53 protein-coding genes, 1 pseudogene and 1 CRISPR repeat array (1 of these 55 only partly in view) are annotated in these 57,149 nt (G+C 45.4%); of the genes and pseudogenes, 23 read left to right on the forward strand and 31 right to left on the reverse strand.

Translation table 11 applies throughout. From position 1 onward, the window contains the following. From ACLGGO_RS04365 to ACLGGO_RS04375, 3 genes are all read right to left on the reverse strand, one after another. On the reverse strand, nt 1–715 hold the 5' portion of the coding sequence (locus ACLGGO_RS04365; RefSeq protein ID WP_446418404.1) for a glycosyltransferase family 2 protein. 281 nt of this gene lie to the left of the window's left edge; 715 of the gene's 996 nt are visible here — the first part of the coding sequence; its start codon is at nt 713–715; its stop codon lies off the left edge, out of view. Nucleotides 716–1,019: 304 nt separating this feature from the next. Further along, nucleotides 1,020–2,501 carry a carotenoid oxygenase family protein gene (locus ACLGGO_RS04370; protein WP_446418405.1) on the reverse strand — a complete coding sequence of 494 codons (1,482 nt, stop codon included), beginning with the start codon at nt 2,499–2,501 and terminating at the stop codon, nt 1,020–1,022. A 100-nt stretch (nt 2,502–2,601) separates the two neighbouring features. Further along, nucleotides 2,602–4,065 carry a folate/biopterin family MFS transporter gene (locus ACLGGO_RS04375; RefSeq protein ID WP_446418406.1) on the reverse strand — a complete coding sequence of 488 codons (1,464 nt, stop codon included), beginning with the start codon at nt 4,063–4,065 and terminating at the stop codon, nt 2,602–2,604. Between the two features lie 680 nt (nt 4,066–4,745). On the opposite strand from ACLGGO_RS04375, the gene ACLGGO_RS04380 reads away from it, so the two are divergent. The 4 genes from ACLGGO_RS04380 to ACLGGO_RS04395 all read left to right on the forward strand — a co-directional run bounded on the left by ACLGGO_RS04380 (nt 4,746) and on the right by ACLGGO_RS04395 (nt 9,227). After that, nucleotides 4,746–5,027, forward strand: a complete 282-nt coding sequence (locus ACLGGO_RS04380) for a UPF0175 family protein (protein WP_446361837.1) — start codon at nt 4,746–4,748, stop codon at nt 5,025–5,027. Nucleotides 5,028–5,183: 156 nt separating this feature from the next. After that, a complete protein-coding gene (locus ACLGGO_RS04385) occupies nt 5,184–5,648 on the forward strand; it encodes a hypothetical protein (protein ID WP_446418407.1) in 465 nt (154 codons plus the stop codon). 141 nt (nt 5,649–5,789) lie between these two features. After that, complete coding sequence (locus tag ACLGGO_RS04390; RefSeq protein WP_446418408.1) at nt 5,790–7,097, forward strand: tetratricopeptide repeat protein; 1,308 nt, start codon at nt 5,790–5,792, stop codon at nt 7,095–7,097. Nucleotides 7,098–7,298: 201 nt separating this feature from the next. Then, complete coding sequence (locus ACLGGO_RS04395) at nt 7,299–9,227, forward strand: CHASE2 domain-containing protein (protein WP_446418409.1); 1,929 nt, start codon at nt 7,299–7,301, stop codon at nt 9,225–9,227. A gap of 362 nt (nt 9,228–9,589) precedes the next feature. Here ACLGGO_RS04395 and ACLGGO_RS04400 read toward each other — a convergent pair whose 3' ends face one another. The 3 genes from ACLGGO_RS04400 to ACLGGO_RS04410 form a co-directional block, all read right to left on the reverse strand. After that, nucleotides 9,590–10,231, reverse strand: a complete 642-nt coding sequence (locus tag ACLGGO_RS04400; RefSeq protein WP_446418410.1) for a flavin prenyltransferase UbiX — start codon at nt 10,229–10,231, stop codon at nt 9,590–9,592. Between the two features lie 637 nt (nt 10,232–10,868). Then, on the reverse strand, nt 10,869–13,655 hold the full coding sequence (locus ACLGGO_RS04405) for an AAA family ATPase (protein WP_446418411.1): 2,787 nt from the start codon (nt 13,653–13,655) through the stop codon (nt 10,869–10,871). Next, the gene (locus ACLGGO_RS04410) at nt 13,655–14,716 is read right to left on the reverse strand and encodes an AAA family ATPase (RefSeq protein ID WP_446418412.1); all 1,062 of its coding nucleotides are present in this window, start codon (nt 14,714–14,716) and stop codon (nt 13,655–13,657) included. Before ACLGGO_RS04410 ends, ACLGGO_RS04405 begins: the two co-directional genes overlap by 1 nt. Nucleotides 14,717–15,063: 347 nt before the next feature. On the opposite strand from ACLGGO_RS04410, the gene ACLGGO_RS04415 reads away from it, so the two are divergent. Both ACLGGO_RS04415 and pheS read left to right on the forward strand, forming a co-directional pair. Then, complete coding sequence (locus ACLGGO_RS04415; protein WP_446418413.1) at nt 15,064–15,294, forward strand: hypothetical protein; 231 nt, start codon at nt 15,064–15,066, stop codon at nt 15,292–15,294. 69 nt (nt 15,295–15,363) lie between these two features. After that, nucleotides 15,364–16,368, forward strand: coding sequence for a phenylalanine--tRNA ligase subunit alpha (gene pheS / locus ACLGGO_RS04420; RefSeq protein WP_446418414.1), 1,005 nt, complete (start codon nt 15,364–15,366; stop codon nt 16,366–16,368). 260 nt (nt 16,369–16,628) lie between these two features. Here pheS and ACLGGO_RS04425 read toward each other — a convergent pair whose 3' ends face one another. Together ACLGGO_RS04425 and ACLGGO_RS04430 are read right to left on the reverse strand one after the other, a co-directional pair. Then, nucleotides 16,629–17,366, reverse strand: a complete 738-nt coding sequence (locus ACLGGO_RS04425) for a 2-phosphosulfolactate phosphatase family protein (RefSeq protein WP_446418415.1) — start codon at nt 17,364–17,366, stop codon at nt 16,629–16,631. 115 nt (nt 17,367–17,481) lie between these two features. Continuing rightward, on the reverse strand, nt 17,482–17,634 hold the full coding sequence (locus ACLGGO_RS04430; protein ID WP_446365903.1) for a hypothetical protein: 153 nt from the start codon (nt 17,632–17,634) through the stop codon (nt 17,482–17,484). A gap of 63 nt (nt 17,635–17,697) precedes the next feature. Between ACLGGO_RS04430 and ACLGGO_RS04435 the strand changes: the two genes are divergently transcribed. Together ACLGGO_RS04435 and ACLGGO_RS04440 are read left to right on the forward strand one after the other, a co-directional pair. Further along, nucleotides 17,698–18,786 (forward strand): RNA-guided endonuclease InsQ/TnpB family protein, encoded by a 1,089-nt coding sequence (locus ACLGGO_RS04435; protein WP_446418438.1) that lies wholly within the window; start codon nt 17,698–17,700, stop codon nt 18,784–18,786. Between the two features lie 159 nt (nt 18,787–18,945). Further along, on the forward strand, nt 18,946–19,611 hold the full coding sequence (locus ACLGGO_RS04440; RefSeq protein ID WP_446354827.1) for an L-threonylcarbamoyladenylate synthase: 666 nt from the start codon (nt 18,946–18,948) through the stop codon (nt 19,609–19,611). 142 nt (nt 19,612–19,753) lie between these two features. Here the strand turns inward: ACLGGO_RS04440 and ACLGGO_RS04445 are convergent, their stop codons facing one another. Next, on the reverse strand, nt 19,754–19,876 hold the full coding sequence (locus tag ACLGGO_RS04445) for a hypothetical protein (RefSeq protein WP_446336934.1): 123 nt from the start codon (nt 19,874–19,876) through the stop codon (nt 19,754–19,756). 155 nt (nt 19,877–20,031) lie between these two features. Here ACLGGO_RS04445 and ACLGGO_RS04450 point away from each other — a divergent pair, with 155 nt between their 5' ends. After that, nucleotides 20,032–21,291: a HetZ-related protein gene (locus ACLGGO_RS04450; RefSeq protein WP_446336933.1), complete on the forward strand. Its 1,260-nt coding sequence runs from the start codon at nt 20,032–20,034 to the stop codon at nt 21,289–21,291. 423 nt (nt 21,292–21,714) lie between these two features. Beyond that, complete coding sequence (locus tag ACLGGO_RS04455) at nt 21,715–22,422, forward strand: PHP domain-containing protein (protein ID WP_446336932.1); 708 nt, start codon at nt 21,715–21,717, stop codon at nt 22,420–22,422. Between the two features lie 89 nt (nt 22,423–22,511). Here ACLGGO_RS04455 and ACLGGO_RS04460 read toward each other — a convergent pair whose 3' ends face one another. From ACLGGO_RS04460 to serA, 3 genes are all read right to left on the reverse strand, one after another. Continuing rightward, nucleotides 22,512–22,964, reverse strand: a complete 453-nt coding sequence (locus tag ACLGGO_RS04460) for a PPC domain-containing protein (RefSeq protein ID WP_446336931.1) — start codon at nt 22,962–22,964, stop codon at nt 22,512–22,514. Nucleotides 22,965–23,099: 135 nt separating this feature from the next. After that, nucleotides 23,100–23,990, reverse strand: coding sequence for a 50S ribosomal protein L11 methyltransferase (gene prmA / locus ACLGGO_RS04465; protein ID WP_446336930.1), 891 nt, complete (start codon nt 23,988–23,990; stop codon nt 23,100–23,102). 131 nt (nt 23,991–24,121) lie between these two features. Next, nucleotides 24,122–25,705 carry a phosphoglycerate dehydrogenase gene (gene serA / locus ACLGGO_RS04470; RefSeq protein WP_446418416.1) on the reverse strand — a complete coding sequence of 528 codons (1,584 nt, stop codon included), beginning with the start codon at nt 25,703–25,705 and terminating at the stop codon, nt 24,122–24,124. A gap of 975 nt (nt 25,706–26,680) precedes the next feature. On the opposite strand from serA, the gene ACLGGO_RS04475 reads away from it, so the two are divergent. Next, nucleotides 26,681–27,181 (forward strand): hypothetical protein, encoded by a 501-nt coding sequence (locus ACLGGO_RS04475; protein WP_446418417.1) that lies wholly within the window; start codon nt 26,681–26,683, stop codon nt 27,179–27,181. Between the two features lie 137 nt (nt 27,182–27,318). Here ACLGGO_RS04475 and ACLGGO_RS04480 read toward each other — a convergent pair whose 3' ends face one another. Both ACLGGO_RS04480 and ACLGGO_RS04485 read right to left on the reverse strand, forming a co-directional pair. Continuing rightward, nucleotides 27,319–27,714 carry a hypothetical protein gene (locus ACLGGO_RS04480; protein ID WP_446418418.1) on the reverse strand — a complete coding sequence of 132 codons (396 nt, stop codon included), beginning with the start codon at nt 27,712–27,714 and terminating at the stop codon, nt 27,319–27,321. Nucleotides 27,715–27,806: 92 nt separating this feature from the next. Next, a complete protein-coding gene (locus ACLGGO_RS04485; RefSeq protein ID WP_446418419.1) occupies nt 27,807–28,781 on the reverse strand; it encodes an alpha/beta fold hydrolase in 975 nt (324 codons plus the stop codon). Nucleotides 28,782–28,920: 139 nt separating this feature from the next. Between ACLGGO_RS04485 and ACLGGO_RS04490 the strand changes: the two genes are divergently transcribed. From ACLGGO_RS04490 to ACLGGO_RS04500, 3 genes are all read left to right on the forward strand, one after another. After that, nucleotides 28,921–29,700 (forward strand): photosystem II S4 domain protein, encoded by a 780-nt coding sequence (locus ACLGGO_RS04490; protein ID WP_446418420.1) that lies wholly within the window; start codon nt 28,921–28,923, stop codon nt 29,698–29,700. Nucleotides 29,701–29,747: 47 nt separating this feature from the next. After that, nucleotides 29,748–30,596: an ABC transporter permease gene (locus ACLGGO_RS04495; protein WP_446418421.1), complete on the forward strand. Its 849-nt coding sequence runs from the start codon at nt 29,748–29,750 to the stop codon at nt 30,594–30,596. Nucleotides 30,597–30,788: 192 nt separating this feature from the next. Further along, nucleotides 30,789–30,992, forward strand: coding sequence for a hypothetical protein (locus tag ACLGGO_RS04500; RefSeq protein ID WP_446336923.1), 204 nt, complete (start codon nt 30,789–30,791; stop codon nt 30,990–30,992). Between the two features lie 245 nt (nt 30,993–31,237). Here ACLGGO_RS04500 and ACLGGO_RS04505 read toward each other — a convergent pair whose 3' ends face one another. Next, entirely contained in the window at nt 31,238–31,672 is a 435-nt protein-coding gene (locus ACLGGO_RS04505; RefSeq protein WP_446336922.1) for an SRPBCC family protein, read from the reverse strand. A 363-nt stretch (nt 31,673–32,035) separates the two neighbouring features. Between ACLGGO_RS04505 and ispG the strand changes: the two genes are divergently transcribed. Further along, a complete protein-coding gene (ispG, locus tag ACLGGO_RS04510) occupies nt 32,036–33,253 on the forward strand; it encodes a (E)-4-hydroxy-3-methylbut-2-enyl-diphosphate synthase (protein WP_446334961.1) in 1,218 nt (405 codons plus the stop codon). A 540-nt stretch (nt 33,254–33,793) separates the two neighbouring features. Then, nucleotides 33,794–34,411, forward strand: coding sequence for a hypothetical protein (locus ACLGGO_RS04515; RefSeq protein ID WP_446418422.1), 618 nt, complete (start codon nt 33,794–33,796; stop codon nt 34,409–34,411). 83 nt (nt 34,412–34,494) lie between these two features. Here ACLGGO_RS04515 and hypE read toward each other — a convergent pair whose 3' ends face one another. The 5 genes from hypE to ACLGGO_RS04540 form a co-directional block, all read right to left on the reverse strand. Continuing rightward, on the reverse strand, nt 34,495–35,583 hold the full coding sequence (gene hypE, locus ACLGGO_RS04520) for a hydrogenase expression/formation protein HypE (RefSeq protein ID WP_446334958.1): 1,089 nt from the start codon (nt 35,581–35,583) through the stop codon (nt 34,495–34,497). A 95-nt stretch (nt 35,584–35,678) separates the two neighbouring features. Continuing rightward, the gene (hypD, locus tag ACLGGO_RS04525; protein ID WP_446418423.1) at nt 35,679–36,821 is read right to left on the reverse strand and encodes a hydrogenase formation protein HypD; all 1,143 of its coding nucleotides are present in this window, start codon (nt 36,819–36,821) and stop codon (nt 35,679–35,681) included. 135 nt (nt 36,822–36,956) lie between these two features. Then, complete coding sequence (locus ACLGGO_RS04530; RefSeq protein ID WP_446365873.1) at nt 36,957–37,202, reverse strand: HypC/HybG/HupF family hydrogenase formation chaperone; 246 nt, start codon at nt 37,200–37,202, stop codon at nt 36,957–36,959. Between the two features lie 68 nt (nt 37,203–37,270). Beyond that, a complete protein-coding gene (hypF, locus tag ACLGGO_RS04535; protein ID WP_446418424.1) occupies nt 37,271–39,838 on the reverse strand; it encodes a carbamoyltransferase HypF in 2,568 nt (855 codons plus the stop codon). A 161-nt stretch (nt 39,839–39,999) separates the two neighbouring features. After that, nucleotides 40,000–40,578 (reverse strand): Uma2 family endonuclease, encoded by a 579-nt coding sequence (locus ACLGGO_RS04540; protein ID WP_446418425.1) that lies wholly within the window; start codon nt 40,576–40,578, stop codon nt 40,000–40,002. Nucleotides 40,579–40,813: 235 nt separating this feature from the next. Between ACLGGO_RS04540 and dtd the strand changes: the two genes are divergently transcribed. Next, a complete protein-coding gene (gene dtd / locus ACLGGO_RS04545; protein ID WP_446418426.1) occupies nt 40,814–41,260 on the forward strand; it encodes a D-aminoacyl-tRNA deacylase in 447 nt (148 codons plus the stop codon). A gap of 328 nt (nt 41,261–41,588) precedes the next feature. Further along, a CRISPR array of direct repeats spans nt 41,589–41,985; the repeat unit is 38 nt; unit sequence GTCAAAACCTTACTGAATCCCTATCAGGGATTGAAACA. A 75-nt stretch (nt 41,986–42,060) separates the two neighbouring features. Here the strand turns inward: dtd and ACLGGO_RS04550 are convergent. The 4 genes and pseudogenes from ACLGGO_RS04550 to ACLGGO_RS04565 form a co-directional block, all read right to left on the reverse strand. Continuing rightward, entirely contained in the window at nt 42,061–42,285 is a 225-nt protein-coding gene (locus ACLGGO_RS04550; RefSeq protein ID WP_446334951.1) for an AbrB/MazE/SpoVT family DNA-binding domain-containing protein, read from the reverse strand. A gap of 510 nt (nt 42,286–42,795) precedes the next feature. Continuing rightward, nucleotides 42,796–44,217, reverse strand: a complete 1,422-nt coding sequence (locus tag ACLGGO_RS04555) for a hypothetical protein (protein ID WP_446418427.1) — start codon at nt 44,215–44,217, stop codon at nt 42,796–42,798. A gap of 28 nt (nt 44,218–44,245) precedes the next feature. Next, nucleotides 44,246–45,052, reverse strand: coding sequence for a glucose 1-dehydrogenase (locus ACLGGO_RS04560; RefSeq protein ID WP_446334962.1), 807 nt, complete (start codon nt 45,050–45,052; stop codon nt 44,246–44,248). A 301-nt stretch (nt 45,053–45,353) separates the two neighbouring features. After that, nucleotides 45,354–45,639: pseudogene (locus tag ACLGGO_RS04565) on the reverse strand (hypothetical protein); the annotation flags it as partial. A 29-nt stretch (nt 45,640–45,668) separates the two neighbouring features. Between ACLGGO_RS04565 and ACLGGO_RS04570 the strand changes: the two are divergent. From ACLGGO_RS04570 to ACLGGO_RS04585, 4 genes are all read left to right on the forward strand, one after another. Beyond that, entirely contained in the window at nt 45,669–46,070 is a 402-nt protein-coding gene (locus ACLGGO_RS04570) for a peptide chain release factor 1 (RefSeq protein ID WP_446418428.1), read from the forward strand. 166 nt (nt 46,071–46,236) lie between these two features. Then, nucleotides 46,237–47,196 carry a vWA domain-containing protein gene (locus ACLGGO_RS04575; protein ID WP_446418429.1) on the forward strand — a complete coding sequence of 320 codons (960 nt, stop codon included), beginning with the start codon at nt 46,237–46,239 and terminating at the stop codon, nt 47,194–47,196. Nucleotides 47,197–47,219: 23 nt separating this feature from the next. Then, entirely contained in the window at nt 47,220–48,287 is a 1,068-nt protein-coding gene (locus tag ACLGGO_RS04580) for a vWA domain-containing protein (protein ID WP_446334947.1), read from the forward strand. A gap of 79 nt (nt 48,288–48,366) precedes the next feature. Beyond that, on the forward strand, nt 48,367–49,008 hold the full coding sequence (locus tag ACLGGO_RS04585) for a vWA domain-containing protein (protein WP_446418430.1): 642 nt from the start codon (nt 48,367–48,369) through the stop codon (nt 49,006–49,008). 309 nt (nt 49,009–49,317) lie between these two features. Here the strand turns inward: ACLGGO_RS04585 and menD are convergent, their stop codons facing one another. Beyond that, on the reverse strand, nt 49,318–51,174 hold the full coding sequence (menD, locus tag ACLGGO_RS04590) for a 2-succinyl-5-enolpyruvyl-6-hydroxy-3-cyclohexene-1-carboxylic-acid synthase (RefSeq protein ID WP_446418431.1): 1,857 nt from the start codon (nt 51,172–51,174) through the stop codon (nt 49,318–49,320). Between the two features lie 69 nt (nt 51,175–51,243). After that, the gene (locus tag ACLGGO_RS04595) at nt 51,244–51,462 is read right to left on the reverse strand and encodes a hypothetical protein (RefSeq protein ID WP_446364105.1); all 219 of its coding nucleotides are present in this window, start codon (nt 51,460–51,462) and stop codon (nt 51,244–51,246) included. A gap of 257 nt (nt 51,463–51,719) precedes the next feature. Here ACLGGO_RS04595 and ACLGGO_RS04600 point away from each other — a divergent pair, with 257 nt between their 5' ends. Further along, entirely contained in the window at nt 51,720–52,118 is a 399-nt protein-coding gene (locus ACLGGO_RS04600) for a DUF6464 family protein (RefSeq protein WP_446334941.1), read from the forward strand. A gap of 110 nt (nt 52,119–52,228) precedes the next feature. On the opposite strand, the gene ACLGGO_RS04605 is transcribed toward ACLGGO_RS04600, so the two are convergent. After that, nucleotides 52,229–52,993, reverse strand: coding sequence for a hypothetical protein (locus ACLGGO_RS04605; RefSeq protein ID WP_446418432.1), 765 nt, complete (start codon nt 52,991–52,993; stop codon nt 52,229–52,231). A gap of 116 nt (nt 52,994–53,109) precedes the next feature. Here ACLGGO_RS04605 and ACLGGO_RS04610 point away from each other — a divergent pair, with 116 nt between their 5' ends. Further along, nucleotides 53,110–54,057, forward strand: a complete 948-nt coding sequence (locus ACLGGO_RS04610) for a pentapeptide repeat-containing protein (RefSeq protein ID WP_446418433.1) — start codon at nt 53,110–53,112, stop codon at nt 54,055–54,057. Nucleotides 54,058–54,199: 142 nt separating this feature from the next. On the opposite strand, the gene ACLGGO_RS04615 is transcribed toward ACLGGO_RS04610, so the two are convergent. The 4 genes from ACLGGO_RS04615 to coaD all read right to left on the reverse strand — a co-directional run bounded on the left by ACLGGO_RS04615 (nt 54,200) and on the right by coaD (nt 57,098). After that, complete coding sequence (locus ACLGGO_RS04615) at nt 54,200–54,328, reverse strand: hypothetical protein (protein WP_446418434.1); 129 nt, start codon at nt 54,326–54,328, stop codon at nt 54,200–54,202. A gap of 29 nt (nt 54,329–54,357) precedes the next feature. Next, the gene (gene gor, locus ACLGGO_RS04620; RefSeq protein WP_446418435.1) at nt 54,358–55,725 is read right to left on the reverse strand and encodes a glutathione-disulfide reductase; all 1,368 of its coding nucleotides are present in this window, start codon (nt 55,723–55,725) and stop codon (nt 54,358–54,360) included. A 198-nt stretch (nt 55,726–55,923) separates the two neighbouring features. Further along, nucleotides 55,924–56,637 carry an ATP synthase F0 subunit B gene (locus tag ACLGGO_RS04625; protein ID WP_446334936.1) on the reverse strand — a complete coding sequence of 238 codons (714 nt, stop codon included), beginning with the start codon at nt 56,635–56,637 and terminating at the stop codon, nt 55,924–55,926. After that, a complete protein-coding gene (gene coaD / locus ACLGGO_RS04630; RefSeq protein ID WP_446334935.1) occupies nt 56,544–57,098 on the reverse strand; it encodes a pantetheine-phosphate adenylyltransferase in 555 nt (184 codons plus the stop codon). The genes ACLGGO_RS04625 and coaD overlap by 94 nt, the downstream gene beginning before the upstream one ends. Nucleotides 57,099–57,149 lie beyond the last annotated feature (51 nt).

Genomic DNA, 57,149 nt, shown 5'->3' on the forward strand with positions numbered 1-57,149 from the left:
TAATTATCAGGTTTGTTTCGAGGCGATTCTCTAAAGTAAACTTGCTGTTAAATGATCCATCCCAAACAGTCCGGTAAGCCAGACATTTATTTATAAAAACGGCATCACCAAACTGGGCAATTCTAATCCAGGAATCAATATCATCATAATTAGTATCGAATTTTGCATCCCATCCTCCTGATTTATGAAAAGCCAGACGGGAAAATGCCACTTGTACAGGAGTGCCAAATGGCAATAGTTCCAAAAGCATGGCGTAATGAATCTCGTCTTGGGGAATATATACAAGCGTTCCCTTGCCAACTTGCCGACTTCTGCTGACTTCTTTTTCATTCCTATCAACCTGAATGGCTCGACAGGAGCAAATTACAGCCTCTGGACGCCCGGAGATGGCTTTAGCCATTTCTTCAAGACACTTAGGGGCAAGGTAGTCATCATCATCCACCAGTTTCACCCAGTCTCCTGTTGCCAATGCTACACCCCGATTGACCGCTCCTGAGTGACCCAGTTTTGGAGAATTTCGGTGATAAATTAAACGAGTGTCACCCCTATCTAAGAGTTCTTTGTGTCGCTGTTGCACATAAACCTCTGTACCATCAGACGAGCCATCATCCACCACAATCACCTCGCAAGGCATCGTTTGAGCCAAAGCACTGTCAATTGCCCGCCTGAGCAAGGTGAGGCGGTTATAAGTCGTGATGACAATGCTAAATTTCATAACTCTTCTCCACCAAAATTATTCTGCTTCGATATCATAATTTAGACAAATCTCCGCAGCGGCTGAGAATCGCTATTGTCTAGATTTTGGTTTGACCTGTTCTCTATTCTGCTGAGAGACAAGACAATACGATCAGCCGTGGATATTATATTTATAATTTTAAGCTATCGAGCCTTAGGAGAGATAGAGGAGATGGGGAAGATGGGGGAGATGGAGCGGGTGCGAGTCACCTTTGTGAAAAACGATAGTAGTGAAAGTGAGCCCCTACACAAATCCATGAGGGCGGGCGCGAGTCATATTCTTGTTAAAAGACTGTGGAAGTCCAGCTTCCATGCAATCCGTAAGGAATATGATGCTTCAGATGCAGTCGTGCGATCGCGCCAACGCTCAAATCTCGACTGTCTAAAATCACCACATCAGAGCGATGGTGACTCGAATCATAGACCAAGGTTAACACCCAACCCTCATCTTCTCGCTTCGCTTCAGGATGGGGAACAAAAATCGGTTCGCTGACAAAGCCATGGGGGGCTGCACTCCAAATTTGTTCCTCTCCTGTCGTAACATCAAACTTAGCGATCGCTTGCAGTGGAGCATTGCCTGTGGGATTATGAGCCACGCCCATGTATACATAACGGTAAGGGCGTCCAACGTGATCGGGATGAACACAGGGAAACTCACAGGAACGTTCTAATAGTCGCTGTCGTTGTACCGTAGCATCCGCTAAATTCAGTGTAAACCGAAAAAGTTGTCCCGGCGCGATCGCATCAAAATCCACGTCCCGATAATCTATCTCCGAGTCCACTTGAGTTAAAGACTCATAGCAGATAGAATCTACACAAATTTGCTCCCCTTGCTCAAAGGCATTCCCATGGTGAAAAATAAACCCAGCTTCAGATTCCAAGACTTGCATTTGTTTATTGCCATGACGAGGAATCACTAAAATCCGAGTCGGTGCGTTGGGTTGAAAATCTACACATTGACCCGCCCCTTTTAATCCCAACAGGAAAGGAAAGGGATTATAGGTGACAGGATTTTGGAAAAAGATGCAGTAATTGGGTGTAATTGCAAAGTCATGGATAAAAGCAAAACCCGGAACTGTGTGACACTGACCACGTTTTAATGTGCCAGCTTCATCTAATTCATAAATGGTAATTTTGGTGGAAAAACCCGGTTTAATCGCAAAATTCACCAAACAAGGCGCACCCCCATCTTGGTTACAGCTTGGGTCAATCCAAGGATGGGCGCCAAACGCCTCGCCCTCTGCCAAAATACCATCTAGAGTGTCTTTCCCTAGGGTGTCTAAGGTTTTGGGATCTAACCGATAGGGTTCCGCCGCTTCCCAAAGGGCTAACAGTTTACCGCCCCAGTAAATCACATTTGTGTTGGCGATATTTTTGATATCAATATCAAAGGCATTTGCCAGCCACCCTCCGGGCTTTTGCGTACCAAAAACACCGCGATACAGCATTTTTCCGGCTTCTTGTTCTTTGAGAAATCCTTCAGTCCGGACAAAGCGATTGCGGAAATGGACACGACCTTGATTAAAGGCGATCGCACAAATCATACCATCGCCATCAAAGGGGTGACGCAGGGGCTGACCATGAATATCCAGTAAACCTGGACCATTGCGAAACAACGTACCATTCAGCGCTGGCGGAATTTCTCCTTCAATGTCCTCAATCCAGTAATCATATTCATTCGGTTGGGATTGATACCCCCGTTTCCATCCTTCGCGGTCATAGGATAGTGAAGACTTTGATTCTAAAAATTGTTCTGTTGCAATCATCGTTTATTTCCTCGTTATTTAATCGTGTTGTTTGTTTGTAGTAGGCGCTTTAGCGCTTTTGACAAGAGGACTAAAATCCTCACTAATGACAAATGACAAATTACGACTCTTCCACAGGCTTTTGACCTATCCGAGTCCGGATAAACTCTGGCATGACGTCGGGTAGGAATGGCTGTTCTAATAGAGAACCCGACGTATGATGTTCAAATACTTCTGCTGGCGGTAATGATTTTGATTCGGTTTCGGATTTGATTTCAGCTTGCGGATCACTCGTCGGTAACCAACCTAAGAAGGGCAATGGTAATAAGCTAGAGAGGTTCGTAATCGTGACTAATAACCACAGACGATCAAAGTTATGTTCTGTCACCCCTAACCAATGGGTTAATAACGCGCCAAATTCGTGAGATAGTAGTCCTGCCAAATTCCATACAGACATCAGCAGGGCAAATAAGGTGGCTTCTACCCCGGACGGGCAAAGTCTTGCTGAAAGCACGAGTACAGGCATAAACGCAATCTGCCCCATCACCGTCAGAATTAGACTGTCCCCTAAGCTAAACCAGTGATCATCAATGCCTAAGGTTCGATTCGCATGGGTAACTAGAATTAAGGCACTCATTCCCAAAACAGCCGACAGCACGGTTGTCCATCCCATAATCGTGCGGAAGGGAATGCCCTTTAAAAAGCGTTGAAATAGCCAGATACCCACCAGAGACGCCAAACTGGTGACTAAACGCACCCGCCCTAAAAATTCCGGCTCAAATCCTAGTTCATTGGTGGAGAAGAAGAAAAAAGCTGAATCGGCTGTGGGTGTGGCTTGCCACAGAAAGATAAACGCGGTGGGTAACCAAATTGCTTTTTGGGTAACCGCATGGCGCAGTTGCTTGATTTGCTGGGTGACGGTGGCGATGTTCATCCTGGAACTGACGGATTCTTCAGCAATTAACCACGCCACGCCACAGACGAGTAGGGGAAAGGTGGCGGTGATGCCAAAAACAGTTTGTGTATTGAACGCTTCCAGTAGCCAACCACTCAGATAAGCCGTAATCAATCCCCCTAGGGCAGAGGTACCCCAAGTTAGGGATTGCAGGGAACCGGAGTCGCTGAGGGATTCCCGCCTTGCCCGTTCCACCACTAGCGAGTCTACGATGACATCACTAATGGCTACGGATAGGGAACTTAGGAGAATGGCAAGGGTTGCAGCCCAAGCTGTATCGACTACTGTTGCCAAACTTAACCACGCGGCTGTTCCCATTAAGCCTGAGAGTACTAAATAGGGGCGGCGGCGATAGCCAAATAAGGGAAGTCCGTCGGACAGAAAGCCAAATAAAGGTTTAATTACCCAGGGTAAGGCAGCAATCCCCAGCAGCGCTGCGACTTGGGCTGGACTCAAACCCAGTTCATCTTTGAGGAAAAAGCTAATCGCTAAACGGGCTAGCCCTAGGATACCTTGGACAAAGTAGACGATGAGGATGGCAATCAACTCCGGAGTGGGTTCATTGCCAAAAAAGACTTTATCTTTGATTGCTTGTTTAACGCGATCGAAGCCAGAGGCGGATAAAATCATGAACTTTTTTTAAGATTTATCTCTTTTTATATCTTACACGCTGTCTCTGGGTTGCCTCATCTGTCTATGGGCGATCGCCTCAAGGGGTGACAAGATAGCTAAAAAGGAGACAGGGTGTCGGGTGTGGGGAAACAGAAGGAGGTTGACCCTTCAAGCTACTTGTAGTGGACTGACACAGCTAAAATGGTGGGATAGATTTGACGTTTAAACCAGGGAGAGCAGGGGATGTAGGGGCGGGTTTTACAGATAACTTATGGCAACAACTGATAACTTAACTAAACCCGCCCTTCTAGGGGAAGCACAGACCCCGTAGCTGAAAATTAGGATGGGCAAGGGTTGTGGCTTAAGTTGACACGGATGGATAATATCGTGCCCCTACCCTAAATGGCCTGTGTGCTTAAGTCCTACATTTATCTTTTTGAGCCGCACCAATGTGCGGTAAAAGGGCGCACGCCGTGCGCCCCTACAATTCTAATCCACTAATTAAGGTGTGCCACGCCACGACTGGATTGACACAGCTAAAATGATGGATTAGGTGTGACCATTGAATCGGGCGCACGCCAATGAGAGCCATTATAGACATTGACATTAAGGTTTAAATGTTGAACAGCTTAGTGCTGGTCGAGTCGAGGATTCTATGTTGTCGTCTAAGCTAAACCTGAGAAACTGGAGGATGTTCTGTGCAAATTACCATCCATCTACCTGATGAAATTGTCAACACAATCCAGGAGAAGTGGAATAACGTTCCTGGAAAAGTCGTAGAGTGTTTAGCCATTGAAGCTTACCGTCAGGGAGTGATTACTTCGGCGCAAGTGGGAAGAATGCTCAACCTCTCTTCGCGTTATGAGGTGGATAGTTTTCTCAAGCAAGCAGGAGCCTATTTACATTATGATGAAACTGATTTTGAGCAAGATTTGTTAACGATGGAAAAACTAATGATTCAGGAGACACCAGAAAGTTAATAGCAGTTGTCTCAGATACTTTACCGTTATGCTATGATTGATGTTGAAAAATAAAGATTACAGAGGTTGAATGATGCTCTCCAAAAGGCTCAAAGTCCTATGCTACCCCGTAAACGTTTCTCGTTTCCGAATATTCTAAGAATATTCGGCTTAATCGTGTCTGTAGCCGGACTGACAATTGCTATGAAAAGGCTTTTCCTACCTTGGTTTTCGATTTCCGACTATAGCGTTGTAACTGGATTAGATTTTTGGGTACACGGTGACGGGCTAACTATTCTCAGCTATAGTCTGGCATGGATAGTTTTTCTAACGTACTGCTTTAAACCGAATTATGTTGGTTTATGTACAACGTTTTTCAGTCACGTTCTTCCTATATTCTACATTAGATTGCAATTATTAGTAGTGTTTGGACACAGAGGGACTCCTGACAATATTTTTGAGTCTGGCAACGGTGGTGTTGATTTTCCATTGACGCCAGAACCAGGATTATCGAGCACTTTTGTGGGTATGGGCTTAATTCTCATCGGTGTTTTTATTGGCATGAATAACCAGAATAAAAAATTTTATCTGACTACAATGATACCAATGGGTTTTATCTATCTATTGAATCTACTGAATTAAAATACAGGTATTTTTCCCTATTGCCTATTGCCTTTTTACTCCGTTGCTGTGTTAACGGCTCAAATGGAAACGCGATCGCTAATGAGGTTATCATGATTGACAAGACAACTGGCGATCGCATAAACGAGTTGGACGTGGGCAATGGAGCATGAATTTTACGATCGAGGGCGACAGAAGGCGCAACAAGGGGATTTAGAGGGAGCGATTCAGGATTTTGAGCAAGCGTTGCAGATTAATCCGGAATTTGCCGATGCTTACTACAAAAGGGGATTGGCTCGCTTTGATTTGGGGGATTGGCAAGGTGCGATCGCAGACTATTCTCAGGCGCTACAGGTGAATCCTGAACATCTCGATAGTTATTTGGGGCGCAGTTTGGCTCAATTGGCGCAGGGAGATGCTCAAGCTTCCCTGGAGGATGCTCAACAGGTTCTCCAGATTGATAGTAATCACGGGGCGGCTTATAAGCTGCAAGGTACAGCCTACCGTCGGCTGGGGAAAATGAAAGACGCGATCGCATCTTTTAAACAAGCCGCAAAACTGTACCTGGAACAGAAGGATAAAGACAATTGCCAGAATTGCCTAGAGAGTATCAAACAAATTCAGGCAGCGCAAATCCAGGCGGCGAGTGCAGCCGAGACGCAGAAATATCTGACTCAGGTTATCACCAAGCTAGAACGGGGGAACTATCGGGAAGCCTTAGAGGATTGTCAGTGGCTGTTGCAAGTTGCGCCCAATGATGCTAGAGCCTATTGCTATCGCGGAATTATTCGCAGTAAATTGAGGAATTTACAAGGAGCGATGCAAGATCTCGGTCGAGCCATGCAGCTCGATCCCCAGGATATCCAAGTTCGTCACTATCGGGGGCGGGTTCGCATTGAACTGGGGGACTATCGGGGCGCGATCGATGATTTTACCCAGTTACTTGAGATACAACCAGAAAATTCTCAATTTTACGTCTGTCGGGGTCAAGCTTACTCAAAACTGGGCGATTATCGCCAAGGAATTGAGGACTATTCACGAGGGTTGACGATTCAGCCCAATGATCCACAAATTTATTATCATCGGGCGGCGGCGCGTGCTGATTTTCAAGATTACCAAGGCGCGGCGGATGATTATCAACAAGCGGCGAATCTGTATTTTGAGAAACAGGATTGGCAGAAGTATCATCAGGCATTAAATCAGCAGAAGCAGCAAATAGCAAAGGCTGAAGCTGAGATTAAAAAACGCTCCGCTAAACTGAATCGGAAAGATATCTTTATCAATCAAGAACGACAAATTTGGTCGAATGCGCGGGTGGATCGAGAGTTACAACAACAACTCCTGCGGATGGTGGGTGGATACTGGGATGTTGCTGCCCGTTTGATTGAAATAGCTAAGAAAAAATATCCGGGGATGCCGGAGAATTGGTATCTGCAAAAGGTAATAGATGATTTAGAGCGCGATCGCTAAGTTAAATATCCTGCTACAAACTGCATTTGTTGTAAGCGCTTGACTCGCTTGAGGCACGCTTAGTGCCTACTACAAACTGTGGCATAATGCGGGAAGGGGTTGGCTGCTACAGTCAGTTGGACAAATTTAAGGCATCTTCGGGTTCGAGTAATCTCTCCATAGCTGTCCAGCGGCTTCTGAGACGCTCAGAGATCTATTTTTATGGTTTTTCGCATCCCTCGAACGGTTCGTATTGCGTTACCCGATTTGGCACATCTGCGAGTCGTGGGAGTTTCAACCATTGCTGTGATCATTACCCTTCTGGGCGTGCGACACTTGGGTGGACTAGAACCGCTAGAACTGGCGGCGTATGATCAGTTTGTCCGCCTACTACCTCTGGAAACTGAACCTGACCCCCGGATCTTAGTTGTCGCGATTACAGAAGAAGACCTAGAAAATCAAAACCAGTGGCCCATCTCAGATCAGGTTTTAGCACGGGTTTTACGGCGATTGCAAGCCGCTGACCCCGCCGTTATTGGTCTAGATTTATATCGCAATCTTCCCGTGGAACCGGGTCATCAGCAGTTAGTGGAACAACTGCAAAAACCGAATTTAATTGCCATTCAAAATATCGATATCCGCGCCGGAACTCCACCACCCCCAGACGTATCACCGGAACGCATCGGTTTTAATGATATACCCCTTGACCCGGATGATGTGGTTCGTCGCAATTTATATTTGGCGGAGAATGAAAGCGGCGTGCTTTTCTCATTTTCCCTGCTTCTGGCACTTACTTATCTAGAACGCCGTGGGATTGAACTGGAAGCTAGTCCCAATAACCCAGACATTCCCCAGCTTGGTGAGGCTGTGTTGTCACCCTTAACAGAAGATGCGGGGGGATATCAAAAGGTAGATACTAGAGGGTTCCAAATCTTACTCAATTATCGCTCCCCTAATCAGGTGGCGCGACAGGTTTCTCTGAGCGATGTTTTAGCGGGAAAGGTTGATCCGAGTTGGGTGCAGGATAAGATTGTGATTATTGGTTCAACAGCACCCAGTCTCAAAGACTTATTCGCCACACCCTTTAGTCCCGTTTTAGACGAAAACCCGAAAATGTCTGGGGTTTTAATGCAGGCTCAAATGGTTAGTCAATTCCTTGATGCGGCGACGGGTGAACGCTCTTTATTCTGGTTTTGGTCCCAACAGGAGGAAATCCTGTGGATTATTGGCTGGATTGCAATTGGTGGGATATTGGGGCGGGTGACGTATCATCCTCTGGCGTTAATTATTGGGGTAACGGGTAGTTTGGGGGTGTTATCCAGTGCTTGTTTTTACCTACTCACCCAAGGTGGCTGGGTTCCGTTTGCAGCGCCAGCATCAGGATTTGTGTTAACGGTGGCAATTTTTGTTACCCATCGTTCCTATGAAGCCCATCAACAGCAGCAGATTGTGATGAAGCTGTTGGGACAGAATACCTCTCCGGAAGTGGCTCAAGCTCTTTGGCAAGGTCGCGATCGCTTGCTAAAATCTGGGAAGTTACCGGGGATTCGCCTCACCGCCACGATGTTCTTTGCTGATATAAAAGATTTCAGCACCATATCGGAAAAAATGACCCCAGAGGCGTTGTTGGAGTGGTTAAATGAAATTCTGGGAGTAGTGACTCGTGAAGTCCTCCAGCGTCAGGGGATTGTGAATAAGTTTACCGGTGATGGGGTGATGGTAGCGTTTGGTGTCCCCATGTCTCGTCTCCACAGAACCGAAGTCGCCGAAGATGCGAAAGCGGCGGTAGACTGTGCTTTAGCGATTAGCGATCGCCTAGAACAGATGAACCGGGATTGGCAACGCCGAGGTTTACCTGTGATTGAAATGCGGATTGGCATTTTTACAGGTCCAGTTGTGGTGGGCAGTTTGGGGGGGAAAGACCGCTTAGAATATGGAGTTATCGGCGATAGTGTTAATATTGCTTCCCGGCTAGAGAGTTGTGAGAAACAGCGTCAACCGACTCCCTGTCGGATTCTCATTGGTCAACAGACGCTGGATCAACTGCAAGGGGAGTTTGAGGTTGAATCCTGGGGACCTTTAGCTTTGAAGGGGAAACAGCAAACGGTGAATGTTTATCGCGTTTTGGCACGAACCACGGTATCAGAGTAGAATGGCACTGAAATAAGCATTTTGACATCGCCGAAACCCTTAATATACCGTAGGGTGGGCATTGCCCACCAGCCTTAAGTCAATACCCTTCGTCTCAGAGTAGGAGTGCAGAGTATACAAGGGAGTTCAAATGTTAGAGCTGAATTAGATTAAACGCAATCGATTAGACGCCTAGCTAATGCTAAATTCAGGTTGACTACCGCCATTACAATTCAGTCCGCGTAGGCGGACTTTGTTTGTGTAGCAGCGATTTTAATCGCCGTGACTTGGTTAGGGCGGGTTTAGTTACATTTGGGTGAAGTAAGAAACGATAATTGTGAAACCCGCCCCTACAAACCCGATTTACTGAGCCAAGGGAAGGGTCAAATTTTTTCCCGAAAACCGCCTTGCCATCGCGTTAGGGGAACACAGTCAATATTCAGTTGATCAAAGGTACGCGCTACAACAAAATCTACTAAATCTTCAATGGTTTGAGGATTATGATACCAGGCGGGAATTGCTGGCACAATCTTTACCCCAGCTTCGGCTAGGGTGGTGAGGTTACGCAGGTGAATTAAGCTGAATGGGGTTTCACGGGGTACGATTATCAGTTGACGCCCTTCTTTTAACTGCACATCGGCTGACCGTTCCAATAAATCCGAACTCAAACCATTAGCAATTTTTGCCACTGTACTCATACTACAGGGGATAATCACCATTCCCAACGTCCGGAATGAACCACTGGCAATGGTTGCACCCACATCTCCCCAGCGATGACAAATTAGCTTGCCTTTTTTGGGTACATCGGCTTGCTGACGCCAGAATTGTCCCTGCTGTTCAGGTTCTGGAGGCATACGGGTGTTTTGTTCGGCTTGCCAAACCATATAGGCTGATTTTGATGCCACGAGTTCAATGGTATAGTCGGCTTCTAAGAGAAATTTCACGGCACGTACTGCATAGATTAAGCCAGAGGCACCAGTAATACCGAGGATTAAGGGGAATGTTTGGGGATTGTCATTCGTCATTCGTTTATGTAAGGGTTTGAGGGATATTTACAAAACTTAACATGGTTTAGTTTATTTCCACCAACCTACTTAGAGGTGTATCTGGCTAAGTTTCTACAGAAAATTGAATTATTTTGTCAACAATATTCCTATTGCCCAGGGTTCTTAGCATCGGATGCAATTAAAAATCAAGTAAAATTTTCCCATTCCTCTGCGTCCCGCTGCGTTTAAAAAATAGAATTTAGATGCTAACAGTTTGATAGTAACTATCCGAGGTAGACAACCAATAAAACCTCACACTTGCTATTATGTTTGTTTTAACTGATATCTCGAACTTGTAGACGACGGGACGGGGATATAGGAAATTTAGTCCACTTGAGTGGACTTGAGCTATAAGCCAAGAACTTGAGTTCTTGGCGGGTGAAGGGGGCTTCTTAAAAATGGTGAAATAGATTTGACTATTGAATTGGGTGCACGTCATTGAATTGGGCGCACGTCAGTGCGCCCCTACGGTTTCCGGGCGTAAGGTTAATTTATAAAATTAGGTGTGTCACGCCACTACAATTAGGTAACTAAGTATCTCTGTGTTGAACAAATATATATAATTCGGTAAAAAACTGATTCAATAAAGGACAAATTACCAATGATAAATAACAATCTATTGATTTAACAACCAGCGCCGGAAGAGTTCGACAATAATCTGCCAATAATCACCCTTTTGCTGAATCACATCATGGCGTTTTAATGTCTCCAACGCTTCCTCTAATTGTTTCTTCTCTAGGGGCGCAAGTCCTGATTCTCTGAATAATTCTGCTAATTTTATCCTTAATTGTTCAATCATTAACCCATCCGGGTGAGGCGCTAACACCTTGAGGATTGCCTGTTGACCCGCAACTCCTCGCGCCGCTTGACCCCAAACCCCATCAAAATAATACCGTCCCCGCTGATAAAATGCGGGGTTATTAATCACCGCTTCCACATCCTCTACCGTAAAAACGGGGTCACGAGAATGTCCCTGTTCAAACACAAAATCATTGTAACGGCGCACAAGTTGGAATCCCAGCAATTGAACTAAATAGGGTTGACCTGCGGTGAGACGATAGATTAAGTCAAGGGCGTCTGGGGTGTAATCTAGGGGAAAATCAACCGCCTCATTTTCCGGCACATCTGAAACAGTCGAATCTGGATTTTCTAGGCTGGGATTGGCTAAAATCTGGCGCGTTGCAGCAGGTTCTAAGAAACCAACGTGAATCGGAATAACGCTGGCAAAAAAGGGTTGGAAATAATCGGCGGTCATTTCTTCTAAGGTGTGCAACCCGGCAAACACAAAGGCGACTTGAGCATTCATTTGCACCAATCCCCGCAGATAGCCAATAAAATCATTAGGGATTTTTCCCGCTTCGATAAGTTCCTCGATTTTCTCGAATTCATCTAGGGCAATAATTAACCCCTGTACAGATGTTTCCCGTAATATCTCAACCACCTGTTTAAAATAACGTTCAAACGTCCGATAAGGAAGATTTAGCAAAGCATCATCATCGGGAGGGGGACAACCGATAGCATCAGAAATTGCATCACTTATCGCCATTAACACTTCCCCGACACCTTGGGGACTGCCTAAACGCAGTAGGTTAATATAAACGACTTTTACCCGTGAACCGGAACAGTTTGCCACATTTAAAAGAATCGAGGTTTTCCCAATGCGGCGATGACCATAGAGAACCACAGATTGGAGTTGTTGACCCATCACCCAGAGTTCTTCTAATTGTCTGAGGATATCGTCTCGTCCCACAAAGCGATTCCCTTCAACGGGGTCACCGACAACATAAGGATTGGTGACGGGTTTGGTGATGGAAATATCGCCAATTTCAGCCGCGATTTGTAATAAGGCGTCTTGCCAGGTTTGGGCAATATCTTTGATGAGTTCTCGTTCAGCTTCGGGTAGGGTTTCGATATGGTTGAGGATAGTTTCTAGTTCTCCTAAGGCGCGGTTGAGGGCAAAGGAACGGGTGGAACGAGAGACGCTACGCTGAACGACTCGCACATCTTCCACGACTCGACGGAGAGCGTTGATTGTGTTCCAGGTTATGGGACGTAGTAAGGGTTCATTGGGGGAAATAGGTAGTTCTAATGTGGCGATTGTGGCAGGTTCTTTGGCGTCGGAGAAGGTGGTGAGAGTTTGGGCGAGGGTTAAGAGTTCCTCACCATAGAGAAGGGAACGAACAACGGCAAATGCTTCAGTGGCTTTGGCTGGTTCTTTTTCATGGAGATACCAGAAACCAGCCGCCGCAGCGCGGGCGGGGGTGTCTAAGCTAAGATCAACAACTCTTGACTTAGTTCTCGTACTCAGTTCTTCTGAAGCAAAACGCAGTAACTTCCAATCGTAAGGGACTTCTGCTAACTGGACTACCCGATACAAAACTTGATTTGAAGGTGTATCAGCTAAAACCATATTCACCGCGCAAATTACAGGCATAAACTGATAGGTGTATGCCAACAACTGGTTAGCATTTTGGATGCCCATTTTCCAATCTTGTCGTAGCCAATTTGTTAAATTAATAAACAAATTAGGTTGATGAAGTGGAGTTAAATGAGGAAACATCCAGGATGAATTACAGTCTCTTATAGTAATGAAAATAAAATTTAACAACCAATTGTCCGGACGTCTTATCGCGAAACCCCACGCAAACAAAAAAGCTGCGTATTGAGCTGGTACAACAATAATGAGTGGTGCAATCTCTATAAAGTACAGCGCTAAGGTTCCCCAGACTATGCACTGAATTAAAAATATTATATCCAACGCTGGCTCATAGGATAAATTGTCCTTTAATAAACCATCTCTTCCTTTTAAGCCAAACTTTAATTCCACACCTGAAGCTAGACCCCACGCCACACTGCATACCAAGCCAAAAGCTAGACCCCATGCCACGCTATTTGCCGTCCCCCAAGCTAAACCCCAAGTTAAGCCTGACGCCACAGCGACCGCTAAACCTAACGTTACACCTATGACTACACCCAACCCTACACTCAAAAATATGTTCAAAAATAAACCCAAAAGCAGACCGTACAATACATAAAATAAATCAATTAAAATGCCTATTTTTAGGATTATTAAACCTATAATCAGTGGTGTTAAAACTGTTAATACCAACCCTTTTATAAACAACTGGCGCTGGATGGGATTCTGGCGCAATTGTTCTAAGCCCTTACGCCAATTCATTTCTTTTGGAGGAATATACCCACCGCCGAAGGTGTTTACATACCAGCGCAAGGCTTGAGGAAAATAAAACACCCAATACAATAAGCGTAGATAATCCAAAGGATTCCATAATGAGAGAGGGCGCTTCAGTTTCGGCGCTAAATCTAAGCGAGGAACAGAGACTTCATTATCTTGCTGACTTTCATCTTGCTTGATTGCATCCTGATTTATTACATCTTGGCTCATTACCCACTCTCCAAATACCGAGAATACATTCGATAACACAACTGCATCAATCGCCGTGGATAACCCCCACTATCCTCAACTAACTGATTAATTTCAGCTTCAGTAAACCGTATCGAATTCATCGCCAAACGTGTATCAATAAAATCACGGGTGGTTGATTCATCCCAGGGTTTTATGATTTCTTCTTGACAAACTCCTGCCAGAGGCGAAGTTTTGCCATTATCCCAACTATCATTAAACAGTTTATCTAAAGATTCATTCGCCGCCAAAACCAGCTTGATTGGTGCATGACTCCCCTCAGCTAAACCCCGGAGATAATCTCGCACACCCCGATTAAAGCCATCCCAGGTCATTTTTCCCACATTATCTAAAGCCAGCAGGATTTGACGCGATTTTAAATGGCGACTTAACCTTGCTCCCTTGCTTTCAGGTATCCCAATCTCATCACATAATGCACCGTAGAAATCATCTTCATCTTCAACCAGATTTAAGTCCAGAAAGACAGGCTGACGCGGCGAATGGAGATGAGTATCCGCCAGTCGGACAATCTGGGAAAGTAAAGAAGATTTACCGACACCCTCTGCTCCGATTAAGGCAACACTGCTACCACTATTAATTACCTCGAATATCTGCCGGATTTCCCGTTCTCGGTTAAAGAAGTCTTGCGGATTATCAATTCTGCCTTGTTGGGGAGTGAAGGGATTAATCGTTGGGTTCTCAGAATCTACAGGAATCGAACTTTCTTGTAACACTTCAGTAGAGGCTGACCCATCTGATTCTAGCGGTTGAACTTGAACCTCTACACCGTAAAGATATTCAATTTGCTTTTTAAAATTCCGTTTATTGATTTCGGCATTAAAATACTCTTTCAGTCTTTTGCATAACTTTGCGCCTAATTCTCTAGTGTATTGATCATCAAAATAGTTTTGGGCAGCAATCTGTTTATAACCATTACCTTGCCAAATCCCAAGCACAATCACCTCTTCCGCTTCAGTCAAAACAGGCTGAGAGTTCTCCCACAGCCGCCTGTTGATGAATTCTAGCGCCTCTTTTGAGTCCATTAGTTAACATCGAGGTTCATTTGCCAATTTTATCGAACCTATCCCAATTCTGCTAGTTTGTAGTTGCGCTGTCTTCGCCATCAACGTTTCAATATTGAGAACAAACTGATAAGAGGGCGACCCAAGTCAATTGAGTAGATTGGTGTTGTTCATTCGTGCAAGCGGGTCGCCCCTACAGGTGGTTAAATGTCGAACGACAAACGAAAAAGGACGAATGAGGAATAACAAACCAACATTATCCTACATTGACCTACAAACACTGACATTACCAAGTCCCCTACTTCTACCTACCTAAAATACCGATTACCAAAGCCATCATGGTTGTATCGATAACCGAGGTAAAAACCATGATCAACCCCAACCCCCAAACCCAACCGCATCTAGAACCCCAATCCCCAATCACACCCGAACCTCAAGCTAACGCCATCGAAGCTGTTACACCCACACCGTTAACCCAAATCAACCCCACAACCTTAGTCGAGTATGGCGGGATCACCACAGCGGTTATATTAGCGATCGCACTCCTCATTCTGGCGTTGGCGGAATATAATAAGGTTTTCTTTCCCCCTCGCCGTTAGCCGTTAAGGGTAAACTAAGAAAAGCCTTGGCAAGCATTGCCTCTGTCAAACCTGATAACGACTGAATTCATGACTACTTCGCTCAACGAGCTAGAGACCCAATTAGTTGCCCTCAAACAAGAAGCGACTCCTGCGATCGCAACAACTGATACGCTGGATCAATTGGAACAGTTGCGCGTAAACTACTTGGGGAAAAAAGGACAGTTATCCCAAATCTTGCGCGGGATGGGGGAGCTATCCCCAGAGGATAGACCTCGAATTGGGGCGTTAGCGAATGAAGTCAAAGAAGCCCTCCAGCAATCCCTTGACAACAAACGCCAAGATTTACAAGCTGCCCAAATTCAGGCACAATTAGCCGCCGAAACCCTTGACGTAACGATGCCAGGGGTTTATCGTCCTCAAGGTCGGATTCACCCGCTCAATAGTATCATTGACCAAGTTCTGGACATCTTTGTGGGTCTGGGTTACACCGTCGCCACCGGACCAGAGATGGAGACAGATTACTATAATTTTGAGGCATTAAATACACCCCAAGACCATCCGGCGCGAGATATGCAGGATACCTTTTACCTCCCCGATGGGAACCTACTGCGAACCCATACCTCTTCGGTGCAGATTCGCTACATGGAAAATAATGAACCCCCAATCCGAATTATTGCACCAGGACGGGTTTATCGTCGTGATACGGTTGATGCGACACACTCCGCCGTTTTCCATCAAATTGAAATTTTAGCGGTTGATGAGGAGATCACGTTTGGGGATCTCAAAGGGACTTTAAAAGTCTTTTTCCAAGAATTATTTGGTGAAGACGTAGATGTTCGCTTACGTGCTAGTTATTTCCCATTCACAGAACCTTCTGCGGAAATCGATGTGAAATGGAGAGGGAAATGGTTAGAGATGGGCGGCTGTGGAATGGTTGATCCCAATGTGCTGAAAACGGTTGGTTATGACCCAGAAATTTATACAGGGTTTGCGGCGGGGTTTGGCGCGGAACGTTTTGCTCTAGTCATGCACCAAATTGATGATATCCGCCGCTTGTATACCAGTGATTTGCGCTTTTTGCAACAGTTTTAGATGAGGAAGCAGGGGAAGCAGGGGAAGCAGGGGGAGCAGGGGGAGCAGGGGAAGCAGGGGGAGCAGGGGGAGCAGGGGAAGCAGGGAGAGCAGGGGAAGCAGGGGAAGCAGGGGGAGCAGGGGAAGCAGGGAGAGCAGGGGAAGCAGGGGAAGCAGGGGGAGCAGGGGAAGCAGGGGGGGTATTGAATGTGTAGGGGCGGGTTTCATTATTATCGTTTCTGAACTCACAAGGGATGTGAATAAACCCGCCCTGACTGATCTCAGAATTTTCTGACTAACACTCCAGGTTCTTTCTGAATGGGCAAAACGTCTAAAATATCAGCTTGGGCGCAATATTTTAAATCTTCGTGACAGTTTAACCGGAGTAGGCGTTGACCATGACTGGCATGGTGAAACAATTCTAACAAGTTGTCTTTCCACTGAGCATAAAGGGCAAGAGCGCCGATGACTTCATCATTACCCGCAATATCGCCAAGAGAATGATCGGTGTGAGTGATCAGGCTATCTGCGATCGCACCGGCACAAGCGGTATCTTCTAGGGAGTAGGAGCCTTCCCAGCCTGAACCCACAAGCCAAACAGTTTCGGGCTTTTGCTCAAGCAGATACTGCACAACCGTCTGACGATTCACCATGGCGGCGGCTAGCACCACAGGGGCGTTCTGAACCCGCTGTAAGGCGCGAGTCCCATTGGTCGTCGTGATAAACAAACGGCATCCCTGGACTCGCTCTGGCGTGCAGTCGAGGGGAGAATTGCCTAAGTCAAAGCCAGCGACTTTTGAGCCGCCCCGTTCTCCGGCGCGAAGGCGTTTTTCTGGGAGCCATTTTTCGCTCACTTGCATTAACTGCTCGATATCGCTGAAGGTTTGAACCGCTTCAGCACCCGCGTGCAACGCTGTGGCAATGGTAGTTGTAGCTCTTAGCACATCAACCGCGATCGCACAGTCTGGCATCGTATCGGTTGGGGTAAGTTCGGGGGTGTGGTAAATAAATAGCTTCACTGGCTCAGTGCACCTGCTTTTTCAAATGCCGACTCCATATTGTACCCACTTAAGGTCATAGGGTTAATGATAAAAGGCTTATTTGCCGGAAATTTCTCGATTTTTCCGGTAGTTTTTAACCTTTTTTTCGCGCCATGCGTTCAATCGTGTCACTTAGACTATTCGCACCTATCCTTTCCCGCTCTTGCTCCAACCACCGAACAGCCGTTTCTGTCAGCGTCATGGTGAGTTTACGCTTGGATTCGTTGTAGATCTTCTTCCTGGACATCCTGACACTTTCGCTATGGTCGTGTACAATACGAATATAACACCGATTAAGCGGATTGAGCCAATGCTATTAGGTTTTAAGACCGAATTAAAACTTAATAACAAGCAGCGAACAGCACTAGCTAAACATTGTGGCGTTTCTCGCCATGCTTGGAATTGGGGTTTAGGTTTAACCAAACAGATACTTGATCACAACCAGGATAACCCAGAGGATAAAATCAAGTTTCCTACTGGGATTGATCTACATAAGTGGTTGGTAGCGCTGGTTAAACCCATCTGCCCCTGGTATTATGAGGTGAGTAAATGCGCCCCCCAGTATGCGCTTAGGCAATTGGCTCAAGCCTGGAAAGATGCGTTTGAGAAAAATAAAAAGCCGCCTCGGTTTAAGAAAAAAGGGCGGGGTGATAGTTTTACCCTGGATGGGTCAATCAAGCTCGACCACTTTAAAATTAGAGTCCCTAAAATTGGTTGGTTGAGGACCTATGAACGGCTACCAGTCTGTTTTCAACCCAAATCTGTAACCATATCCAGGACGGCTGACCGATGGTTTATCAGCTTTAAGCTGGAACATGAGCCAGTTAACCGACCCAAGCCTCACCTTGTAGTGGGTGTTGATCTCGGCATAAAAGCATTAGCCGTCTTGTCTACCGGGGTTGTAGTGGAGGGGGCGAAAGCTTATCGAAAGTACGAGAAAAAACTCTCTCGCCTGCAATGGTTGAACCGCCACAAGCAAATCGGTTCAGCTAACTGGAAGTCTTCCCAAATCAAGATAGCCCGTCTGCACCGGAAAATAGCCAACATTAGAAAAGACACGTTGCACAAACTCACATCCTATTTAGCCAAAAAACACAGCCGAATAGGGATAGAAAAGTTGAACGTGTCTGGAATGATGGCTAACCATAAACTAGCAAAAGCTATTCAGGATATGGGTTTTTACGAATTCAAACGCCAGCTAGAGTACAAGTGCAAGCTGTACGGAGCAACACTGGTTGTAGTAGACCAATGGTATCCCTCGACTAAAACTTGTTCGAGGTGTCATACCGTTAAGGATGAAATGCCTTTATCTGAGCGATTTTTCCGGTGTGACAACTGTGGACTGGAAATCGACCGAGATTTCAACGCCTCCATTAATTTGGAGATAGCCGCCAGTTAGGTGGCGTTAGCCTGTGGACTGGTTAAGTGCCGTCACTGCCAGGATGAAGCAGGAAGTAAACAGCATATTTTACCAGGTATTGGTAGATTTGTGTAAGTTTTATGTAACGGTTTAGGTTTTTATTAGATCATCTAACCATTGCAATCATTTTGAACGATTATGGCAACGATTTACACCCTCCATCCGGAAACGCCTCAAATACGCCGAATAGAGAAAATAAGGGACGACCTAAGAGACGGTGCGGTGATGTTATATCCCACAGATACCGTCTATGCCATTGGTTGCGACCTAAATGTCAAATCTGCTGTGGAACGGGTCAGGCGTTTAAAGCAACTCTCGAATGAGAAGCCGTTAACGTTTTTGTGTTCCTCGTTATCCAACATTTCTGAATATGCTTGGGTGAGTGACCCAGCTTACCGAATTATGAAACGCTTGATTCCTGGACCTTATACCTTTGTGCTACCCGCAACCAAATTAGTACCCCGACTAGTGATGAGTCCCAAGCGCAAAACCAGTGGTATCCGAGTTCCGGATCATCCGGTTTGTCAAGCCATACTCGAAGCGTTAGGCAACCCCGTGATTTCCACGTCGGCTCATTTACCCGATGAGATGGGACATTTCCCCACTGTGGGACTTGAAAGTGCCAAACTCTTTGATCAGTTTGAAGGTTTAGTGGACATTATTGTCGAGGATGGCTCGGAACCCGGTTTCCAGGTATCTACCATTCTGGATATGACTGGGGATGAACCGACAATCCTGCGCCAAGGTTTGGGATGGGAAGCCGCAACGGCGTGGGCTGTACCCGCTAGCCAGAGTTGGGAATAAGGTGAGACTGATGGGTGTAACCCTTTAAAGTTAAACCCAATCCAGTTAGGCTTTCGCTTTTTCAGGATTCGGACTACAGGAGACAGACGGGGGATTTCGGACGAAAGTCCACAAATAAATCCAGTTTGTAAATTGTCTACTCTCACTCACTCCAACAGCCATGGAAATAATGACCCCTTGCCAAGTACCTAAATGCAGGTGGAGCAAGGGTTAGCAGCCATAATCCTAGTCCATAAATCGGTAAGGGTGTCTGCCGTTTACTCATGATCTCTTGTTTAGTGACACACCACTCCACCAAAGACTAAGCATAACGTTTTACATTCAAATTGTGGACAGCAACAGAGTATTTATTCCAAATAACCACTCGTTCCTCTGCTGATGTCTGGGTAATTCGTAACTGTAGTCTTTAGGGGCAATACCATGAACGTTAAAACTGTAAAATCTATCACTCAACCTTCCCCAAACCACCTCGATAATCCGGAAGTTTTCGGCACAGACACTCAAAGTTTAATTGATCTGTTGCTAGAGGAAATGTGGTCGGCACTCTATGGTTCCAAACCTTTAGGTCAAAACAATGGTGGTTCGGGTTCTGAGTCCAAACCTCTACCCAGTCGCGCTCAAGTGGTGGCAAACCGGATAGCGCTGGAGGTACAACGAATCTGTAGCAAGAGCGATCGCATTCAAACCTCTGGTCAAGTCCGCTCGTGGCAATTAACCCTGGCACGTCACCGCTTACACAAGTGTTTAGGCTACTATAAATTGGGTTCTAAGCAAGGGCGTGTTGAATTACACAGCACATTAAGTGCCATGGTTTATCGCCATATCGCCCAACCTCAATCCCAGTTAAAATTCTCGGCTCGCTATAATTTAATTGAGGACTTTTTACAAGACTTTTATGCTGAGTCCCTCAAAGCATTTCGCCGGGAAAATGAGGTAGATGTGGACTACACGCCTCGCACTCAAATCGAACTGGCAGAGTATATGGCGTTTACGGAACAGTATGCCAAGCGGCGAATTACGTTACCGAACCGTTGCAGTCAACAGCTTATCGTCCTGAGAGCGCAAAGTTTTGCCAGACGCCAACCCAGTGAAACTCCTTTGGATATTGAGCAGGCGGTGGAATTTGCCAAGGGGGAAGAAGCCCAAGAACTCAGCCGTTCACCGGCGATGCAACAAGTGCGGGCTCACTTGGTCGCTCAAACCACTGATCCCAGTGAGTCGGTACTGCGCGATCGCGTGGTGAGTGAACTGGTCAACTATCTTGAGCAACAAGGTCACTCCGACTGCGCGGATTATCTGGTCTTAAAGTTACAAGACCTCGCCGCACCGGAAATCGATGAGATTTTAGGGTTAACCCCCCGCCAACGTGACTACCTACAACAGCGCTTTAAATATCATGTGGAAAAATTCGCCCGGTCATCCCACTGGAAACTGGTACACCAATGGCTTGGAGCTGATTTGGATCAAAAATTAGGCATGTCGTCTGACCAATGGGAAACCTTTTTAGCTGAACTTGATGAGCAACAACAGCAACTAATGTCTCTCAAACAAGCCCACAAGAGTGATGCTGAGATTGCAAAAGCCCTCAAGTGTACACCCAAACAACTGCAAAAGCGCTGGACTAAGTTATTAGAATTTGCCTGGAAAACTCGCAATTCCGAAGTTTCTCTTGCCAACTAAGGAGTGGAACAGGTGAATATGGAGGAGGTCGAACAAAAAAATTTGATTCTCTTAGCTTGTCATTTTAACGGTTCAAATCTAACCGTTATCCCCCTCTAACTCCTCCAGTTTAGATGGGGGATTCTCCTGAGAGTATCGATTCAATACGGAGTTGCGGCTCATTGTAGGAGCATATTTCAGACGTAGCCTATTACCTCCAGGACGCAGGGGAAAGATTAGCTAATTTTATGCTGACAAGAGAAAGGACTAATGGAAAATGTGACCGCTTTACAGGGTGTCTACAGACGATGACTACTAATTTTTGCTAAGGTAGTGTTGACAATTTGAAATGATTAGGACGTATTTCTGGGCAAGCTTACTGTCTTAAGCAGTTGAGGAGAGCATCTCATTCATTAGACTCATTTATTAATAATATCAGCAAACATGGTGGTTAAAATGGCTCCAGTTTTAATATCATCCCCCGTAACAGAACAAGATCAACACGCTCTCCGGCAGGTTTGGCAAACCTTGGGTCCCGATAGTTGTCCTCGTTCCTACAATTTCCATTGTCATACTACGGCTTCTGATGGTCAGCTTCATCCCAGAACGTTAATTGAACAAGCCATTGCCATCGGTCTGAAAGGGTTTGCTATCACTGATCATCACACAATCGGTGGTTATCAAATCGCTAAAACCTATCTAGATTCCCTCCAGCACTCTTTACCCACTCAGGCAATTCCTCACCTCTGGACTGGCGTAGAAATCACTGCTCGCTTATTAAATACGGATGTTCATATCTTGGGCTATGCTTTTGATCCCCACCATTCCAGCTTAAAGCCTTATCTCAATGGCAAAGCCCCCCAACATCAGCAGGCTGAAGCGGCAACTGTAATTGATGTTTTGCATCAGGCAGGTGGCTTGGCGGTACTGGCTCATCCCTGCCGTTATAGGCGTTCAGCCCATGAACTCATTCCCGCCGCCGCCAACATGGGAATTGATGGAGTAGAAACCTATTATGCTTACGCTAACCCCGATCCTTGGCATCCCAGCCCTAAGCAAACTCAGCAGGTGAAACAGTTAAGTACCACCTATAATTTGCTCAATACTTGTGGTACAGATACCCACGGTTCAAACTTGCTACGGCGTTTGTAAACTACCCAACACTAACCCTTCCGTGTAGAGACGCGCCATGGCGCGTCTCTACAATCAGTCGAAGATTGGAACCTTTAGCATTTCATCATTCAAATTGGTCGCAAACGTGTCACCTTCAAGGTAAAAGAACCCCCTCCCGTCTCTCCAAAAGCACGGACCCGGATAATATAGGTTCCGGTTTCAGTAATCCGGGAAAATAACAACGAATTCGTCGTGCCATCAGGACCATCATCATTTTCGGCAATAGTCGAGCCATCAGAGGCTAGGAGTGTGACAATTGTGTCAAAGCTATCTGAAATCAAATCAATAGCCACTTGGTCACCAGCACTCAATTCGAGGGTGTAGTCCCGGGCAAACCCGCCCTCACCCGTAGGAATATCTTGCTCAGTGAGGGTATCAGAGATTTCATTACGCTCAGGAATCGGAATCGGATTATACAGTTGATTTTGCGCTCTCACTGCCGCCGCAGTTAAGCCCACTGTCAACCAGGTTATAGGAACAAGCAGAGCAAAGCTAAAACGAGCGGCAAAGGCATTCATCATAGAAAAAAAGCATTCATTTAGGCTAAACGAGTCAACAAATTCGCAGGAGTCCCCAGGCTCAACGAATTAGTATGAGGGACTCTAGGGTAGTTATTGATGATTTGGCAGTTATTGATGATTCGGCACTCATGATCATCACCGTCGAATATTGAAACAACACCACTCTTGACGCTTCCATAGGGTAGCCACTGTCCAGTTATGTTGTTCTAGGGTATCAGCAATGGGTTTCGCCTGATCCAACAATATCCCGCTAATAATTCCCCAACTCTTAGGACTTGCGATCGCACTAATTCCGGGAATGAGGTCAATAATCACTTCTGCCAGGATATTACAGAGAATACCATCAACCTTTTTCCCATTCAAAAGATGAGACAATAGATCAACACTACCTTTCTTCACCACTAAGCGATCGGCACTTATCTGATTCAGTTCTCGGTTGCTGCGGGCGGAGCGCACGGCTAGGGGATCAATATCCACCGCCAAAGCTTTTTTTGCCCCCAATAATACAGAGGCAATGGATAAAATACCCGATCCACATCCAACATCCGCAATAACTGGGTGGCTATTATCATAACTGATTCGCATTTCCAAGGCTTCCAAGCATAGCTGCGTGGTAGGATGGGTTCCTGTACCAAATGCCGCACCCGGATCGAGACGCAACAGCAGTCGCTCGGTTTGTTGAGGTACAGATAACCAAGCCGGATAAATCAAAAAGCGATCGCCAATTTCTGTTGGTTCCCAATACTGCTTCCAACTGCTTGCCCAGTCTTCTTCATCAATCAAGTGCCACTGGGTTAGGGGGATTGGCAATCCTACCGTCAGCGCATCTTGGCGCAACCATAGGGAAAGTGCTGCCAAATCCAACAGATGTGCCTGATTTTGGGGTAAGTGCGCTCGGATCAGTTGAGAGTGTCCTTTGCTTTCACAGGACATCCCTCGACAGCCGAAACTCTCCAGTCGCCAGAAGATTAAATCCTCCAAGGATGGATCACTCAAAATTGTAATTTCCCACCAGCTATTTGCCATACGATTTCAGATTTTAGATTTCAGATTTTAGATTGAGGGAGAGCCGTTGAAAACCAATAGATACCGGAGAATCGTTGTTCTACTGTCTGAGTTATCCAAAATCCAAAACCCAAAATCCAAAATTGACGTGACTACAGTGTTACCGTATAAGCGTCCCTAATACCAGGAACTTTGGTGATTTCGGTCAAAATTCCCTCCGGTAGGGGATCATCAATGCTCAAGACCATTACAGCATCACCTCGGACAATTTTGCGACCGACCTGCATACTGGCGATATTCACATTAAAACTACCCAGCAGCGACCCAATTTTACCAATAATTCCCGGCATATCGCGGTGCAGGGTAAAAAGCATGTGGTGACTCGGTGGCACATTAATCGGAAACTCGTCAATACTGGTGATATGAATTTCACCATCGCTCAATAGCGCTCCCGTCACCGAATGTTCACCCAAGGAACCCTTAGCCGATAGCATCAGCGAACCACCAGAATAATCTTGAACCGAAGCATCGCGGGTTTCAATCACCCGAATTCCCCGCTCTTTTGCCTCTATTGAAGCATTAACGTAGTTCACCCGCTCACGTAAGGCTTGGGATAATAGTCCTTTGAGAGAAGCTACCACTAATGGCTGACTATTATTTGTGGCTAACTCACCCTGTAACCGGACATTCAGCAGTTCAATCCGCCCACCCGCTAACTGACTGACTAAATTTCCCAGGGTTTCTGCCAAACGCATGTACGGTTTGAGCTGTTCTAACACATTAGGCGATAATCCGGGAATATTGACAGCTGAACGGGCAGGTAATCCTAAGAGGACATCACGAATTTGTTCAGCCACATCAATGGCAACATTAACTTGGGCTTCTGCTGTTGAGGCACCGAGGTGAGGCGTGAGGATCACTTCTTTGCCCAATTCTCGGAGGGGAGATTCTCCCAGGGGTTCTGACTCAAATACATCCAGTGCTGCCCCAGCTATTTTACCTGTCTTTAACGCTTCTGAGAGAGCCGCCTCGTCAATTACTCCACCTCTAGAGCAATTGATAATTCGAGCCGTTGGTTTCATTTTCGCCAAGGCTTCGGCATTAATTAGATGAGTGGTTTCCGGGGTTTTGGGAATATGCAGGGTGACGTAATCGGATTCTCGTAATAACAAATCCATATCCACTAGGCGACAGCCTAGCTGATCCGCTCGTTCCAGGGAAATAAAGGGATCATAAGCCAGTAGCTTCATCCCCATGGAACGGGCGACTGTTGCCACATGGGAACCAATTTTACCCAAACCCATAATACCCAGGGTTTTTTTGTAAACTTCGGCGCCGATAAAGCGTTTACGATCCCATTGACTATTTTTCACCGACTGATTGGCTTCTGGGATATGGCGTGATAACGACAGCATCATCGCTAAAGCGTGTTCAGCCGCAGCAATGGTGTTCCCTTCGGGGGAGTTAACTACCACAATACCCTGACGGGTAGCCGCCGGGACATCAACGTTATCAACGCCAACTCCTGCACGTCCAATAATTTTCAGTTGTTTGCCGGCTTCGATGATTTCTTGAGTCACACGAGTGCCAGAGCGAATCATCATGGCATCATAGTCAGCGATGATACTAACGAGTTCCTCAGGCGATAGAGTGGTTTTCACATCAACCTGAGCCACTTGGGAGAGGATATCAATTCCAGCTTGATCAATGGGATCGGATACAAGTACTTTAGACATTGCCAGTAGAAGGGTTGAAATGAGCTACACCGATTGCGCCTTACTGTAAATTAATATAGGAGTGCTTATCAACTACACAACAGGGCTATCGCCGGACAATCGCGATGACTGACCGCAGTAGGTTATTGTAACGGTAAAGGGGTCAGTACTTACCACATTGACGGAAAGATTTAAACTTCCCTGAGTTTAAGTGGGTGTTGACCATGATGCCAATCCTCAACCCCCAACCCCAAAAACCCGCTCAAATTCCCGTGGATTATGTGTTACCCTAGCTAGCTAGCTAGTTAAGAGTGGTTCGAGCGATCGCGCACCGAGGTTGAACGACTGTTCCAATCCATCACACAAACATTTGTATCCAAAAGGTAGCGCATTCCTGGTCAAAAGAACACCCGATTCCTCACTAATTTTGTGAGCCAACCATTCTTTTTCTGGAGCGCAAAGGTGATAGACAAAAAATTCATGTTTCTTGCGCTTGGGCAACAATTGGCATCTAAATCAACATTTGTAGGGGTACGATCCTATCCATTCGTGATCTATTCAAATTCCCCCAATACAATAGAAAATACAATTATTAAGCACGGGTGTAAAAACAAAAATATCGAGACTAGATATATCCAAAATTTTTCTCTAAAAATTGATAGCGGTGCTTGAGCCAGTTGCTTAACGTCTTCTTCGCTAAATCTTCGTCCATTCTTTGGGCGCAAGGATGGTGCCCCTACAGTTAGGTGTATCGCATCGACTTGGGAATTGCTATAGCAGTACAGGGCATTTCATCTACCTGCCCACTTTCTTAATATGTTCTTAGGTGTTAGGATTGAGGTTAGGCAAAAATGAAGAGTAAGGCTTAATTTTTATCTGAATGGCGCTGACTTTAGGGTTTGTAAGGCGTTTATGGCGAAGACAGCGCAACTACAAACCTAGTGTGATTCATTTAAGTGTCAAAGCCTCTGTAATGATATAGCTCTACCTGATACTATGAACTACCTGATTGCTGTCCTGAAAAATCGCATTGAAGCCGAAGAAGCTTACACGGTTCTGGAAAAAAGGGGCTTACCGATGAATCAAGTCACGATTCTCGGTAAAGGTTACCAAAGTGCTGATGAGTTTGGCTTGATTGACCCTAATCTCCAGGCGATTAAGCAAGTTAAGCAACTCGCCTATTGGTTGCTCCCCTTTGGTTTTGCGGCGGGATATGCCTTTAATCTACTCACAGCGATTGAAATTCTACCTATAAGTCCCATAGGCAATCATATCATTGGCGGTATCTTCGGTGCGATCGCGGCAGCCATGGGCAGCTTTTTTGTGGGCGGTGGTGTGGGTATCGCCTTGGGTAGTGGTGACGCACTCCCCTATCGCAATCGCCTCAATCAGGGGAAATATATAATTGTTGTTAAAGGTTCAGAGGACTTAATTCGCCAAGCTACGCCTTTATTGAAAAAGTTTGAGCCGGAAACGATTCAAGGCTATACCCAGTGACAGTCCAAGGTGATATTAAAACCTTGTTGGGTAGACAAGAAAACAATTGGTTTAAAGATTAAGCCGTTCGAGTCAGACGGCTCAACTTAACCATTAAATTCAAAAGGTTAAATCCTCTACAACTATCGCTGAATGAATCACAGTAAATCGATGCGGCTATCGTGAATCCAGCAGCGATTATCGGGGCTGTGGAACCAGGATTCACCATCTCGAGCTACGGTGCGATTATCAATCTCAACAAACACATTCCCAGGTAAGAGTTTAACAATTTCTCCCCAAGGCGTGGCGCGACAGTTAGACATTTCCCCGGATGAACCCAAAATCTTGCCCATACGCGGAAAGACATCTGCATCATCAGGGAGATTTTCATCTTCGTGATAGAGGTTGTCTAAATCGGGTTCAGCTTGAGCGATAGAGTGTTCTGAGAAAACGGGTTTGTTGAGTAAACTGATACCGATAAAAGCAAGGCTACCCACTAACCCCGTAGCGATTGCAACGAACAACGGAAAATAAATTCTGGGTGATTTCATCATCGGATACTCTACAATGAAAGGATGAATGTTACTCGGCTGTATTTGGGGATAAACCCGCACACCAAACTTGAATTTCCTGAAATGAACCCTGGTTAATAGTCCAGTCTTTCTAATAGGATTTTTACGGCTTGGATAATCGCATCTGGTCGATCCACCCAGACAAAATGACCGCTGTTTTCAACCGAAAGTTGCACGTAATTCGTCGAGAGTTTAGCCAACTCATCGTGGATGCGATCGCGTAACTGATTCGCGGCTTTTAATGGCATCAAAACGGTTAGAAGTGAAGGAATGAAAAATGAAGAGGCTTTAATACTAACAATCGGCAGATCCTTAAGATGACTAGCGCAGCGGACTTGGCGACCACTTGTATCTAAACTCAAGATTTCTCGTGTCATCGTTACCCAGTGTTTTGGGCGACAGAAAGAACGTTTTACCGCTTGACGGGAATCCAGGGAAAATTGACGTAATTTCGGTTTAATTAATTCAAATACGCCAATTATATTTAGCAGACGAATGATGCCCAATGTTGCTCCCAGAACGGACATGATAAAGCCTGACGCAAAGAACAATTGTAATCCGCGCAGGATTAGGGGCATTTTTAACATCGCTGATTCATGTAACCCGTCGGTCAGGACTAATCCTACAACTTTTTCAGGGTAGCGATGGGCGTAAAGACGCATATTGTAACTGCCAAAGGAGTTGCCCACTAAAATATAGGGAGGTTCCAAACCCGCCCGGTTCAACATCTGGTCAAGTTCGGTGACAATCTGATTACTGGTGCGAGGATGGGGGCTGTGATCGCTCCAGCCAAAACCCGCACGATCATAAATACAAACCCGCGAAAGTTGCGCCAATTCATCCACCAAAAAATAGCCCTCAACTCCACCCAAACTATGATCGAGTACAACGGTTGGATATCCGGTTCCTGCTGTAACGTAATGCAAGCAGAAACCGCCCACATCCACCCGTTGACCCGGTGGTGGTGTACGATCTTCTCGCCAGCAGGCGATCGCTTGATACAAGGTTGTAGCCGTTAGGATTAAAATTCGCAGGTAAAACAGTGACATAGGAGTAAGTCAGAGTAGGATAGAGTGTTCAGTTCGGTTCATCGGCTAGTTTCTATTCCCAAACAAATAACTTTAGCAATTTTTTCAGAGATGAAATATAATAACAAAATTATGCATAATTCATAACTCATCATTACTCATGCTGCCACGAGAGGATTTACTCAAAGGCGTCGAAAATCGTGATACGGTTGCCCGTGTAATTGATCAAGCAGAGCAAGCCATCAAAACTTGGGAAGTGGTGTTGAGCGATTTCCTCTCACCGCCAGTGCTAGTGGAAATTCAGCAGCAGTTTGCGCGGTTGACAGAGGTACAACTTTTGCCATGGGGGGGATATCCTCAAGCTGAACGTCAACGTCTGGGGATCGCCCGTGAAGAATTACCTCTGGATCAGTCTCAAGTTGAGGTAGCAGCGTTAGATATTGAGGGCAATTTCCTGTTTGATCCAGCCACCCATCGGGATTTCTTGGGCGCGATTCTGGGTACGGGGATAGTTCGAGAAAAAGTCGGCGATATTATTGTTTTGGGTGAACGCGGCGCTCAAGTGATTGTGGTTCCAGAAATTGCCGCATTTCTGGAGACGCAGCTCACTCAAGTGCGTTCGGTTCCGGTGAAAGCTCGACCCATTGAGTTGAGTCAACTCAAGATTCGAGAACCGAAGAAGAAAGAAATGACGACAGTTGAAGCATCAATGCGCCTGGATGCGATCGCGTCAGCCGGATTTGGCACATCCCGCAGTAAAATGGCAGATATGATTGGCGCAGGTGATGTGCGGGTAAACTGGAAAGAGATTAGCCAAGCGAGTTACTCGGTTAAATCGGGTGACTTAATCGCGATTCGGGGTAAAGGACGTTTGCAAGTTGGAGATGTTGCTATAACCAAAAAAGAGCGTTACCGTATCCAGTTAACCCGATTCATGTAAACCAACTCTCCCTAACAATTGCTCCAGCAGCATTAGGTTAAAAATTGATGACAGACTCAGTAAGCCATCAGCAGGAGGATCTTCCCGTCGAGATGCAATCATCTAAACTCAAGCCGAGCTTTTCTTGGCAAGGGATCTTTTCTTTGCTGATGTTTTTTTATATGTATCTGCCAATTTTGGTCTTGACATTTTACAGCTTTAATGAATCAGCCTATAGCGCTAATTGGCAGGGATTTACGCTGGAGTGGTACATTAAGTTATTTAGCGATACGCGGGTGCTGAAGTCATTGCAAAATAGCTTGACAGTCGCTTTCGTTGCTGTGATCATTTCCGCCGTGATTGGCACATTGATGTCAGTGGGGTTAGCCCGTTATCAATTTACGGGGAAGGGGTTATATCGCGGTGTGTCTTACTTACCGTTGATTATTCCCGATATTGCGATCGCGGTGGCAACTCTGGTGTTTTTGGCGGTGATTGGCACGCCGTTAAGCTTGTGGACGATTGTGGCGGCACATGTGGTATTCTGTCTGGCATACATTGCCTTTGTTGTCTCTTCGCGCATTTCTAGTCTTGATCCGTATTTGGAAGAAGCAGCACTCGATTTAGGGGCGACTCCATTTCAAGCGTTTATTAAAGTGTTGTTACCAGAATTGATGCCTGCCATAATCGCGGGATGTTTAATTTCCTTTGTTCTGAGTATGGACGATTTTCTGATTGCTAGCTTTACGGCTGGAACCGGCTCTACGACTCTACCGATGGAAATTTTTAGCCGCATCCGCACTGGCGTGAAACCGGATATTAATGCCTTGAGTGTGATTTTAATTGTCGCCTCTGGGGCAATTGCATTTGTGGGTGAGTTGCTGCGCTATCAGGGGGAAAAGAAGCGGCTGCAATAGTTATTTGTCATTTGTTATTCGTGATTTCTTAGAAAATAGTAAACCATTAATCATAAAAAAATATAGGCTATTTGTCAACTATTAGGACTGTATTCCCCAGAATTGGCGAAATGTATTAAAATTTGTAAATATAGAGAAATAGGATATAGCGTTTAAAACTGTCCGACGAAGCTGGAAATAAGGAGGGGAGAAGTGGAAGCTACCATAAACTGTGCTGAAGCCTGCGTCAATGGTTGCGTATTGGGTGATAAATGTCCCAATAAGGAATATGCGGCTAAAGCCTCAACGTTTATCAATGAGACGTCATTGGATAAAATGCATGAGATGGCTGAGGAGGCGCGACGGAAGAAACGGATGGAACCACCAAAGTGGGTGATCCCTGATTTTCCAGAGTAGTTGGAATTGCATTCAACTCACATCTTGCACTAGTCTCAATCAGCGAATTTTATGTAGGGTGGGCAAGAGTTATAATAAGAGTATAGTTTGTTGCTCTTACCCACCACACAGCAACTTAGAGTTGATTAGAATTGAAAATTCACTAAGAAGGGATGATTGTGAATGATGATAAGCACCTATACATAAATTTGTCAACTGAATTAAGGGGTGTCAATATTTTTTTTCATTATTTACCATTACCCGTTTTATTCTTTACCTTTTTCAACAAAATTCTTTAAGCTAGATAGTAATAAATCCCAAATATTAAGCATCTCAGAGTACATTTTTTCAGAATTTAAGTTCTTATGTTCCAGTTGAAGATTTGTTCCATTGTCAACTTCATCAAGAGTATAACAAATAGTTAACTGATTTTCTGGCGTTCTATTTGTCCCGTGATTATCGCTCCAATATGTATATTGAAATTTTTGATTAGGTGTTAAGATATCAATGGTTCCATAATCAGTAAATTCTTCACCGTTGTTGTTTCCTTTCAGTAAAATATCACTACCCACTTGCCAATCAGATATAACCTCTTTCAGGGGATAATATTGGATTATTTTTTCTGGATTTGTCAATGCATCAAATAGTAAAATTGGCGGTGCACTAATAAACAGGCTTTTTTTTATTGAAAAGCTCTTCATGATTTCTTGTCCTTATGCTGATTGGAGAAAGGCAGGGAGAGAAGGGGCGCTTGGGTCATCTGTAGTACCATTACAGGGGTTTCAGACTCGATGTGATACACCCTTTCCAAGAGTAGAATATCGCTTTCATGGTTACTGTACTACACCCTATTAGAAACTGTTATGTCAGGCTTGGCATAACAGATCCCTATTTTTATCGGGTAGGATGTATTCGTTGCATAACTAAACAGAGATGGTATAACCAACAAGGGTAGGCGCGATCGCACTTTCTGTTGCCTTAACCCAAAATCGCCCCAACTGTGGCACTCTGAGAGAATAGAGAAAATAAAGATAGTCTGACTACAGAAATTATCCCGATAGGTTATGCAAACACTTCCAACCCCTCAAACTGCCCCCAAACCCCCAGCATTAGATACCGTTATCCACCGTCGCCAAACCCGCCCAGTGCGAGTCGGGAATGTCACGATTGGTGGCGGACATCCGGTGGTGGTGCAGTCGATGATTAATGAAGATACGTTAGATCTTGAGGGTTCAGTGGCTGGGATTCGCCGCCTCCATGAAATTGGCTGTGAGATAGTCCGAGTCACGGTTCCCAGTATGGCGCACGCCAAAGCCCTCGCCCAAATCAAGGAGAAACTGATTCAGACGTACCAAGAGGTTCCCTTGGTGGCTGATGTTCACCACAACGGGATGAAAATCGCCCTAGAAGTCGCCAAGCATGTGGATAAAGTGCGGATCAATCCAGGGTTATATGTGTTCGAGAAACCAAAGAGCGATCGCACAGAGTATACTCAAGCTGAATTTGAACAAATTGGCGCAAAGATTAAGGAAACCTTAGAACCCCTTGTCGTTTCCCTACGAGATCAAGGGAAAGCCATGCGAATCGGCGTGAATCACGGTTCCCTGGCGGAACGGATGCTATTTACCTACGGCGATACCCCAGAAGGGATGGTGGAATCTGCGCTGGAATTTATCCAAATTTGTGAATCCCTCGACTTCCGCAATCTAGTGATTTCCCTAAAAGCTTCCCGTGTGCCGGTGATGCTGGCGGCGTATCGGTTAATGGTACGGCGCATGGATGAGTTGGGGATGGATTACCCCTTACATCTGGGTGTCACAGAAGCCGGCGATGGGGAATATGGACGGATTAAGTCTACAGCGGGTATTGGTACGCTCTTAGCCGAAGGAATTGGTGATACCATTCGCGTTTCTCTGACGGAAGCACCAGAAAAAGAAATTCCGGTTTGCTATAGCATTCTTCAGGCTTTGGGACTGCGGAAGACGATGGTGGAATATGTCGCCTGTCCTTCCTGTGGTCGCACATTGTTTAATTTAGAAGACGTACTGCACGAAGTTCGGGAAGCGACGAAACACCTGACGGGTTTAGATATTGCTGTGATGGGTTGTATTGTCAATGGTCCAGGGGAAATGGCAGATGCGGATTATGGCTATGTGGGTAAACAACCCGGTTATATTTCCCTGTATCGGGGACGGGAGGAGATTAAGAAGGTGCCGGAAGATAAGGGGGTTGAGGAGTTGATTAATTTAATTAAAGCGGATGATCGTTGGGTCGATCCCTAAGATGGTCGGGGTACGATATATCGTACCCCTAAAATCACATTAATTAGACATGACTAAATGATAATAATATTGACAAAGCCTTTTCAACGAGTAAGCCAACCCAAGCAGATTAAATTGTTGGGTTTCGCTTACGCTCTACCCAACCTACAATAACTTTGTAGGGGCACCATCCTTGCCACCCGTGTCAACTTAAGCCATAACCCTTACCAATTCTGGTTTACAGCCATTCAAGGAAGGCATAGCCTCAACCGAGGTATTTCCTTATCGAACTTGGTAACGAAAGTATTTTACTTCCCTTGCTTCCCCTGCTCCCCCTGCTCCCCCCGCTCCCCCTCCCCCCCCCGCTTCCGCCCGCCCCCCCCCCCCTCCCCCCCTCCCCCCCCCCCCTGCTCCCCCTGCTCCCCCTGCTCCCCCAGCTCCCCCAGCTCCCCCAGCTTCCCCAGCTCCCCCCGCTCCCCCCGCTCCCCCGCTCCCCCTGCTTTTAGCGCTTAAGTTGACACCAATGAAGGCTTGCGCCCGCCCATGATAGAGAGGTAAACTATGTCGTTTAGCAATTATAAAAGTATTGGCGTAGTCGCTAAAACCTTTCAGATTAAGTATGTTCGGGACAATTTCATTGCTGAGCTTGAATTTGACGTCAGTGATAGTTTTAGGAATGAATTAGAGCTAATTTTAAATGAGGGGGTGTTTGATAATTCAGAAAGTGCTATTTGCGAGACGATTATTTATCCAATATTAAAAGAAGTTTGGAAAGCTTATCGCCGTAATTTTTTGCTCTGGAGTCACCAAGCACTAACTTATGATGAAAATTTATCCGGGACTCCTGATTATATCGTGGCAAAGCGCTCTCCCCTGGGTACAGTCGTGTTCGATAAGCCCTATTTCGTAGTCGTTGAGGCAAAGAAGGAGAGTGACTTTACTGAAGGATGGGGGCAATGCTTGGCAGAGATGGTGGCGGTGCAGAGAATTAACAATGATCCAGAACAAAGGATATTTGGTATTGTTTCCAATGGGGCAATATGGCAGTTTGGTCAACTGATTTCTGATAACTTTACCCAAAATAAAAGGTTTTATACAATTCAGAACTTGGAGCGGTTATTTGCTGCCGTTAATTATGTTTTTCAACAGTGTGAGTTACAGTTGGATCAGCAATCGTAAATAGTTATACCCTATTTCTTAGCAATTTGTACAACTTTGTTCCAGATGTAGCCTGCTACATCTGGAACAAGAATAATGGATAATTAACAAATCCTAGGTAATTGATCACCTACTAGCATATCAACGATACGTTCCGCACCAAAAGCGGTTTGCAGTAATACAACTCCGGTAGGTGAGTCAATCACTTCACCCACAATACAGGAATCCTCTCCGGCTGGGTGAGACTTCATTGCAGATACTACAGATTCGGCGTGCGATCGCGGTACAATAACTACCAGTTTCCCTTCATTGGCTAGATATAACGGATCTAATCCCAAAATTTCACAAACCCCCCTTACCTCTTCCCGAATCGGAATCGACGCCTCATCCAAACGAATGCCAACTTCCGAACTTTGGGCGAATTCATTTAACACTGTAGCAACACCACCGCGAGTTGCATCCCGCATCGCATGAATTTGGGGACAAACCGCAAGAATTGCATCCACTAACCCATTTAACGGTTGACAGTCGCTTTTAATTTCTGTTGATAATGCCAATTCCCCACGGGCGATTAAAATAGCCGCACCATGATCTCCCAATTGACCATTAATAATCACCGCATCACCGGGTTGAATATGATGGGCGGAGATAGAAACACCTTCTCTAATAACACCAATTCCGGCTGTATTGATAAAGAGTTTATCGGCAGATCCGCGATGGACAACTTTGGTATCGCCTGTTACCACTTGCACCCCAGCAGCATCTGCGGCTGTTTTCATACTTAAAACGACTTGCCGTAATGTTTCGACGGGTAGCCCTTCTTCCATAATCATGCTACAGGTTAGATACAGGGGTTTTGCCCCACTAACCGCTAAATCGTTGACGGTACCATTAATGGCTAATTCACCGATATTACTACCAGGAAAGAATAGGGGATCGACGACATAAGAATCCGTGGTAAAGGCTAATCGATCTCCTTGAGTAATTAGTTTTGCTAGGGGGATTGTGGCTTGATCTTCGAGTTGAGAGAGGATGGGATTATCGAAACTACCGACAAAAATATCATCAATTAAATCCCGCATGGCTTTACCACCACTACCATGTGCCAGGGTAATGGCGGTATCTTTAACTTTATTGGGGCGGCGTCGGATTTGTTCGATTTTTTGGAAGAGAGGATTTTGGTTATTGGTCATTCGTTAGACGCGATTCAATTGAGTAAAGGGCGACGCGATTCCATTGAGTGGAATAGTGTTGTTAATTGATGCAAGCGGGTCGCCCCTACAGGGGGTTAATTGATGCCGGCTGCGGCTTTGGCGACTTTGGATAGGCGTCCATATTTGTAATACGCAGCACAAGCCCCTTCTGAAGATACCATACAAGTCCCAATCGGGTTTTCGGGTGTGCAAGCTGTACCAAAAACTTTACATTGCCAAGGTTTCATCACACCTTTGAGGATTTCTCCACATTGGCAAGCTTTGTGATCAGCGACTTGGCGATTGGGAACGGTAAATTTTACTTCTGCATCAAATTGGGCGTATGTTGGGCGTATTTTAAACCCAGAACTGGGAATATCACCGAGTCCTCGCCATTCAAATTTTTGCCGTACTTCAAAGACGGTATTCATGGCGTTTAAGGCGACGCGATTTCCTTGGGGTTGGACGATCCGATCATATTGGTTTTCTACCTCGCAGCGTCCTTGAATGAGTTGCTGCAAGATCATCCACAAGGATTGCAAAATATCTAAGGGTTCAAAACCAGAAACAACTATTGGTTTTTGGTAGTGTTGGGCAATAAATTGATAGGGTTCTGTACCAATAACCATGCTGACATGACCCGGACCAATAAAGGCATCGAGTTGTAAATCTGGATTATCTAATAAGGCTTGTAAGGCGGGAATGACTAGAACATGATTGCAGAACATACTGAAGTTTTTGATCCCTTCAGTATCGGCTTGCAGGATAGTTAAAGCCGTACTAGGGGCGGTGGTTTCAAAGCCAATTCCGAAGAAAACGACTTCTTTATCCGGGTTTTCTTTAGCGATTTTTAGGCTATCTAGGGGAGAATATACCATGCGAATATCCGCCCCAGCTGCTTTGGCTTGGAGTAGACTTTTCTGGGAACCGGGAACCCGCATGGCGTCGCCAAAGGTGGTGAGGATTACGTTAGGATAGTCTGCGATCGCGATCGCGTCATCTAGGCGTCCCCTGGGCATTACACATACGGGACAGCCGGGACCATGGATTAATTCAATGGTGTCGGGTAAGATTTCTTCGAGTCCATATTTAAAGATGGAATGGGTATGACCACCACAGACTTCCATTACTTTTAGCGGTTGGGTTGGAGTTTTGCCTAATTGAGTGGTTAAAGTCTGGATTTCTCGCAGTAGGGCTTTGGCTTTTTGGGGATCGCGAAATTCGTCAACGTATTTCATGGTTAGTTATTTGTCAATTATCATTGGTCATTGGTCATTTGTCTACATTTGCTATGATTTATAACGTAGTCGGGGCGGGTTTAGTCAAGTTAGATCTTTTCTGTGAGAGGTTATCCGTAAAACCCGCCCCTACATTTATTCGGCTAAGGCGAGTTCTTGGAGTAATTGTAAGGTTTCGGCGGCTTCTTGTTCGTCAAGGCGATTCATGGCAAAGCCGACGTGGACTAATACCCAATCGTTAACACAGGAGTCAATGGGATGATTTTCATCAATAATGCAAGCAATATTAACCTGACGTTGGACGCCGCCAATATTGACCATGGCTAATTGGTGTTCTCTGTTGGTTATTTCAGTAATTTGACCGGGAATGCCTAAACACATTTTCCTATTGTCCTTTATTCGTTGTTCGGTGTATTTTGTCCTGGGTAAGCCGAGGTATAAACCCACATTTACTTATAGTTAAAGCTACCTTGACATCCATCTAAATCTGCCCCAACAGATGATTGTGCTGCTGCAATTACCGCTTGTCCTAAAGATAGTCCTCCATCATTGGGTGGAACGACGCTTTGAGTCAATACTTTCATACCCATCTTCTCTAAATTTTCACTGACTTGTGTCAATAAAATCCGGTTTTGAAATACACCCCCGGTGAGGATAACGTGATTGCTGATTAAATCAGGACTTAACTGCTGAACCATATTCGCGATCGCATCGGCTAATCCTTGGTGAAATTTTGCGGCAATGAGAGACTTTGGCACATTTTGCTTTAAATCTTCCAGTAATGCAAGCCAGAGAGGACGAGGTTCTAGTTCAAACGGAGTTCCCTTATCTAGGTTGCCAATCTCGAAGGGATACACCGCCAATTCTTTAACATAATTTAAGCTATCCTGGGTAACTAAGGCTTCCATTTCAATCGCGGCTTGCCCTTCATAGCTACATTCTGCCCGACAAATGCCCAACGCCGCCGCCACTGCATCAAATAATCGTCCGGTGGATGAGGCGAGGGGTGCGTTAATCCCTTTTTCCATTAGCTGATTGAGAAGGGGACGGGGTTTTTGATCCAGAAATTGGATTAAGTCTAAATCCCCATACTCCTGTTGTAACGTTTCCCAGTTCAATGCTGCCATTAAGTGGGCGTAGGTATTGCGCCAGGGTTGATAAATTGCCTGTTCTCCGCCAATCATGGCGATGGGTTTAAATCTGCCTAATCGTTGGAATTTGCGATAATCGGCGTATAGGAATTCTCCACCCCAAAGTGTGCCATCTTCACCATAGCCTAATCCATCTAAAGCAATTCCTAATACAGGGGAAGTATTGAGTGGGATACTATTTTCTGCCATACAAGCAGCAATATGGGCATGATGGTGTTGGATAGGATGTAAGGTGAGATGATTGGCGGTAGCGAGTTCTTGTCCGAGTTTGGTAGAGAGGTATTCGGGATGTTTGTCTGTCGCGATCGCGCTGGGTTTATGTTCAAATAGGTTTAGGTAGAGATTTAGGGTATTCTGGTAAGCGTTAAATGCTGCCGCATTTTCTAAGTCTCCTAAATGTTGAGATAAAATCGCTTTTCCATCTCGCAATAAACAGAACGTATTTTTCAGTTCACTCCCCATCGCCAGAATCGGCGGACAATTTTCAAATCCTGGGGGTAAAGGAATGGGTTGGGGTGCATATCCACGGGCGCGGCGTAGGGTTTGAATTTTGACGTTTGATGTGGGGCTGGGCGAAGCATTCGCGTTGTCACTTTGCCATGACACCGATAGATCGGGGCGCGAATGCTTCTCCCCTACGAATTCCCCTACGAATTTCCCGGCGAATTTCCCGGCGAATCCGGATATAACTCGCACAACGGAATCATCAACCCGATTAACAATATCGCGGTTATGCAGGAGAAAATAATCGGCAATTTTGCCTAACTTTAAACGGGCGTCTTGATTATCGATACATTGCGGTTCATCGGAGAGATTACCACTGGTTAAAATAATCGGATAATCCAGCCGTTGCAAAATCAAATGATGGAGGGGAGTATAAGGTAACATGAATCCCAGAGTTGTTTGTCCCGGTGCGACTGAAGCGGCGATTTTGGGTGTAGAGACGTTGCATGCAACGTCTCTACAATTGTCGCGATTAGAGATAACATCGATTAAAACAATAGGGGCGGCGGGACTTTGTAATAATTCCCGTTCTTTAGCATTTAGAGTACAATATTGTTCAATAACCTCTAAATCTCGCGCCATCAAAGCAAAAGGTTTATGATAACGTTGCTTACGCGATCGCAAGTTTTGGACAGTGGTTTCATTAGTGGCGTCACAGGCTAAATGAATCCCCCCTAATCCTTTAATCGCCACAATTTTTCCCTGTTGCAATAGGGTACAAACGGTATCGATGGGGTTAGATGTATCAATCTTTTCACCATTCGCCCCTTCTAACCATACCCTTGGGCCACAAATGGGACAAGCAATGGGTTGGGCGTGAAAGCGGCGATTTTCGATATCAAGATATTCCCTGGCGCAATCGGGACACATCCCAAACTCAGCCATGCTGGTATGCTTACGGTCATAGGGAATCGAGCGAATAATCGAAAGACGCGGACCACAATGGGTACAATTGGTAAACGGATAACCATACCAACGCGATCGCGAATCCAGGGTTTCAGCTTGACATTGGGGACAGGTGGCGGCGTCAGGGGGAATTTGAGTTTGGACGGTACTATTGACACTTTTGGCAATGGTAAAGTCACAGAAAACGCGATCGCCTTGATCGGGAGTACGGCTAATCGATTCAATTCGGGCAAGGGGTGGGCACTCTAGCTGTAAGCGTTGCACAAAATCTGCGATCGCGTCTGTTGTTCCTGATACGTAAATTAAGACGCCTTGACCATCATTACAGACTTCTCCTACTAGATTACACGCCTTTGCCAAACGGTACACAGTTGGGCGAAATCCCACCCCTTGTACTGTACCCCGTACACGAATTTCTTCCTGGCTGATTGGGGATGGATAATTATTTATTGCCATTAACTTTGCTCCCCTAACGTTTATGAGCGCAAGGATGGTGCCCCCTACAAGGTTAATGTATCAATTTCAGCTTGCCAAGTCAGCCGTGGTTTTAATTGGGTTTGTAGTAAGGGAATCTTAGCCTAAATTATAGAGAAATCAAGACTTTAAAAATCGCGAATTCATCGTATTCTAAAACACTCGTTCACCGTAATCGTACAATTAGGAAAAGCGAGAATATCAATAGACTGTTGCCCTTTTAGAATTAACTGAAGTTGGTAACCATCTACTTGAGGATCTCTAAAAACGTGGAGTTGCTGTGTTGTCACATTAAAAACCCAATAGTCAACAATACCCCCTGCCGCGTAGAGATTGGCTTTAGTCCCTAAATCTCGATTGATTGTGGTATCAGCAATTTCGACAATCAGGTAAACCTCCTCTGGCTTAGGATGATCGTCTGCATAAAAGTTAGCATTGGGATGGACAACGGCAATGTCAGGTTCTGGTTCTGAGTAGGTATTGAGTTGAATCGGATCTTGCAGTCGTACTAAGACTTGATCCCCCAGAAGCTTTTCCAAACATTTTTCAAGGCGTTTACAAAGTGCGCTATGGGCAGGACCTTTGGGCATTTTCTGAATTATTTGTCCGGCGATGAGTTCAACCTGTTCATCTGCTGCTAAAATACCGACCTCTGCCATTCGATGGTAATCAGCCGTAGTAATCAGGCGAAGATTGGTAAGTGGAAGGGGGGTTACAGTCATAGGTTGGATATCAGCTTTGAGCTTAATTTTATTATAAGCTTATGGCAATTGAATTCCGAATTCCTAGTCAAGGCGTAAATGCGTCTGTTTTATAACTTATTTTACCAATCAGCAGTCCGCAATAGACAACAGCGGTGTCTATTGCGGACGACTAAACGTAACGTGTATGAGTTAACTAGAATGAGTTAGAATAGCTCAAATAACTGATCTATTCCCTAATTTCTAATCACCTTAAATGCGCGTTATTATCCAGCGAGTTAAATCTTCTCAAGTAACAGTTAACGGTGAAGTCGTTGGCAAAATTAATCGAGGGCTAAATTTGCTAGTGGGGATTGCGGATAGCGATACTGAAGCCGAATTGGATTGGATGGCGCGAAAATGCTTGGATTTGCGTTTATTTCCCGGAACCGATAGCGGTAGCGATCGCTGGGAAAAGTCGGTTCAGGAGATTGGCGGCGAATTATTGGTGGTGAGTCAGTTTACCCTGTATGGGGACTGTCGTAAAGGACGTCGCCCTTCTTTCTCGCGATCGGCGAATCCAGAACAGGCGGAGAAGCTTTATCAGCAGTTTGTGGAAACGTTGCGCCAGAGTGGGTTACGAGTAGAAACTGGGGTATTTGGGGCGATGATGCAAGTCTCCATTGAAAATGATGGACCCGTGACATTGCTGCTGGATCGGTAGATCATGGAAACACGAGACTACTGTCTTTGGTATATACTGTGACTACACAGTTCTCACCCCCTGGAAAAACAACTCAAATCCGAGAAGGGGTAGGTGTTTTTTCAGAACAAGGTAAATTTCCGGCTGTATCCCCCGCGAGTCTTGGGTTTGAGGACATGACTTAAAAAACGACTCTCTCGGAATTTTTGAAATGCTTACTGGTGCTGGATTCTGGCTGTTTTGGAAAAAGGTGTCTATTGTCTATCAAAGTCTGAAATGCTATATTAAGTGGAGTCTCTCGGAATTGAACCTTGAAAACTATATATATCAAGCGTTTCAGAGGTTGGCAGTCAAAACCTTACTGAATCCCTATCAGGGATTGAAACAAAACGTCATTATTTACGTCCAAAGTAATCTCCAACAGTCAAAACCTTACTGAATCCCTATCAGGGATTGAAACCTATTCAGATGGCGATTTTACAGGTCAATTCGGCTGTCAAAACCTTACTGAATCCCTATCAGGGATTGAAACAAGATCAAGAAAAACGATGTAGTCATTGTCACAAAGTCAAAACCTTACTGAATCCCTATCAGGGATTGAAACACCGAGCATTTTTGACCTCTACTAAATTAATTGGTCAAAACCTTACTGAATCCCTATCAGGGATTGAAACAGCTATGGGAATTCCCATGTCATTAGACAGTGAGGTCAAAACCTTACTGAATCCCTATCAGGGATTGAAACAGCTTATACCCCACCATGGGTTGCAACTTGGTCATCATGAATCACCTGCACCATCGCAGGGGTAATCCAAATCGGTTCAGCCATCTGCTAACTCTCGCATGGCATTGCGGTACTGCGATGCCCCCTGCTGGTAAGCCGTCATCACCTGCTCGAACTCAGGATCATAAGCCATCAACTTAATGCCATCCTCCATCACCACCAGGGTTAGTGTATCCCCTTCCCTTAAATTAAATTTGTCCAAGATTTCCTTAGGAAACGTGGTGCCAATGGAGTTGCCCACTTTCCGTAGTTTTATTTCCATGATTTAATTCTCTACTGACGTTATTACTATTGTAATCACGCCAATTACCAGACAAGCAAGCCAAAAACGAATGGAGTCCAGTGCGATGCGCTCTAATACCAAATCCGAGTTAGCTACCCCCGTTATAACCTAGTCCGCGCAGGCGGACTTTGTTTGTGTAGCAGCGATTTCAATCGCCGTGGAAAAAGGGGGTGATCAAGGCGGATTTGGTATAACAGCAGCAGCTTGTTATCTTGAGTCGGTGATTGTCATTTGTCATTTTTCATTCGTTATACATTCTGTAGGGGCGGGTTTCACTACTATCCTTTTTTCTCTCACTCAGATGCAATTAAACCCGCCCCTAAACCCAACCTTAGACACAAGGTTCCGGTTTCCGTAAGCGAAGGGTCAAGTCGGGGCGGGTTTAGTTCAGTTAGTGGTTTGAGCCGATGCGTTATTAGTAAAACCCGCCCCTACACATTCAAAACTCAAAACTCAAAACTTATTGTCATGTAAGATTCCATGTAGCCCTTACGCCTGATAAAGATTCCGATGTAGATTATCAACTTCCTCCAAGGCTTTTTCAACTCCTCCTTCGGCAACACTCCTAACGTAGTTAAGTTTGATTTCCTCTAGCATATCTATAAGTAAGGATTCAATTTGCTGACGGTTTTGCTTCTTCTGTAATTCTGCCTCTAGCGCGTCTTTGAATTTCCCCATCAGACGGCTGGTTAATTCTACTCCCACTGGATCTTCAAGAGCCTTGACTAGGTTGTTGTAAGCGGATTGAGAAAGGTTTTTAGACAATTCCTCTGTTAACTGATTAGGCAAGTGACTCAACCCTGGCACATTCCGTATTTGCTGATAAACAACGGATTGGCTGAGGGTACTCTCCAGGCTGTGATGGACTAAAGCTTCTATATCTGGCTGGACTTGAGGGAGAACTTCATATACACTCAGATTAACCAGGCGAGTCGCGATCGCATTGACCTCATTTGTTTCATTCACTTCAATATAACGTCGGCGAGACTCAGGATAAAACAGCCAGCGTGCGACTTCACCCTTTTGAATTGACTCTTGCATTTGGTCAATCACCTGAACGCCGATAATTTCAGCAATTTCCTCAGCAAAACTTATCGCAAAGTCATAATTAAGTTGCTTCCGAAAAGGTTCCAGATTCAATAACTCAGTTTGATAGAGACGAATGATTACTGGAATAACTCGCAACCACCGCCAGAAGGGAAGCACCAAGAAAAGGTCATACCACCGCCGCAAAATCGCTTCCAGCCAGTTTAATTTGAGCTTGCGACGACTGCTATAGTAGGTTCGTGCTAAAATTTCTAGGGTAAATAGAATGATAAAAGGTAAGTCAATTAACCAAAAATAATCAACCAAACCGCCAAATCTGCCAATATCTCGATAGTAATTTCTCTCAATCAGGGAGCGAACTTCTGTATTGAAAAATTGAATAGATTCCTGCCATCCTGCCTGAGATAGATACGCAGAACTCCAAAATATCCTCAAGGCATCACTAGCATAATCCTCTCCTACACGAGTCCGCATTTTCTGTTGAATTTTTTCTAGCGTATTGCTTTTATTCGCTCCTTGGAACGGATTGTCTGCAACGAGTCGATGACTAAGTTGCTGCAATTCCTTTAGTAATTTTTCTGACTGCGGCGATTGCAATCCTGCTTGCGAAACCTCTTCTTCCAGTGCGTTTACTGTGCTGAGATAGTTTTGCGTTTCCGGATGGGGTTCAATACCCTTAACCGGGTCATAAATTTTGACCAATCCTGGAAAAAATTCTAGATAAAAGTCACGTAAGGTTATATAACTCAGGTCAAAAAAGAATAGAAGCAAATTCACTACAGCCAGGATAGCAATGAGGCGTTCAAACCAGGATGTTCTTAGTTCAGAGTTAGAGGTTTTTCTTCTAGCTAGTTTGGATGACATATATGTACGGCTGCTATAATCACAAGTTTCAGGCTGACCAAGGTTTGCTAAAGTCGTGATAAAGAGTTAACCCACCATCAATAAATAGAGTTTGTCCGGTGATATAGTCAGCTTCCTCAGATGCCAAAAAAGCCACCGCTGCTGCCATTTCTTCTGAAGTTCCGGCTCTTCCCATCGGAATGTGACTTTCTACGTTGGCTTTTTCCTCAGGGTCATTAATCCATGCTTCATTGATCGGGGTAATCGTTGCCCCAGGTCCGATACCATTCACCCGAATTCCTTTGGAGGCGTATTCTAAAGCCAGAGTTTTTGTTAAATTTCCCATTCCTCCCTTACTAACCGAATAACTTACATAGCAAGGTCGGGGAATAATTTCATGAACGCTAGAAATGTTGATAATGACACCTTTTTTATTGCCGTCTAAAAAATGTTTAATGGCTTCACGGGCGCAAAGATAAGCCCCTCGGAGATTAACAGAAATGACTTTATCAAAGCTCTCAATTTTTGTTTCGTGTGCCGCACTCTCCATTTGAATGCCTGCATTGTTGATCAAAATATCGAGTCCGCCTAACTCGTTAATAACGGTGTCCATCATCTGAAAAACATCGTCTTCTTTTGAGACATCGCCCTGTACTAGTAAGTCTTTAACACCACAGCCTTTGATTTCACCACAAGCTTGATCCATCTTTTCTGCGGTGTCTGCGGCATCTTCGGGACTGCTGCGATAGTTAATGGCTACATTGACACCTTCTTGAGCCAAACGAATAGCGATCGCGCGTCCAATTCCAGAACTTGCACCTGTTACGAGAGCGTTTTTACCTTTGAGACCTTTCATCATGACTAAACCTTTATTTTAAGCAACTAAAGCCTGTATTTTCAGACAATGTTTTTTTGCTTCATAGTATTAAAAATCAATGTTATCCAAAGATAACATTGATGCTCTAGCTATAAATCCACCTTTCGATAGAGCTGTCGCCATCAAGGTTAGGACTTTCTTATTCAGCAGAAATTCGCACATATTTATACATATCTTCCGGTTTAACAAACTCTCTCTGCAGCGGCATCAAATTGTTGAGGAATCCGGAATTCTGCCAACACTGGACTGGCAAAGATGTTTGTGCGCCACTGGATTAACACTCTCCAGTAATTTGCTCGTTGAGTGATTGAGCGCTTCCTAATGCTAGCCAAAAGCGATCGCGAAACATTTGGGCTAGTCTGGCAGCAGCTTGGGCGATGATATAGCAGTAGACACATCGATTAGGACAAACGAACTGTTGTAGAGACGCTTCAAAAGCGCGTCTCTACCAAATGATGCGTCCTAACCGCTATGGCGATTGCTATAGCAGGATGGTAGCGCTGACCGGGAGCGTAGACGACACCGAAGGGAACTGGAAACCCGTTAAAAATAAACAGCGGTAGAATAGCAGGATACCCAAAACTGCATAAATTCCATGTATCGCTTACGATCTCTGCCCTGGCGATCGCTGTTAGAAGTCTCTGGGATTACTGTTGCGATCGCGATCGTCCTCGAAATTATCATTGGCTTAGGCTTCACCCAATCCCCTGCGATCCGTGAGATGCTCCAGTTCCTGTATACTCCTCCCTTAGGGATGATCATCTCCTTAATGGCAGCTGTGGGGTTTGGAGTTCTCGCAGTTTATGTTCTGGAACGGTTTTATCCCCACGTTTTGATCAACAGTAGCAGCTTGTGGGCATTAATTCCTTGTTTAGCCCTAGTTTTGGGCTTAAAATCACTGTTGCCTTTACCTCCTTTCTTGGTAAGTTTAAGCTATGCAAACGTGGTTGCTGTTCTCGTTGGCGTATTTTGGAAAGGGCGTCCCTACTGGCGTTAGCAAGCTGAGTTCAAGATTAGAAGGAAATTAACAATAGACTTAGGCTATTTTTCATATAGACTATCTTTATCGGGTTTACCTAAAACAAAAAATACTGTTCATAGACTGAGATAAAAGTAGTTGTTGAAAACAAATATAAACCTAAAAACACAGGAGCAATTCGCAAATGCAGTTACAAAGTGTAGTTGAGCCATTCGGTGAAGTTAATGTTTATAAACAAACGAATGGTGATTTAAACATCGTTGCCACTATTCTCACCGTCCCTGATATTGAAGGCGCGAGAATGGGACTCGCCCTTGATGGTTCTGCCTCCATGAAAAAAATGTATGGAGTCAGCGGTATCGTGGGGGGTGCTTTTGCGATGGCGGCTAGTGCTAGCACACCTAATGTTATCGAACCCGTAGCGCGGACAATGGTCAGTTTTCTCGCTAATTTTTCCGCAAATGGCAAGGTTGATGTGATTTACTGGGCTTGCAGTCCAGATGGATCTAAAGTCGAAGAATTAGGAGAATTTGATGATCAAACCATCCAAAACATTGCCATTGCTGGACCTAAAAAACTCCCCTGGGGACGAGGAACTAAATTATTGCCTCCGTTAAGACTTTTTGTGGACAAGTTTACAAATGTACCTGCACTTGGCGTTAAAAATCCAGCGGCTATTTGTGTATTCGTGACTGATGGAATTATTGAAGACTTAGCCGATGTCAAAAAATACTGCTTTCAATATGCTCAAGCCATCTCCCAAAAACAAAAACCCTTTATGAAGCTGTTTCTCATTGGTATAGGCGATGAAGTTGATGAAGGGCAAATGGATGAGCTTGACGATATGTTTGAGGGGAGTGGCATTACGGATAGTTTTGGACAAAGTATTGACCTCTGGGATCATCAGTTAGCCAGTGACATGAATAAACTAGAGCAAGTTTTCAAAGAACTGGTTTCCGAAGACATGATTGTCATTGGGTCAGGTCGAATCTTAAATCAAGGGGGAAAAATTTGCCAGGAATATGCTGATGGCGTTCCTGCATTGCTGCGATTCACGATGCCAGCCGGATCAAATTCATTTACCTTAGAATTTCCGGGAGGAACTGTCACTCAAGATATTTCTGAAGCTTTATCACAACCTTAAATCATGTCTGGTGAGGAAATAAAATGACGAGATCTGGTCAACCTTCTAACCGACCCAACTCCCTTCGCCGTCAACAACTTCCCAGTAATATTGTGGCTAAAGAATTTGGGGAAGTCAATGTTAGCAATACAGGGGAGGAATTGCAAGTTGTATTTACTATTCTGATGGAGCCTCAAGGACAGGATGCTGAAGGCTGGAAAACCGGTGTAGCCTTGGATGCTAGTGCTTCCATGAAAGGTCCTTATGGGCGCAAGCTGGAAGGAAAAGTTCCACCCGATGTCATGGCGGATTATGAGAAAAAACAATGGGTGGAATCCCGCCTTGAAGATGGGAACCGAGTTAAATCCTTTAAAAAGGAAGCGTATCAAGATGCAATCCAGAAAGGGTATTTTAAGACAACACCGAATACCGTTCAACCTCTCGCCCAACAATTTACAGCCTATTTAGCCGGAAACTTAGATGTAGATGGTGGGACGAGTGTGATCTATTGGGCTTGTGGTAACGGAGCAGAAATTGAAATATTAGGAGATTGTACGGAATCTGAATGTTCTACTCTTAATGTTAATGGACCGACTAAGGTTACCTTTGGTGAAACCACAATCTTGACGCCAGCGTTTAAACATTTTGTTGAACGCTTTGTTGATGCTAAACGAGGGATGTACATTTTCATTACGGATGGCAGAATTGATGATTTAGAGGAGGTCAAACAATATACCACTCAACTCGCCCAAAAGATTGCCGCTGGCAAACAAAATTATGTCAAAGCGGTTCTGATTGGTGTGGGATATGGCGTTGATGTGCGTCAACTTGAGGAATTAGATGATCTGGATACAGGCACTGATGTCGATATCTGGGATTATAAAATAGCGACGGAAATGCAAGCACTCTTACAGATATTTGCAGAAGTCGTTGATGAAAATCAGATTGTTGCCTCCACAGGTATTATTTACGATGATACGGGTAAAATTGTCAAAAAATATACAGATGGATTGCCAGCTAAAGTATCTGTTTCCATTCCAGCCAATTCTCAGTGGTTTGAACTGGAAGTGTATGGTCAACGAATTCGTCAAACTGTTATTTCATCCACCTAGAAGGGTTGATATTAAGTAACGCCCTTAATATTTATTTTCCGAAGATTTCAAACTGAGTCGAATTAAACAGGAGAAAAAAATGTCATCGCGTCGTTTACCCGTCTATCTTGTCCTAGATTGCTCTGGTTCTATGTCGGGTGATCCGATTGAAGCCGTTAACCAGGGAGTTAAGGCACTTGTTGCCGAGTTAAAAAGTGAACCCTATGCGTTAGAAACGGCTTACCTGTCAGTGATTACCTTTGAAAGTACAGCTCAACAAGTGTGTCCTCTAACCGAACTGATGACATTCCAACCGCCCCATTTCTCGGCTAGTGGTGCTACCTCTATGGGAGCCGCCCTGAGACTTTTATCCCAATGCTTTGATAAAGAAGTTCAAAAAGCGAGCGAAACTAAAAAAGGCGACTGGAAACCGTTAGTATTTCTAATGACAGATGGGATGCCTACTGATACTTGGGAAAATGCAGCAAAGGAACTAAAACAGAAAAAACCCGCGAATATTATTGCCTGTGCTGCCGGTTCAGGTGCAGACGAATATCTGCTCAAGAAGATTACAGAAATTGTCGTCAAACTTGATAATCTCCAGCCCGATACGCTGAAGCACTTTTTCAAATGGGTGTCTCAATCGGTGAAGCAAACATCCCAAAGTGTCGCTCAGGTGATGGCAGATAATCAGCCGATTAATCTACCTCCTCCACCCCAAGGTATCACCATTGTTCCTTAAGACTACTCCACAGCATCTTATACTGAATTCTATTACGGGAGGCAGAGCCTCCCCCCTCTCGTTCCCAGGCTCAGCCTGGGAACGAGAGGGGGGACAGTAAGAGGAGGCGATTGAAATCGCTGCTACACAAACTTTCGTCCGCCTGCGCGGACTAGATTATAAAGGGGGTGGCTAACCCGGATTTGGTATGACCCCTCCCCTAAGAGACTGTTGGCGGGTCAATACTGCTCGGATAAGCCTGTCGTACATCTGTATGGTGGAACTTCAGTTTAAGAGTTCGCATCCCTGACTACGAACAAGAATTAAGCGTCAAGTTGCCGGATTTATCGCAAATTGCCCTAGATACTTTTGCCGCCAAATGGCGTCAGCTTTGCGATTCGTGGGCAACTCTAAGACTCGAATCCCTTGATTGGGTAATGGATTCAGTAACTGCTGCAATTGCTGCCAAGACTGAATTAGCTGATGTTCTACACCATAGGTCAGACATAATTGAGCAAAGTTGATGCTTTGGGGTGTGGCAAAGAATTCTTCAAGGGGTGGGTAAAATTGAGAAATAGGTAACATTTCAAAAATACCACCCCCGTTATTATTGATTAAGATAATGGTTAGATGACCGATAAACTTCTTGTTGAGCAAAAAACCATTGGTATCATGTAATAAGGCTAAGTCTCCCGTTAGCATCACGGCACTTTGATTCCGGTGAGCAATCCCTAAGGCTGTCGATAAAGTTCCATCAATTCCATTAGCTCCCCGATTAAACCACGGTTGAATCTCTGTATTTCCTGGAGACCAAAAAAATTCTACATCCCTCACGGGCATACTATTGGCAATAAATAATGGTGTCCCTGCTGGTAAATATTGAGAGAGTAACCAGGAGGCTTTTCCTTCAAATAATTGAGGCATTTCTGCCATTTTCTGATCAACGGCTGCCCTGACTTGGGTTTCTGCGTCACACCATTTTTCCAGGTAATATGGGTTTTGTTGTGATCCAGCTTTCCCCTGTTCCTCTATCGGGGCGGGTTTAGTTCCGTTATCGGTTTTGTCAACAACGTTATCCGTTAAACCCGCCCCTACAGTCTGATTTTGTGTCTTATTCGTTGTTATCCATTGCCCAATTTCTTCGATAGGAATCCGCAGATGAGTGGTTTTCCCATGCAGGGCATCTAAGTTATGATGACTCGGATCAATGATCCAGCGTTGGGGTTGACAATGATCTAACCAAGTCCGCAGTTCTTTACTTGTGGGCAGTTCACCAATTTGAATGACGATAGTGGGTGTAAGTTGTTGAGCGAGTTGGCGATTCCGCAGAATTAAGTCGTAGGTGGAAATGAGATAAGGATTGAGGTGAGCGTAGTTTCTTAGCGGTGAAAGCCCTTCCGCTAATAGGGGAAAGTTTAGGGCTTGCGAAAGTTGGGAAATTGCATGACAATAGGCTTTGGGGTTGTGGGGTTGCGCTAGACCTGCAATAATTAAACCGCGATCGCACTCTTGCCAGTCTGAGTAGGGAATGGGGTGCACAGGTGCAGGGGGACAGGGGTGTAGAGGCGCAGGAGTAATAGCGGCAAAGAAATCGTCAGCCTGGAATTGGGATTTTAAAGGAGTGACGGCTGGATCACGAATGGGTGCCAGAGGATCACGGAAAGGGCAATTTAAATGAACTATACCAGGAACCGGAAAGCGCGATCGCTCCCAGGCGTGAATCATGGTTTGTCGCAGATATCTCAGCATCGAGATTTCCACAGACGGTACGGCTAATTCGGTTTGCCAGTTGGGATAATTGCCATAGAGTTTCACTTGGTCAATGGTTTGCCCAGAATGACAATCTCGCAGTTCAGGTGGACGGTCTGCGGTTAAAATCAATAGAGGAACGCGGCTTTCCCGTGCTTCGATAATAGCCGGGTAGAAATTCGCTCCGGCTGTCCCGGAAGTACAAACCAACGCCACCGGTAGCCCCGATTTTCGGGCAAGTCCCAAGGCAAAAAAGGCAGCCGAGCGTTCATCGAGAATGGGAATTGCCTCAACTTGGCTGTGTTGTGCAAAAGCAACGGTAAGCGGAGTGGAACGTGAACCGGGACATAAGACGGCTGTGGTTAATCCCAACCGCGTTAACGTTTCCACCAGTATAGAAGCCCAGACGGTATTGGTATTACGAAAGTCAATTAGCATCGCATCTTATACTAGCAGAAGCGTCTACTCATTGAGGCTTTGAGGATGCGATAACTAAATCATGACTATTTATCCCAGTGAAGAAATCTCATCTACCACCTGCATCCGTCCTCGGCGAAATGCACGAAGTAACCGTTCTAGGGAGTCCCTCTCTTCATCAGTCAGCGACTCTTCTAGCAATGCCGCCATTATTCCGTATCGGTCAGCGAGTGTAATTTTACCAGAACTGGTAGCTTGAGCGAATAAATCGGATAGGGCACCGGGTAGAAGTCTCACTGGAATTTGCATATCGACTGTTGGATTGACTCAACACTTTCATCCAAGTATGAATCATCCTCAGGATTTGAGGGATATGGGTCAGACCCCACACCCCAATACGGCTAGGGGAGCAGGGGATTTAGAGACGTAAGGCGTGGAACGTCTAGAAGCAGGGAGGAGCCAAGGAGCCGGGGGGACGAATGACGAATAATAAATAACGGAAGTGGGATTTGCGATCGCGTTGATTGCGATACCATCCAAGTGTAGTCATCATCACACCTATTACTATGGAGCCAGATTCTCTTCCTGCAGAGCTAATCCTGACGCAATCGCGTCAGAGTCTGGGTAATATCCGACTAAATTGGACTCCCCAACCCGGTAATTATCTGGACTATAACGGTCAAACCTACGCTGTCCTGGAGCGTCGCCATCGCTATCTCCTAAAATCTGGGCGCTATCGTTTGCACAAAATTGCCCTTTACGTCCAATCGGCGCCCCGCCCAACGGAGAAAAGTTTGGTCGATGGGCGCTGGGTGCTTGGCGATGGGAGTTGTCAATATAATGCGAATTCTGAACTGGTGCGTTGTGCTGTCAATCCAGATGGTCCTTGCCAGTCTTGCCGTTACTACGAACCCATTGAACAAAATCTGAGTGACCCTGACATCACGTATCGAAAAAGTCACTGAAGCTAAATTTTATAACTCCCGCCGCTAACTTCTACTAAGTGTGGCGGGGGAGCAATGTTCCAGACATGATGCAAGAAGCATCTGGAAGCGGGGGGAACTTTTTTCATCGGTTAATGAACCGACGATTGAGTTAATGAGTTTCTTTTTTCGTCATAAAACTGGCTAGCAATGAATCCGAGGGAATAAATGAGCGCCGCGTTACTAGAAGCTCCCACGGCTGCACCAATGACCGGCAGAATTTCCACAAAACTCAACCCACCTTTGAGAACTCCGGAACCTCCTACAGATAAACCAAAAATCGCTAGAACTTCACCACGTCGCGTTGGTTCTTTGAGCGAAAAGCCATAAGCCGCCGCAATGCGATAAACCATCTGTGCTTGGAGGGCTGTCACCGCTGCTAGCTCAATCCCAAACAAGGCAAGGGCTAAAGGTGGCATAAAGTTGGTGATTAATCCCAGCCTACCTCCTTTGATCGCGGTATCCACCATCAGCCGATGAGCAAGCTGTTCGGATGTGTCAAAGGGGTAATCCTGTCGCAGCTTGTCTACGTCTTTTTGAGCTTGTTCTAAATCCACTTGACCCAGTGCAGCAACGAGCAAGTTAATCCCTGGAACTTTGGCTGCATATTTAGTCAGCGGATGTTCTGCAATGGGTGCCACGATTTTGCCGACTGTTTCCGTTCCCGGTTCGACGAATCGCACAGCCGCAGGGCGAACAGCTTTTCCTACCGCCGTAGTTGTGCTGGTAATGGTGTCAGCCGCCGATTGCGTAGCTTTGGTCGCCAACTGAGTGGCAAACGTGGCGACTTGAATGGTGGTTGCGATCGCGTCACTGATTTGGTCTGTAAATGAACGGTTTTTCCACTGTGCTGCCATATTTCAGTTAATTTTTATACATTATGGTGGTTGTCATTTCTACTCTAAAAGAACAAAGACCCCATATCATCTATCATTTGACAGTAAAACCCGCCCTGGTTAAGTAGAGACGTTGCATGCAACGTTTCTACAACAGTGAATTATCATTCAAACTAGAGTTAAATGTTAATAGTGACTCAAGAGTCGTGAATAAACATCCCCTGTTTCGGTCAATCATCAAACTCCTAGGATTTTACCTAGTCCTCGGTTTAGGTGGTGCAGCACTACCGGCTAACGCCCAGTTTCGAGAAAACTTTAAGCGGGACTTTCAACAACAATGCCAGCGAGCCAGACAAGCTCCCGGTGCCAATTTGAGTGAAATAACTGAATACGACAGGCGTCTCGAACGAGCCTATGTTTTGCCCAGGCAAAATCGACCCAGTTTAGTCGGTTGTGATTTGAGATCGGCTGACCTCAGAGGAGCCAATTTAGGCGGTGTTGATCTCAGCGCTGCCAACTTAAGTCCTAGAACCTCGGTGAGTCGGGCAATTGTTACAGAAGTTCCCGCCAATCTCACTGGGGCAAATCTGAGCGATGCCAAGCTAGATTATACTAACTTGACTCGTGCTATTTTAGTCAATGCCAATTTTAGAGGCGCTCGGTTGTACGATACTAATTTGAGTGGCGCTCAAATCGTTGATGCTAGTTTGGAGGGTGCGTTTGCCTCTTATGTTATCCTCTATGGGGCAAACTTGAGTGGATCAACTCTAAGTTTAGGAAATTTTTCCTCGGCGAGAATGACAAATGCTGATTTAAGCAATACCAATCTTGTTCGAGCCAATTTGACATTAGCGGACTTAACCAATGTCAATTTCAATGGGGCAAATCTCAGTGAAGCTAATTTAAGTGGCGCTAATTTGACGGGAGCAAAACTCATTGAAACGGATCTGCGGGGAGCAACAGGTGTCAATTTGCAGGGAGCGCAGTTGTGTCGAACAAGGCTTCCTGATGGCACAGTAGCCGCTCCAAATTGCGCCATGACGGATAACAATCCGTCCTTGGAGGCACGTCCAGAATTGTTTTAGGCAATAGGGAGCTGGGGGAGCTGGGGGAGCTGGGGGAGCTGGGGGAGCTGGGGGAGCCATAGCACATTTTCCCTGATAGCGGTGCAAGGGTATAAAAGGGTTTAACCCTTTTTTCTTGAACAAGAGTAAATATCAATGCCACTCAATGGCGTACTGTATCCCCATCTTTGAGAAGATGAGTCACTGCTGTGGCTACAGCGTTGAGGTTAACTGTAGCCACGGGTGAAAGTAGCATCAGGAAAATGGTAGTAATCAGACGCCAATGGTTCATGATTTATGGTTCATCATTCATCGTTCACGTCACCGCAAGGTAACAAACTCCTCAGAGGTCGAGGGATGAATGCCAACGGTAGCATCAAAATCGGCTTTTGTCGCTCCCATTTTCAGCGCGATCGCAACGCCCTGAATAATCTCAGCCGCTGATGCTCCAACCATGTGCGCTCCTAGCACTTTATCGGTGCTTTCGTCAACCACTAACTTCACAATGACCCGTTCCTCTCGACCGGTCAGAGTATGGTACAAGGGGCGGAAACGGGCGCGATAGACTTTAACCCCATCCCTATACTTTTCCCTAGCTTGGGCTTCGGTTAACCCCACCGTTGCAGCTTCTGGGGTACTAAATACGGCAGAGGGGACATTTTCATAACTCATAATCCGGGATTTGCCGCCAAACTCCGTATCGGCAAAAGCACGCCCTTCGTTAATCGCAACTGGCGTCAAATTAATCCGATCCGTGCAATCCCCAACGGCATAAATATGGGGGACAGAAGTCCGGCTATACTCATCCACCGCGATCGCATCTTGAGCTACATCGACTCCAGCCTTCTCCAGTCCTAGATTCTGGAGATTCGGCTGGCGTCCCGTGGCGGCGAGAAAGATATCCCCAATTACGGTTTCCTCATGCTTACCGCAAACTGTAACCTTCAGTCCATCTCCTGTCTTTTCAATCGCTGTCGGTACGCTACCCTCTAAAATCCGGATACCGTGTTCCTGCATTCCCTCTTGGATTTGAGTCCGAATATCATCATCAAACCCCCGCAAAATCTTCTCTTTGCGGATAATCTGGGTCACTTCAGAACCCAAGCCATGCATAATACAGGCAAATTCCACACCGATGTAGCCACCGCCGAGAATCACCACTCGCTTCGGTTGCTCCTTAAGTAGGAACATATCATCGGAGATAATGGCATGTTCTATACCGGGAATATTGGGTTTAACCGGCTGTCCACCCACAGCAATCAAAATTTTATCCGCACTCACTTTTTGCGACGCGGTACTATCGTTTTGAGTCTCAAAAATCTCTAATGTATGAGGGTCAACAAACTTGGCATAACCCCGAAACAGTTGCACTTGGGAATTATCCAACATCCGCAAGTAAACCCCATTGAGGCGTTCTAGTTCCTTTTGCACCGCCTCGATCATTTTATGCCAGTCAAGGGTACTTTGTACAGCACTCCAGCCATACCCTTGTGCCTCTTCAAACACCTCCGGAAAATGAGAGGCATAAACCATCAGTTTTTTGGGAATACAGCCGCGATTTACACAGGTTCCTCCCAAACGACTGAATTCGGCTACTCCTACCTTTGCCCCATACTGGGCTGCTCGTCGTGCTGTGGCAATTCCGCCGGAACCGCCACCAATAACAAACAGATCAAAATCGTAACTCATAACTGGCTCAACTCCCGTTATATCGGCTAAAAACTTAAACTATCAATAGTTTGGTAGGTCGGCAAAATTCCAGTAAATAGTGAGGATCTTCATTTGTCATTTGTCCTTTTTCAGGATAGTCCAGTTGATTTCCATCGACCTATCTAGAGGTTGATCCGATATCGCCTCTGATCCACCATAAACGCTCATTTGAAGACATTACTTCTTTTTCGGTGATGTTGAGGATGAACGAGACTCAGATCCGCCAATCCCATCTTTTTCCTGCGGTTGTTTGGGTTGTACGTTCTGGTAAAGTTGTTGACGTCCATTGCGAATCACCCTCAGCATATCAGCAAGCTGTTGCTCAATACTATTAAGTACAGAATCAGCATAGTCATCCGCACCGTTTTGAATATCTTCGCATTCTTCGAGTGCGAGTTGGCGCAGTTGTGCCAATTCCTGCTGGGCTTGTCGGCGCATCTGTTCAATTTCAGTGCGAGTTTGTTGTTGCAGCGTTTCACACTCTTGCTGAACCCGTTGCCGGATTTGCTTGGCTTCGAGTTCTGCCTGTTGCACAATCCCCATGTCATCCAGAATTTGTTGAGCCTGTCGTTCAGCGGCTTCTAGGATTTCTTGGGCATAGTCTTCTGTTTGCAGGAGAATATCTTCCCCTTGGTGGATAATCTTTTTCGCTGCCTCAAACGCCTCCGGTAGACTTGCCCGCACCACATCCAATTGAGTCAAAAACGCCTCTTCATCAATCAAAGTGTACTTGGTCAACGGGATGTGCGGGCTATCAAACAGCATATCCTCTAGCTTAGTGAGTTCTCGCTGGATATCTAAATCGGGGGTTCCAGAGGAAAGGCGTTTCTCTGGGGGGTTGGGTTCTGGGAGTTTATCGGGTTCAAGGCGGGATGACTCTGGGCGTAACATCGGCAAATATCTAGGGCAACCTGCGGGGGAACAAGATGGTCAACAGATCCGCCAAATTTGGCAATCTCTTTCACTACGCTACTACTTAAAAAACTGTACTCGTTAGACGTGGCGAGAAAAACGGTCTCTATTTCATCCCAGAGGGTTTGATTAGTATGCGCCATCTGGAGTTCTTTCTCAAAGTCTGATAGCACCCGTAGTCCCCGCAGTAAGACTTGAGCATTCTTGAGTTTGGCATAGTCCACCGTTAAACCGGTGAAGCTATCGATTTCCACATTCGATAGATGTTGGGTACAGCCGCGAATCTGTTGCACTCGCTCTTGTATTGTAAACAATGGCGATTTACTCGGGTTGCGGAGTACGGCAACAATGACGGTTTCAAAGAGCTTACAGCTACGCTCAATGATATCGAGGTGTCCTAGAGTGATCGGATCGAAGCTGCCTGGATAAATTGCAATCACGACAGAGACATCTGGAGAGGTACTGAGGAATTATAAGCTGTTATGCATTTA

It is taken from the genome of Coleofasciculus sp., from assembly GCF_046565525.1.
Classification (GTDB): Bacteria; Cyanobacteriota; Cyanobacteriia; order Cyanobacteriales; family Coleofasciculaceae; genus Coleofasciculus.

What these genes read in the sequence shown, in the direction of transcription:
- ACLGGO_RS04475 (WP_446418417.1), top strand. Translation starts at nt 26,681, where the DNA reads ATGAACTACCTGATTGCTGTCCTGAAAAATCGCATTGAAGCCGAAGAA.
- ACLGGO_RS04430 (WP_446365903.1), bottom strand. Translation starts at nt 17,634, where the DNA reads ATGTCCAGGAAGAAGATCTACAACGAATCCAAGCGTAAACTCACCATG.
- ACLGGO_RS04485 (WP_446418419.1), bottom strand. Translation starts at nt 28,781, where the DNA reads ATGTCACTGTTTTACCTGCGAATTTTAATCCTAACGGCTACAACCTTG.
- ACLGGO_RS04530 (WP_446365873.1), bottom strand. Translation starts at nt 37,202, where the DNA reads ATGTGTTTAGGCATTCCCGGTCAAATTACTGAAATAACCAACAGAGAA.
- ACLGGO_RS04415 (WP_446418413.1), top strand. Translation starts at nt 15,064, where the DNA reads ATGATCAACCCCAACCCCCAAACCCAACCGCATCTAGAACCCCAATCC.
- hypD (WP_446418423.1), bottom strand. Translation starts at nt 36,821, where the DNA reads ATGAAATACGTTGACGAATTTCGCGATCCCCAAAAAGCCAAAGCCCTA.
- menD (WP_446418431.1), bottom strand. Translation starts at nt 51,174, where the DNA reads ATGCTAATTGACTTTCGTAATACCAATACCGTCTGGGCTTCTATACTG.
- ACLGGO_RS04560 (WP_446334962.1), bottom strand. Translation starts at nt 45,052, where the DNA reads ATGAAAGGTCTCAAAGGTAAAAACGCTCTCGTAACAGGTGCAAGTTCT.
- ACLGGO_RS04490 (WP_446418420.1), top strand. Translation starts at nt 28,921, where the DNA reads ATGCTGCCACGAGAGGATTTACTCAAAGGCGTCGAAAATCGTGATACG.
- ACLGGO_RS04370 (WP_446418405.1), bottom strand. Translation starts at nt 2,501, where the DNA reads ATGATTGCAACAGAACAATTTTTAGAATCAAAGTCTTCACTATCCTAT.
- ispG (WP_446334961.1), top strand. Translation starts at nt 32,036, where the DNA reads ATGCAAACACTTCCAACCCCTCAAACTGCCCCCAAACCCCCAGCATTA.
- ACLGGO_RS04495 (WP_446418421.1), top strand. Translation starts at nt 29,748, where the DNA reads ATGACAGACTCAGTAAGCCATCAGCAGGAGGATCTTCCCGTCGAGATG.
- ACLGGO_RS04455 (WP_446336932.1), top strand. Translation starts at nt 21,715, where the DNA reads ATGGTGGTTAAAATGGCTCCAGTTTTAATATCATCCCCCGTAACAGAA.
- ACLGGO_RS04450 (WP_446336933.1), top strand. Translation starts at nt 20,032, where the DNA reads ATGAACGTTAAAACTGTAAAATCTATCACTCAACCTTCCCCAAACCAC.
- ACLGGO_RS04615 (WP_446418434.1), bottom strand. Translation starts at nt 54,328, where the DNA reads ATGAACCATTGGCGTCTGATTACTACCATTTTCCTGATGCTACTTTCA.
- ACLGGO_RS04585 (WP_446418430.1), top strand. Translation starts at nt 48,367, where the DNA reads ATGTCATCGCGTCGTTTACCCGTCTATCTTGTCCTAGATTGCTCTGGT.
- ACLGGO_RS04375 (WP_446418406.1), bottom strand. Translation starts at nt 4,065, where the DNA reads ATGATTTTATCCGCCTCTGGCTTCGATCGCGTTAAACAAGCAATCAAA.
- ACLGGO_RS04390 (WP_446418408.1), top strand. Translation starts at nt 5,790, where the DNA reads ATGGAGCATGAATTTTACGATCGAGGGCGACAGAAGGCGCAACAAGGG.
- ACLGGO_RS04575 (WP_446418429.1), top strand. Translation starts at nt 46,237, where the DNA reads ATGCAGTTACAAAGTGTAGTTGAGCCATTCGGTGAAGTTAATGTTTAT.
- ACLGGO_RS04445 (WP_446336934.1), bottom strand. Translation starts at nt 19,876, where the DNA reads ATGAGTAAACGGCAGACACCCTTACCGATTTATGGACTAGGATTATGG.
- pheS (WP_446418414.1), top strand. Translation starts at nt 15,364, where the DNA reads ATGACTACTTCGCTCAACGAGCTAGAGACCCAATTAGTTGCCCTCAAA.
- ACLGGO_RS04600 (WP_446334941.1), top strand. Translation starts at nt 51,720, where the DNA reads ATGGAGCCAGATTCTCTTCCTGCAGAGCTAATCCTGACGCAATCGCGT.
- ACLGGO_RS04400 (WP_446418410.1), bottom strand. Translation starts at nt 10,231, where the DNA reads ATGACGAATGACAATCCCCAAACATTCCCCTTAATCCTCGGTATTACT.
- ACLGGO_RS04580 (WP_446334947.1), top strand. Translation starts at nt 47,220, where the DNA reads ATGACGAGATCTGGTCAACCTTCTAACCGACCCAACTCCCTTCGCCGT.
- gor (WP_446418435.1), bottom strand. Translation starts at nt 55,725, where the DNA reads ATGAGTTACGATTTTGATCTGTTTGTTATTGGTGGCGGTTCCGGCGGA.
- ACLGGO_RS04405 (WP_446418411.1), bottom strand. Translation starts at nt 13,655, where the DNA reads ATGAGCCAAGATGTAATAAATCAGGATGCAATCAAGCAAGATGAAAGT.
- ACLGGO_RS04505 (WP_446336922.1), bottom strand. Translation starts at nt 31,672, where the DNA reads ATGAAGAGCTTTTCAATAAAAAAAAGCCTGTTTATTAGTGCACCGCCA.
- ACLGGO_RS04440 (WP_446354827.1), top strand. Translation starts at nt 18,946, where the DNA reads ATGGCAACGATTTACACCCTCCATCCGGAAACGCCTCAAATACGCCGA.
- ACLGGO_RS04570 (WP_446418428.1), top strand. Translation starts at nt 45,669, where the DNA reads ATGTATCGCTTACGATCTCTGCCCTGGCGATCGCTGTTAGAAGTCTCT.
- ACLGGO_RS04410 (WP_446418412.1), bottom strand. Translation starts at nt 14,716, where the DNA reads ATGGACTCAAAAGAGGCGCTAGAATTCATCAACAGGCGGCTGTGGGAG.
- ACLGGO_RS04555 (WP_446418427.1), bottom strand. Translation starts at nt 44,217, where the DNA reads ATGTCATCCAAACTAGCTAGAAGAAAAACCTCTAACTCTGAACTAAGA.
- ACLGGO_RS04435 (WP_446418438.1), top strand. Translation starts at nt 17,698, where the DNA reads ATGCTATTAGGTTTTAAGACCGAATTAAAACTTAATAACAAGCAGCGA.
- prmA (WP_446336930.1), bottom strand. Translation starts at nt 23,990, where the DNA reads ATGGCAAATAGCTGGTGGGAAATTACAATTTTGAGTGATCCATCCTTG.
- ACLGGO_RS04595 (WP_446364105.1), bottom strand. Translation starts at nt 51,462, where the DNA reads ATGCAAATTCCAGTGAGACTTCTACCCGGTGCCCTATCCGATTTATTC.
- ACLGGO_RS04460 (WP_446336931.1), bottom strand. Translation starts at nt 22,964, where the DNA reads ATGATGAATGCCTTTGCCGCTCGTTTTAGCTTTGCTCTGCTTGTTCCT.
- ACLGGO_RS04515 (WP_446418422.1), top strand. Translation starts at nt 33,794, where the DNA reads ATGTCGTTTAGCAATTATAAAAGTATTGGCGTAGTCGCTAAAACCTTT.
- ACLGGO_RS04610 (WP_446418433.1), top strand. Translation starts at nt 53,110, where the DNA reads ATGCAACGTTTCTACAACAGTGAATTATCATTCAAACTAGAGTTAAAT.
- ACLGGO_RS04395 (WP_446418409.1), top strand. Translation starts at nt 7,299, where the DNA reads ATGGTTTTTCGCATCCCTCGAACGGTTCGTATTGCGTTACCCGATTTG.
- hypE (WP_446334958.1), bottom strand. Translation starts at nt 35,583, where the DNA reads ATGACCAATAACCAAAATCCTCTCTTCCAAAAAATCGAACAAATCCGA.
- ACLGGO_RS04625 (WP_446334936.1), bottom strand. Translation starts at nt 56,637, where the DNA reads ATGTTACGCCCAGAGTCATCCCGCCTTGAACCCGATAAACTCCCAGAA.
- ACLGGO_RS04480 (WP_446418418.1), bottom strand. Translation starts at nt 27,714, where the DNA reads ATGATGAAATCACCCAGAATTTATTTTCCGTTGTTCGTTGCAATCGCT.
- hypF (WP_446418424.1), bottom strand. Translation starts at nt 39,838, where the DNA reads ATGGCAATAAATAATTATCCATCCCCAATCAGCCAGGAAGAAATTCGT.
- dtd (WP_446418426.1), top strand. Translation starts at nt 40,814, where the DNA reads ATGCGCGTTATTATCCAGCGAGTTAAATCTTCTCAAGTAACAGTTAAC.
- ACLGGO_RS04540 (WP_446418425.1), bottom strand. Translation starts at nt 40,578, where the DNA reads ATGACTGTAACCCCCCTTCCACTTACCAATCTTCGCCTGATTACTACG.
- ACLGGO_RS04550 (WP_446334951.1), bottom strand. Translation starts at nt 42,285, where the DNA reads ATGGAAATAAAACTACGGAAAGTGGGCAACTCCATTGGCACCACGTTT.
- ACLGGO_RS04605 (WP_446418432.1), bottom strand. Translation starts at nt 52,993, where the DNA reads ATGGCAGCACAGTGGAAAAACCGTTCATTTACAGACCAAATCAGTGAC.
- serA (WP_446418416.1), bottom strand. Translation starts at nt 25,705, where the DNA reads ATGTCTAAAGTACTTGTATCCGATCCCATTGATCAAGCTGGAATTGAT.